We start from the raw sequence: 56,433 nt of genomic DNA on the forward strand, positions 1-56,433 counted from the left end.
TCAGCGGCGAGCGCGGCTGCCGACACCTTCGGACAGCATCGACACCACCAGGGTGTTCATGCTGACGCCTTCCTGCTCGGCGCGAGCGGCCAGGCGGGTGTGCAGGCTCCTGGGGACCCGGGCAACGAACTTGCCCGACTCGCCACCGGTGCTGGGTGCCGGGATCGGGTCACCCGCTTCGGCCGCCACGTCCAGCCAGGCTTGTGCGGCGGCGTAGCCATCTGCGATGGCCTGCTCGGGGGTCTCGCCGTCGCCCATGCAGCCAGGCAGATCCGGGAAGGTGGCCAGCCAGCCGCCGCCGTCTTCATCGGCGAGCGGTCTCACTTCAATCGGGTACTTCTTCGGGTCGGTCATTCCTCATCTCCTTGCCCATCATGGATCAGCCGCAACAGCGCCTTGATGTACACGGGCTTGACGGGCCGGTGTGCGGGCACGCTGATCTTCCGGCCCGCCGGATTGCGAAGGATGTGATGGCTGCCGCCAGGACAGCGCACCGACAGGCCGGCATGGCGCGCCACGGTCAGTACCTGCTCGATGCTCCAGTCGCGGGGGTTGTTCGCCATCGCGTCCAGCAGCTTCTGTGCGGTGCTCATGCCTGCAATGATACTGAATGCGATATCAGTTTTCGGGGCTCAACCGGGGAATCCATGTCGGCCGTCCTTCGAACCGGTCCCCGTCGACCGCGAGTGGACGAAGGACGCGGTGACCGACAATTCCGCCATGCACATCGAACAGGACGTCAGCCTCCTCGCCCACAACACCTTCGGCCTGCCGGCCATCGCGCACACGCTGGTGCGCATCACGGGCGACGCGGACGTGCGCCGCGTCGTCGACCATCCGACGCTGGGCCGCGCGCCCAAGTTCGTGCTGGGCGGCGGCAGCAACGTCGTGCTGACGCGCGACATCGAGGCCGTCGTGCTGAAGATCGAGGTGCCCGGCATGCGCGTCGTCGAACGGCGCGAGGACGCGGTGATCGTCGAGGCCGGAGCCGGCGTCGGCTGGCATGAACTGGTCGCCTGGACGCTGGACCAGGGCGAGCCGGGGCTCGAGAACATGGCGCTGATCCCCGGCACGGTCGGGGCCGCGCCGGTGCAGAACATCGGTGCCTACGGACTGGAACTGGCCGACCGCTTCGAGTCGCTCGACGCGGTCGACCTGGTGACCGGGCGCAGCGTCCTGCTCGACCGCGCCGCCTGCCGATTCGGCTACCGGGACTCGGTCTTCAAGCATGCGCTGGCCGGCAAGAGCGTCATCACACGGGTGCGGCTGCGCCTGCCGCGGCCGTGGCGGCCGATGGTGGACTACCTGGACCTGCAGCGCCGCATGGCCGAGACGGGCTACGCGGCCGACCCGGAACAGGGCCCCGTGCCCGATGCACGCACCATCTTCGACTGGGTCGTCGCGATCCGCCGTGCCAAGCTGCCGGACCCGGCGGTGATCGGCAACGCCGGCAGCTTCTTCAAGAACCCGGTGGTCACGCCCGAGCAGTGCCGCGACATCATCAGCCGCGACCCGCACCTCGTCCACTACCCGATGCCGGACGGCAACTTCAAGCTCGCCGCCGGCTGGCTGATCGACGCCTGCGGCTGGAAGGGCAAGACGGTCGGCGCGGCCGGCGTCTACGAGAAGCAGGCGCTGGTGCTGGTCAACCGCGGCGGCGCGCGCGGCGCGGAGGTCGTCACGCTGGCGCGGGCGATCCAGGAAAGCGTCTACGGCCGTTTCGGCATCCGGCTGGAGCCCGAACCCGTCGTGGTCTGAACGCGCCCGTCTGGCACGGGATCTGCTGATACCAGTCGGTATACCAGTTGGCGCACCGGAAACGGGCGTCGCCAATGGAACGCCGTTGCTGCACACAGCAGGGAGCCCGGCCATGCGCGACACCGACCCGACGACGCCCACCTTGCCGCCCAGGACGCTGGCGGGCTGGCGTGCGATCCAGGACCGACCCGACCACCTGCATGCGGCGCTGGCCGCGACGCTGGACCGTGTGCATGCCAGCGCCGCCGCCGGCATCTGGATCAGCCTGTGCCCGCGCGCGGCCTGGGTCGCACAGCTCGACACCCTGGCCGAACGCCTGGCCGCCGTCGCCGACCCGGCCGAGCGCCACCGCCGTTGGCCGTTGCTGGGCGTGCCCTTCGGCATCAAGGACAACATCGATGTGGCCGGCGTCCCGACCACGGCCGCCTGCCCGGCCTTCCGGCGCCTGCCGACCGAACACGCCAGCGCGGTGCAGAAGCTGCTCGATGCCGGCGCGATCTGGGTCGGCAAGACCAACCTCGACCAGTTCGCGACCGGCCTGGTCGGCACCCGCTCGCCCTATGGCCGACCGGCCAGCGTGGTCGACCCGACGCGCATCAGCGGCGGCTCCAGCTCCGGCTCGGCCGCCGCCGTGGCACGGGGACAGGTGCCGTTCGCGCTGGCCACCGACACGGCCGGATCGGGCCGCGTGCCGGCCGGCTTCAACGGCCTGGTCGGCCTCAAGCCCACGCCCGGCCGGGTCGGCAACGGTGGCGTGCTGCCGGCCTGCCGCACGCTGGACTGCGTCGCGGTGCTGGCCCACACGGTCGGTGACGCGGCCGAGGTGCTCGCCTGCATCGAGGGCCCCGACCCGCGCGATGCCTACAGCGCCTTCCGGCCCGGCCCGGCGCAGCTGCCCGTCACGCTGCGCGTCGGCGTCCCGCACCTGCCCGACCTGGACGACGCCCTCGGCTACACCGGCGCCTGGGCCGCCGCGCAGGCACACCTGGCCGCCCTGGGCCATCGCCGCGTCGAGGTCGACATGGCGCCGCTGGCGGCGGTGGCCGCGCTGCTCTACGACGGCCCCTGGGTGGCCGAGCGCCATGCCGTCGTGCGCGAGCTGCTGGCGACGCAGCCGGGCGCCTTCGACCCGACCGTGCGGCGTGTCATCGAACGGGCGCTGCCGCTGAGGGCCACCGATGCCTTCGACGGCCTCTACCGCCTGCAGGAACGCCAGGCCGCCGCCGCCGACCTGTGGCAGCAGGTCGACCTGCTGATGCTGCCCACCGCGCCGACCCACCCGACCTTTGCCGAGGTCGATGCCGATCCGGTCGGCGTCAACAGCCGCCTGGGCGCCTACACCAACTTCGTCAACCTGCTGGGCTGGTGCGCGCTGGCGCTGCCGGCCGGCTCGACCGGTGCGGGGCTGCCCTTCGGCGTCACCTTCGTCGCGCCCGGCCGGCACGATGCCGCGCTGGCCCGGTTCGGACTGGCCTGGTGCGGCGAGGCCGAGCCATCGGCCGGTGCCTGGCCAGCGGCCCTGTCGCCGCCCCATCCCGCCGACGCGATCGCCGCGCGCATCGGCCTGCCGCTGGCCGAGGCCCACCGGCCGGGCGTGCGACGCTACTTCGACCTGGCCGCCGGCATGGCCGATCGCGTGATGGGTCTGCCGCTGGGCCTGGACGACGAACCGGCCGGGTCCTTCGTGCCGATCGGGCCCGATGAGCAGGTCGCTGGAGAACACCGATGAACACGAGCCTGCCGGCGATCGATCCCGAGGCCTTGCTCGACGGTCCGGCCCACGCGATGGCCGACGCGGTGCGTCAGGGTCGTGTGCGCGCACGCACGCTGACCGACGCGGCGCTGGCACGCATCGCCGCGCGCGATCCGCTGGAACGCGGTGGCGTGAATGCCTGCACCGCCGTGCTGGCCGAACGCGCCCGGTCCGAGGCCGATGCGCTCGACGCGAAGCTCGCGGCCGGCGATGCCGCCACCGCCGCGCTGCCGCTGCTGGGCGTGCCCTATGCCGTCAAGAACCTCTTCGACGTCGCCGGCCTGCCGACGCTGGCGGGCTCGAAGATCGAGCGCGATGCCGCGCCCGCCGTGCAGGACGGCCTGTTGCTGCGCCGCCTGCAAGGCGCGGGCGCGGTGCTGCTGGCCGCGCTCAACATGGACGAGTACGCCTACGGCTTCACGACCGAGAACAGCCACGTCGGTGCCTGTCGCAACCCGCATGACCTGCGCCGCGTGGCCGGCGGCTCGTCGGGCGGCTCGGGTGCGGCGATCGCGGCCGGCGAGGTGCCGCTGACGCTGGGCTCGGACACGAACGGCTCCATCCGCGTGCCCGCGTCGCTGTGTGGCGTGTTCGGCCTCAAGCCGACCTTCGGCCGCCTGCCGCGCACCGGCAGCTACCCCTTCGTCGCCAGCCTGGACCACCTCGGCCCCTTCGGCCGCAGCGTGCGTGACCTGGCGCTGTCCTACGACGCGATGCAGGGCCATGACGGCCATGACCCGGGCTGCGTCGACCGTCCGGTGCAGCCGGTCACGCCGCTGCTGGAGACGCCCGAGCACGGCCTGCGCGTCGGCCTGCTCGGTGGCTGGTTCCACGACATGGCCGATGACGACGCGCGTGGCGCGGTGGCCCGCGTCGCGGCGGCGCTGCGCACGGCGCCGGGCGTGGCCTCGGTGCGCGAGGTGAGCTGGCCGGAGGTCGACCGCGCCCGCGCCGCCGCCTTCCTGATCACCAACGCCGAAGGCGCCAACCTGCACCTCGACGACCTGCGGCGCCGGCCCGGGGACTTCGAGCCGCTGTCGCGTGACCGCTTCCTGGCCGGCGCGCTGCTGCCCGCGACCTGGGTCGTGCAGGCGCAGCGGGTGCGGCGCTGGTTCGCGCGGCAGGTGGCCGCGTCGTTCGCCGACGTCGATCTCTTCATCGCGCCGGCCACGCCCTGTGTCGCGCCGCTCATGGGCACCGAATGGATCGACATCCAGGGCCAGCGCCTGCCGGCCCGGCCCAGCATCGGCGTGCTGACGCAACCGGTGTCGTGCATCGGCCTGCCGGTCTGCGCGGTGCCGGTCTGGAACGTGCATGCGAGCCTGCCCATCGGCGTGCAACTCATTGCCGCGCCCTGGCGCGAGGACCGCGTCCTGCGCGCGGCCCGGTGGCTGGAACAGGCCGGCGTGGTGCGCGCGCCGGTGGCGGCCTGGCCGACATGAACCCGTCGGCAGGCCAGGACAGGAGAGGCGAGATGGACATCAACATCCCCGAGGTGCATGCCGAACTCGTGGCCGTGTTCACGCGCTACGAGGACGCGCTGGTCCACAACCGCATCGACGTGCTCGACGAGCTGTTCTGGCCCAGCCCGCACACCGTGCGCTATGGCGTGGCCGAGAACCTCGTCGGCATCGAGGCCATCCGGGCCTTCCGGGCCGCCCGGCCGGCGGTCGGCCTGGCCCGCACGCTGGCGAACACGGTCATCACGACCTATGGCCGCGACTGCGGCACCGCGATGACCGAGTTCCACCGCAAGGGCAGCATCCGCACCGGCCGCCAGAGCCAGACCTGGGTGCGCCTGCCCGAAGGCTGGCGGGTGGTCGCCGCGCATGTCAGCCTGATGGCCGACTGAGCCTCGACCGGGGTGCGAGCTAGCATCGATCGCATGTCCAGCGCACCCGCCCAAGTCCCCGCCGCGACCCCTGCCGGCAACCTCGCCACCCAGGTCTACACCGAGCTGAAGTCGCAGATGCACGAGTTCCAGCTCGTGCCGGGCGACCGCTTCTCCGAGGCCGAGATCGCGGCCCGCCTGGGCGTCAGCCGCACGCCGGTGCGCGAGGCGCTGTTCCGGCTGCGCAACGAGGGCCTGCTCGATGTCGAGGCCAAGAGCGGCTGGTTCGTCCGGCCGATCGACTTCGACCGTCTGGAGCAGCTCTACGACCTGCGCGTGCTGCTGGAGAGTGCCTGCGTCGCCCGGCTGTGCGCCCGCAGCGAGCCGGCGCCGGAGCTGGATGCGCTGAAGGCGGTCTGGCTGGTGCCGGCGGCCGAGCGTGTCCTCGACGGGCGCGAAGTCGGTGCGCTCGACGAGGCCTTCCACGCCACGCTGGTGCGTGCGGCCGGCAACGACGAGATCGCGCGGGTCCACTGGGACGTCACCGAGCGCATCCGCATCATCCGGCGGCTGGACTTCACCCGGGCCGATCGCATCGAGGCGACCTGGGGCGAACACGCCAAGATCCTGCGCGCCGTCGTCCAGCGCAAGGCCGACCAGGCGCAGCTGCTGCTGCGCAGCCACATCGAGCAGAGCAAGGCCGAGGTGCGCAGCATCTCGCTGGCCGCGCTGCACGAGGCTCGCCAGCGCAGCCGGCGCTGAGGCGCTCGCGGCACCGGCACGGGTCTTGCTGAATACCAACTGGTATACCGACACGTGCACCGAGGCAGCGCCAGGACGCTGCGGCCGGCTCCCGGCCCGGATCGTGCGTGCGGTTTCGACCGAGCCCACGTCCTTCCCCTGACCCTGGAGCCGCCATGCACCACGACCTCTCGCGCCGTCGCGCCCTTGCCCAGCTGTCCGCCGCCTCGCTCGCCACGATGGCACCCTGGGCCCTGGCCCAGAAGCCGCTGACGGTGGGCTACATCTACGTCGGACCGAAGGACGACTTCGGCTACAACCAGGCCCATGCCGAGGCGGCCGCGGAGATCCGCAAGCTCGCCGGCATCAAGGTGGTCGAGGAAGAGAACGTGCCCGAGACCAACGTGGTCCAGAAGACCATGCAGGGCATGATTTCCCAGGACGGTGCGGCGCTGCTGTTCCCGACCTCCTTCGGCTACTTCGACCCGCACATGCTGGCCATGGCCGCGAAGAACCCGAACGTCCGCTTCGCCCATTGCGGCGGCATGTGGACCGCCGGCAAGCACCCGGCCAGCACCGGCAGCTTCTTCGGCTACATCGACGAGGCCCAGTACCTCAACGGCGTCATCGCCGGTCACATGAGCAAGAGCAAGAAGCTCGGCTTCGTGGCCGCCAAGCCCATCCCGCAGGTGCTGCGCAACATCAACGCCTTCACGATGGGCGCGCGCTCGGTCGACCCGAAGATCACGACCTCGGTGATCTTCACCGGCGACTGGTCCATGGCCGTCAAGGAAGCCGAGGCCACCAACAGCCTGGCCGACCAGGGCATCGACGTCTTCACCATGCACGTCGACGGCCCCAAGGTCATCGTCGAGACCGCCGCCAAGCGCGGCCGCATGGTCTGCGGCTACCACGCCAGCCAGGCCAAGCTCGCGCCCAACGCCTACCTGACCGGCGCGGAATGGAACTGGATCACCGCCTACAAGCAGATCATCGAGGCGGCCCGCAGCGGTGCGCCGCACCCGAACTTCGTGCGCGGCGGCCTCAAGGACGGCTTCGTCAAGACCTCGCCCTACGGCGCGATGGTCAGCGAGGCCGCGCGCAAGAACGCCGATGCCGTCAAGGCGAAGATGGTCGCGGGCAGCTTCGACATCTTCGGCGGCGAGCTCAAGGACAACACCGGCAAGGTCGTCATCCCCAAGGGCAAGGTCTACAAGCAGACCGACCTTGAACTCGAAGGCATGAACTACCTGGTCGAAGGCGTGATCGGCAAGGTCTGATTCCCCGGTCCTGACCAGGAGGGCTGCGATGGCTGCCGTCGAATCTTCCGGTCGCTGGCGCGATCCGGCCGAAGCCGTGCTGCTGCCGGTGCTGGCGCTGCTGGGCGCCTTGCTGGCCTTTGGCGTGTTCGTCTGGCTGTCCGGCCAGAGTGCGCTGGAGGCCTGGAAGCTGCTGTTCCTCGGCGCCTTCGGCGACAGCTTCTCGTGGCAGAACACCCTGCAGCGCGCGGCTCCGCTGATGCTCACCGCGCTGGCCGTGGCCCTGCCCGCGCAGGCCGGCCTGACGGTGATCGGCGGCGAAGGCGCGCTGGTGCTCGGCGCGCTGGCCGCAGCCGCCTTGCCCTATGCGTTGCCCGGCCTGGCCGGCACCGGTGGAACCGCGCTGATGCTGCTGGCGGGCGCGCTGGCCGGCGCGGCCTGGGTCGCGCTGGCGGGCTGGTTGCGGCAGGGTCGGGGCGTCAACGAGACCATCTCCAGCCTGCTGCTGTCCTACCTGGCGATCGCGCTGTTCAAGCATGTCGTGGAAGGCCCGCTGCGGGACCCGGCCAGCCTGAACAAGCCGTCGACGCAGCCGGTCGCGGAGTCGCTGCGCATCGCCGGCATGCCCTGGGACGGCTCGGTCACGGACGTTCACTGGGGCCTGGCCTGGGGCGTTGGCCTGTGCGTGGCGGCCGGCATCTGGCTGAGCTTCACCGCCTCCGGCTTCGCGATGCGGGTGGTCGGCGGCAACCTGCGCGCCGCCCGTGGCGTCGGCCTGCCGGCGCTGGCGCTGATCCTGGTTGCCTGCGGCCTGGGTGGCGCGGCAGCCGGCCTGGCCGGCGCGATCGAGGTCCTGGCGGTGCACACCTCGGCCAACGCCTCGCTGATCGCCGGGCTGGGCTACACCGGCATCCTGGTGGCCTTCGTGGCGCGACACAACCCGTGGGCCATCCCGCCGGTGGCCATCCTGTTCGGCGGCTTCGGCGCGGCCGGCAGCCTGCTGCAACGGCGGCTGGGCCTGCCGGACGCGTCGGTGCTGGTGCTGCAGGGCTTCGCCTTCGTGCTGATCCTGGCGGCCGAGGCCGGCAGGGGCCGGCTGCTGGCCGCACGCGCGGCCCGCACCCGGTCGACCGAGCCACCGCCCGCAGGCTCATCGAGCGAGCCTGCGCCCGTGGCGATGCCCGCCATCCCGACCTGAACGCCCGACGACCGGAGCCCCCATGGACGCACAAGCCTGGTTCGATGTCACCCTCGCGGTGCTGGGCGGCGCGATCCGCGTCGGCACGCCCTTCCTGTTCGTCAGCCTGGGCGAATGCCTGACCGAGAAGTCCGGCCGCATCAACCTGGGCCTCGAAGGCGTGCTGGTGCTGTCGGCCATGGCCGGCTTCGGCGGCAGCTACCTGAGCGGATCGGCCTGGGTCGGCGTGCTGCTGGCCGGTTTCGTCGGTGCGCTGCTGGCGCTGCTGCACGGGCTGCTGTGCTCGCTCGACCGGGTCAGCGACGTCGCCACCGGCATCGCGCTGATGCTGTTCGGCGCGGGCCTCGCCTTCTACCTCGGCAAGCCGCTGATCCAGCCGCAGGCGCCGCAGATCCCGGCCTTCGCGCTGGGCGGCTGGAGCGACTCGTCGGCCGTGCAGTCGGCCTTGACCATCAACGCCCTGTTCCCGCTCGGCGTGCTGCTGGCGGTGCTGCTGCACGTCGGCCTGGCGCGCACCCGCTGGGGCCTGCTGGTGCGCATGGTGGGCGATTCCAGTGACGCGGCGCGGGCGCTCGGCGCGTCCGTCGCGGGTGTGCGGATCGCGGCGACCACGGCCGGCGGCTTCATCGCCGGGCTGGGCGGGGCCTCGCTGTCGCTCTACTACCCCGGCAGCTGGAACGAGGGGCTGTCCAGCGGGCAGGGCCTGATCGCGGTGGCGCTGGTGATCTTCGCGCGCTGGCGGCCGCTGGCCTGCCTGGGTGCGGCGCTGCTGTTCGGTGGCGCCGGCGCGCTCGGGCCGGCGCTGCAATCGGTCGGCGTGTCGGGCTACTACCACCTGTTCAATGCCGTGCCCTATGCGCTGACGCTGCTGATCCTGCTGTTCACCTGCTCGCCGCACCGGGCCATCCGCGGCGCGCCGGCCGAACTCGGCGCGACGCGCTGAGCCCCGCCCCGTCACCCTCCGCTTCGATCCGGGAGTCTCATCCGATGAGCCAGTCCACCATCGCCTCGCAGCCCTATCCCTGGCCCTTCGATGGCTCGCTGGACCCGGCCGGCACCGCGCTGCTGGTCATCGACATGCAGACCGACTTCTGCGGCGTCGGCGGCTATGTCGACGCGATGGGCTATGACCTGTCGATGACCCGCGCCCCGATCGCGCCGCTGCAGCGCCTGCTGGCCGAGGCCCGCCGCACCGGCCTGCACGTCATCCACACCCGCGAGGGCCACCGGCCCGACCTGGCCGACCTGCCGGCCAACAAGCGCTGGCGCTCGCAGCGCATCGGCGCGGGCATCGGCGAGGCCGGGCCCTGCGGCCGCATCCTGGTGCGGGGCGAGCCGGGCTGGGAGATCATTCCCGAACTCGCGCCGTGGCCCGGCGAGGTCGTCATCGACAAGCCCGGCAAGGGCAGCTTCTGCGCGACTGACCTGGAGCTGATCCTGCGCTTGCGCGGCATCCGCAACCTGGTGCTGACCGGCATCACGACCGACGTGTGCGTGCACACCACGATGCGCGAGGCCAACGACCGCGGCTTCGAGTGCGTGATGCTGACCGACTGCACCGGCGCGACCGATGCCGGCAACCACGCGGCGGCGATCCGGATGATCCACATGCAGGGCGGCGTGTTCGGCGCCACCGCCAGCTCGGGCGCGCTGCTGGAGGTGATGGCTCACTGGCCGAGCCAGGGCGCATCCGTCGGGAGCGCCGCATGACCGCGCCGCTCGACCCGCCCGATCCGGCCCGCGCGCCCAGCGGTGCGCTGCAGCTCGACACCTACCGGCTGACGCGCCGCTTTGGCGCCTTCACCGCGCTGGACGATGTCACGCTGACCGTGCGGCCCGGCACCGTGCATGCGCTGCTGGGCGAGAACGGCGCGGGCAAGAGCACGCTGGTCAAGTGCGTCGTGGGCTACCAGCCGCCCAGCGCCGGCAGCGTGCTGATCGACGGCCGTGAGCAGGCCATCGGCTCGCCGACGGTGGCCCGCGCGCTCGGCATCGGCATGGTCTACCAGCACTTCACCGTCGTGCCGGGCATGACGGTGGCCGAGAACCTGTTGCTGGCACGGGGCAAGCTGCCGGCCTGGATCGACTGGAAGGCGGTGCGCCGCGAGCTGTCGGCCTTCCTGGAGACGACGCCGTTCCGGCTCGACCTGGACGCCACGCCGGCCGACCTGTCGGCGGGCGAGAAGCAGAAGCTGGAGATCCTCAAGCAGCTCTACCTCAAGCCCCGGCTGCTGATCCTCGACGAGCCGACCTCCGTGCTGACGCCGCAGGAGGCCGACGAGGTGCTGGGCGCGCTGCGCGAGCGGGCCCATGCGGGCGATTGCAGCATCGTCATGATCACGCACAAGTTCCGCGAGGTCAGCGCCTATGCCGACGATGTCAGCGTGCTGCGGCGCGGCCGGCTGATCCACACCGGTGCGGTGGCCGACACGACGCCACAGAAGCTGGCCGAGGCGATGGTGGGTGGCGGGGGTGCCGCCCCTGCGGCGACGGCGGAGGTCGTGGCTGAACTGGCCGCAGAGCAGGCTCATGACCTGAGCCACCCCAAGGAATCGGCGGCACCCGCCGCGCCGTCCGGCCCGGCCCGCCTCCAGATCCGCGGCCTGCACGTGATGGGCGACCGCGGCGAGCCGGCGGTGCAGGGCTTCGACCTGGATGCCCGCGCCGGCGAGATCGTCGGCGTGGCCGGCGTGTCCGGCAACGGCCAGCGCGAGCTGATGGAGGCGCTGGTCGGCCAGCGCCCGCGCACGGCCGGCACGGTCACGGTCTCGGGCGAGGCCTATGCCGCGCGGCGCGCGCAGAACCGTCGCCTGAAGGTCCGCAGCCTGCCCGAGGAGCCGTTGCGCAACGCCTGCGTCGGCCACCTCAGCGTGGCGCGGAACATGTCGCTGCGCAGCTTCGACGACCCGGCCTACAGCCGCGCCGGCTGGGTCCGCTGGGGACGGCTGAAGGCGCGGGCGCGGGCCTGGATCACGGCCTACGGCGTCAAGACCCGCGGCGAGGACGCGCCGATCCGCACGCTCTCCGGCGGCAACGTGCAGCGCGCCGTGCTGGCGCGCGAGCTGGGCGAGCCGGCCGACCTGCTGCTGGTGGCCAACCCGGTGTTCGGGCTGGATTTCGCCGCCGTGGCCGAGATCCATGCCCGGCTGCGTGCCGCGCGCGACGGCGGCACGGCGGTGCTGCTGGTCAGCGAGGACCTCGACGAGCTGCTCGCGCTGTCCGACCGCATCGTCGTGATGAGCGAGGGCCGCATCGTCTACGGCTGCGCGGCCTCCGGGGCGGACCGGCACACGCTGGGCGCGCACATGGGTGGCCACGGCGCCGCACACGAGGAGACGACATGAGCGGCACCACCTTCCATCTCGCGGCCCGTCCCTTCCCGATGACGCTGGCCGGCGGCGGCGGCACCGCGCTGGTCGTCATCGACATGCAGCGCGACTTCGTCGAACCGGGTGGCTTCGGTGCCTCGCTGGGCAACGACGTGAGCCTGCTGCATGCGGCCATCGGGCCGATCGCCGACCTGCTCGCGGCCTGGCGGGCACGCGGCTGGCCGGTCGTGCACACCCGCGAATGCCACCGCCCGGACCTGTCCGACTGCCCGCCGGCCAAGCTCGGCCGTGGCGACCCGAGCCTGCGCATCGGCGAGCCCGGTCCGATGGGCCGCTTGCTGGTGGCCGGCGAGCCCGGCGCGGACATCATCCCGGCGCTCGCCCCGCATGCCGGCGAATGGGTCATCGACAAGCCCGGCAAGGGCATGTTCTGGGCCACCGGCCTGCACGAGCGTCTGCAGGCCGCCGGCATCACCCACCTCGTGTTCACCGGCGTGACGACCGAGGTCTGCGTGCAGACCTCGATGCGCGAGGCCAACGACCGCGGCTACGACTGCGTCATCGTCGAGGACGCGACCGAGAGCTACTTCCCGGCCTACAAGCGTGCCGCGATCGAGATGATCACCGCCCAGGGCGCGATCGTCGGCTGGTGCACCGGCAGCCAGACGCTGATCAACGCGCTGCCGGGCTAGCCGAACAGCGTCTCGCAGCGCTCACGCAGGCCGGCCGGCACCTTGCCGGTGACGGCCAGCGCGACCGGCCGCGTCAGCAGCGTCTCGAAGCAGGCGCGCACGGCCCCGGCACCGACCGCCTCGATGGCGGTGCGCTGCTCGGCGGCACTGCGCACGCGGCCGAGCACGAACAGGTCGATGGCGGCGTCCTCCAGCCGGCGCAGCGGGCGTTCCAGCGCATGCAGCTGGCGCACGATGAGCTGGTTGCGGGCCCGTTCCAGGTCGACCGGGTCGATGCGCGTGGCCTGCTGGCGCAGCAGCGCCATCGTCTCGACCAGGAACTCGTCGAGCTGGTCCGAGCCGGTGGCCGCCTCGATCACGAACTGGCTGCCCAGCTCCAGCGGGTCGGCGTTGGCGCTGACGTGGTATGCCAGCCCGCGCCGTTCGCGCAGCTGGTCCAGCAGCGGCGAGCTCATGCCTTCGCCGAACACGGCGGCGGCGACCTGCGCCGTGGCGTCCTGCGTGGCCAGCGGTGCGGCCGGCCAGCCCAGCACCAGCTGGCTCTGGCTGCTGCCGCTGTGGCGCTTGATGCGGATGCCGCCGCGCCAGGCGGGCGGCTCGACGGTGTTGGGCATGCCCGCCGGCAGGTGGCCGAAGGCGCTGGCGACGGCCTCGCGGACCTCGTCCGGCGGCATCGGCCCGGCCACCGCGACGATCAGGTTGCAGCCGGTGTAGCGGGCCCGGACATGGGCGATCAGCGCGTCGCGGTCGAAGCGCTCGATGTTGCGGCGCGTGCCGATCACCGGCCGCGCGAACGGGTGCAGGCCATAGCAGGCGCTGTCGAACAGGCGGTAGGCGACCGCGTAGGCGTCGTCCTCCAGATCGGTCAGCTCATGCAGGATGACCTGGCGCTCGCGTTCCAGCTCGGCGGCCGGGAAGGTCGGGTTCAGCACCAGGTCGGCCAGCATGTCGATGAAGGCGCGCGTGTCGGCCGCCAGCCCGCGCATCTGGTAGGCGGTGTGGTCACGGTCGGTGTGGGCGTTGACCTCGGCACCCAGCCGTTCGGCGTCCAGGTTGATCTGCTGGCAGCTGCGCGCGGTCGTGCCCTTGAAGGCCATGTGCTCGATCACGTGGCTGATGCCGTTGAGCGTGGCCCGCTCATGCTGGCTGCCGCTGCGCACGAAGACGCTGACGCTGGCGCCCGCCGCACCGGGCTGGTGGATGGTCACCACGCGCACGCCGTTGGGCAGCGGGTGGACGGTGGTGTCGTCGATCTGGAGCGGGGCGTCGGAGGGCAGGGGCATCGGGCGGGATCGGAAAGGAAAGGAGCGGTCAGACGTTCGGGGGCCGGCGCGCGTCAGCGTCGCTCGACCAGCATCGGCACCAGCTGCAGCTGGCCGCGCAGGCGCTCGGCGGCGGCCTGGGCCTCGGCCCTGCTCGGGAAGGGGCCGGCCTGCAGCTTGTTGAGCGACTGCTCGCGGAACAGCGTCAGCAGCGGCGCCAGCCAGTCGGCCTCGCCGCTCAACTTGCGCTGGAACTGGACCGCGCCCTCGGCGGCCTTGAAGGCACCCAGCTGCAGCCACCAGCCACGCGCGGCCTGGGTGCCGGCACGTTCCTGCGGCATCACCTCGGGCGCGGGCGCGTTGGCCACCGCCGGGCTGGGCTGGGTGTCCCAGGCGGCCGCAGCGACGGCGACGGGAAGGGCCGCGGGGATGGGTGCGGAGATCGGTGCGGAGATGGGTGCGGGGATGGGCGCAAGCGTGCGGCTGTCGCTGGCGCGCGGCGCCTGCACCAGGCCCAGCGTGGCCGGTGCGGGCGGGGCGACCCGTTGCGGGTCGGCGGCGACCGGGCTCGCGCTGGCGTTCGCGTTGGTGTTCGCGCTGATGTTCGCGCCGGGTGAGCCGCCCTCGGCGACCGTGGCCGGCGCCTGGCGCTGCCAGCTGCCGGTGCGGATCGCCTCGTGCGTCAGCCGCTCGACCTCGACCGGTGCGACGCCGCCCAGCAGCCCCAGCTTGAGCGCGGCGGTGTAGGACAGGTCGATCACCCGTCCGCCCTTGAACGGCCCGCGGTCGTTGATGCGCACGACCACCTCGCGGCCATTGGCCGGGTTGCGCACCCGGGCGTAGCTCGGGATGGCGAAGGTGGGGTGCGCCGCCGTCATCGCGTACATGTTGTAGACCTCGCCGCTGGCGGTGCGCCGGCCGTGGAACTTGCGGCCGTACCAGGACGCGAGGCCGCGCTCGATGGCGGGCTCGTCGGCCGTCATCGGCGTGTAGGTCACGCCGTCGATCTCGTAGGGCTTGTTCGGTCCGCCCTGGCGTAGCGGCTCGATCCGGGGTTCGGCGTCCGGTACCAGGTGCAGGTTGGGCGGCGGGTTGGCCTCGGCGCCGTCGCGGCTGCCGTCCCAGGGGGCGATCGGCGGGACGCTGGCCGGAGGCCGGCTGCTGCCCGACGGCGCGCGGGACGGCGGCGTGGTGCTGCAGGCGGCCAGCCACAGCGCGCAGGCCAGGCCGGCCACCAGCGCGGCGGCGCGCCGGCCCGGTCGGGCGTCGGCAGGGGCGGCGGTCGCTCGGAGGGCGGGATCGTGCATGGGGCGATGTTCGCCCAAAACGCGGCCCGCGCCGGCTCAGCGCCCGGAGACGGCCACCCAGTCCGGTGGGGTGCGGCCCAGCTCGGTCCAGGTCGCGGCGGGCACGGCTGTCGCCGTCCATCCGTCCAGGCTGGCCAGCAGCGTGTGCAGGCCCAGGCGGTCGATGGTCCCGGTGCCGCTGGACGGCGGCTCGTCCAGGCGCCAGCTGCCGGTGCGGATCGCCTGTTGCGTGATGGCCTCGACGATCACCCTGGCGGTGCCCTTGCCCTTGGCGAAGCCGAGCTTGAGCGCGGCCGTGTACGACAGGTCGATGATGCGGCCGTAGTGGAAGGGCCCGCGGTCGTTGATGCGCACGATCACCGACTTGCCGGTGGACGGGTTGCGGACCCGGGCATAGCTCGGGATCGGCAGCGTCGGGTGCGCCGCCGTCATCGCGTACATGTCGTAGACCTCGCCATTGGCGGTGCGCTGACCGTGGAACTTCCGGCCGTACCAGGACGCCAGGCCGACCTGCCGGACCGGCACGTCCGCCCGCACCGGCACATGGCTCTCGCCACGGGTGACATAGGGCTTGTTGGGCGCGCCGTTGCGGATGAACTCGATGCGCGGGACCGCGTCCGGGATGCGGTTCAGGAAGGGCGGCGGGTTCGGGTCCGGTCCGTCCGCGCCGTCAAAGGGCGACCGCCGTGCGGTGGGCGGGGCCGGTGAGGTCGGGGATGTCGGCGAGCTCGGTCCCACCGGGATCGGCCGGACCGCTGCCCCATCGGTCGCCAGTCGACGTTCGGGCGGCGAGGCGTCGGGGCCTGTGGCCAGGCGCGGTGGCGGCAGGCTGCCGCAGGCCGTCAGCAGCACCAGCAAGGCCGGTGCGGCAAGACCGGTTGCCCGGCGCGTCCAGAGGTTCCAGCGGGTCCACATGGCGTGGAGATCGGCCGGCCCGGCCGAAGCTGGAGCGCACCGGCCACCGTCGCCGGCCCGGGCGTGACGGAAGTCGCTCGATCAGCGCCGCGTGGCGTCCGACAGCTTGACCCAGACCGGCGCATGGTCGCTCGGCCGCTCGTTCTTGCGCGGCGCCTTGTCGATCTGGCAGGCCGTCACCGCACCGCGCAGCGCCTCGCTGACCAGCACATGGTCGATGCGCAGGCCCTGGTTCTTGCGGAAGGCGAGGTTGCGGTAGTCCCACCAGCTCCAGGACTTGGGCGGCTGCTCGAACAGCCGGAAGGCATCGACCAGGCCCAGCCCGAGCAGGCCCTGGAAGTGGGCCCGTTCCTCGACCGTGCAGTGGATCTGGCCGGTCCAGCCGACCGGGTCGTAGACGTCGGCATCGGTGGGCGCGATGTTGAAGTCGCCCATCAGCACCAGCTGCGGATGCCGGCCCAGCTCATCGGCCAGCCAGCCGCGCAGCGCGTCTAGCCAGCCCATCTTGTAGGCGAACTTCTCGCTGCCGGGTGCCTGGCCATTGGGGAAGTAGCCGCCGATCACCCGCACGCCAGCGACGGTGGCGGCGATCACGCGGGCCTGCTCGTCGGCAAGGCCGGGGATGTTGCGCACGACCTCGGCCGGCTCCGCGTCGCCACGCGCGAGCAGCGCCACGCCGTTGTAGGTCTTCTGCCCGAACCAGACGACCCGGTAGCCCGCCGCCTCGATCTCGGCCGCCGGGAACTTGTCGTCGGTGAGCTTGGTTTCCTGCAGCACCAGCACGTCCGGCGCGGCGCTGGCCAGCCAGTCCAGCAACTGCGGCAGGCGCACGGCGAGGGAGTTGACGTTCCAGGTGGCGAGTTTCAATTCGGTCCTCAGCAACGGTTGATCAAGCGAGCAGATTCTTCGACGTCCTCACGGTCCCGAGGGCAGGACCCCGCTGCCGGCGTCTGCGCGCCGCAGGGTTGTGGGCGCGCATCAGCGTGTGGATCAGCGTGTGGATCAGCGCGTGCAACGGCGTGTCCGTGATCCTACAAGCCCGCTCCGCGCGACCCGCTCCCCGCCGAGACCGCCCCTGGGCGGGCGTCGGCAGAGAAGGGCATGACATCTGCGCCACTTCCGGGGATGGCGGACCGGGCGAGTCGCTCAAGATCCATCGGCTTGCTGCCGATGTGCCGATGCTCGAACCCTTCATCGAGCGGCCGGCGTGCGGCCCCTTCTGTCCAGTTCATTCAGCGGAGCATCCGACGTGCCACTTCACCACTCGAACCTGACCGTCGCCCGGCGCCTGACCCTGGCCTTCGGTGCCATCGTCTTCATCCTTCTGGCCGTGGCCAGCGCGACCGGGTTCACGTCTTCGCGCCTCGCCGAGGCCGATCGCTGGAACACGCACACCTACAGGGTGCTGGGCACGGCGTCGGGGATGCTGGAGAACATGATCAACATGGAGACCGGCGCACGCGGCTTCATCGTGTCGGGCAAGGACAACTTCCTGGAGCCCTGGAACCTCGGGCGCACGGCGTTCGACAAGTCCTGGGACGAGGCCAAGAGGCTGACCGCCGACAACCCGACGCAGCAGAAGCGGCTGGACGACATGAAGGCGCGTCGCACCGAGTTCGAGGCGATCGTCGTGGACCTGTTCGAGATGCGCCGTGACGTCGAGGCCGGCAAGGTGCCGATGGCTGCGATGGTCGAGGTGTTCTCGAAGGGCAAGGACAAGTCCGCGATGGACGGCTTCCGCAGCCTGCATCAGCAGTTCGACAAGATGGAGCGCGACCTGCTGGTCGAGCGCAGCGCCGAGGCCGAGTCGATGCGGGCCGCCAACCGCGCCACCCTGATGGTCGGCGCCCTGCTGGGGATGCTGGCCGCCATCGGCCTGGGTGCCTGGATCACGCGCGGCCTGATGCGCGAGCTGGGCGGCGAGCCGTCGCAGGCGGCCGATGCCGCCCGCATGATTGCCGAGGGCGACCTCGCCACCCCCGTGCCGGTGCGGGCGGGTGACACGACGAGCCTGATGGCCGCCATGCACGCGATGCAGGTCGCCCTGACGCAGACCGTGGCCAGCGTGCGCAACAACGCCGACAGCGTCGCCACCGCCAGCGAGCAGATCGCCCAGGGCAACAGCGACCTGTCGTCGCGCACCGAACAGCAGGCCGCGTCACTGGAAGAGACGGCGGCCACGATGACCGAGCTGGGCACGACCGTCACCAACAACGCCGACAACGCCCGACAGGCCAACCAGTTGGCCCGGTCGGCCAGCGATGTGGCCCAGCAGGGTGGCACCGTCGTCGGCGAGGTGGTCGAGACGATGAAGGGCATCAACGACAGCAGCCGCAAGATCGCCGAGATCATCAGCGTCATCGACGGCATCGCCTTCCAGACCAACATCCTGGCGCTCAACGCGGCGGTGGAAGCGGCCCGCGCCGGCGAGCAGGGCCGCGGCTTCGCGGTCGTGGCCAGCGAGGTGCGCAGCCTCGCGCAGCGCTCTGCCGATGCGGCCAAGGAAATCAAGAGCCTCATCACCGCCAGCGTCGAACGGGTGGAACAGGGCTCTGCCCTGGTCGACAAGGCCGGTGCCACGATGGACGAGGTGGTGGCCAGCATCCGGCGCGTGACCGACATCGTCGGCGAGATCACCAGCGCTTCGGCCGAGCAGGCCAATGGCGTGTCGCAGGTCGGCGAAGCGGTCACGCAGATGGACCAGATGACGCAGCAGAACTCGGCCCTCGTCGAGGAAAGCGCCGCCGCCGCCCAGAGCCTCAGGAGCCAGGCCCAGGCGCTGGTGCAGGCCGTCGCGGTGTTCAGGCTCTCGGGCGATGCGCATGACGCGATGGGCATGAACGCCACGACGTCGCCAGCGCCGAACCGCGCCAGCCACGTCACCCGGCAAGCCTTCAAGGCCCCGACGGTCAAGGCGGCGGGTCATGCGCCCCAGGCTCAGCCGGCAGCGGCCCTGACGTCCAGCGCGGGCACGGACGACTGGACCAGCTTCTGAGCGTCGCCGCGAACCGTCCATCGCGGTCAGCAACCAGCGGTTGAACTCGCGCATCGGATCTCGCACGGCCTCGATGTCGGCCGGTGATCCTGCGCGCACCGGGTGACCCTGATCGGCTGGACACGGAGCCGGTGCAAGACACCGACGTGTGCCGTCGATGCCCCTGTGCGCCCTTGCAGACGGCGAGCGGTCCGATCGGTGGAAGACCGTGATCGACCGCTGTCGACCCGGATCGGTCGCCGGAGCGTTTTCTGGACCGGTCGTTGCGGGCGGTGGCTTGATCGGCACCTTGGCGACAGTTGCCGGCGACGTGCGTCACGCGCGGGAGGCCACGTGAACCGGAAGTTCATCCCGATGTCCGAATCACGCGTCGTCCGCCGATGCGGGGCGCATCCACGTCCACGGGGCCGACGCACCGCACTCACTGAACCAGGAGTTCAGTCAGACTCTCCCGACACAGCACTTCCCATGTGGACCTCGCAGGGGAAGACTCGGCGTCATCCACAACACGGAGCACCGAGATGAACCTGCTGTCGAGAAGCCTGTTGGGCGGCGCCCTGGCGCTGTGGATGCTGTCGTCGGGCGCTCAGCCGGTCTATCCCGGCAAGCCGATCCGGCTGATCGTGCCGACACCCGCCGGTGGCCCCAGCGATGCGGCGGCCCGTGCCCTGGCGAAGGGCCTGACCGCAGGCCTCGGTCAGGAAGTCATGGTCGAGAACCGTCCCGGCGGCAACACGGGGATCGGCGCCGGCGCGGTGCTGAACGCCGCGCCCGACGGCTACACGCTGCTGTTTGCGCTGGCCTCCAACGCGGGACTGCCTCATCTCAGCAAGGCGTCGCCCTACAGGTCCATCACCGAGTTCACCCCGGTCGCCGCGATCGGCGGCAACACGCCGTGCGTCGTGGTGCCGGCCAGCCTGCAGGTGAAGTCGCTGGCCGAGTTGGTCACCTATGCGAAAGCCAGCCCGAAGCCGCTGATGCGCGGCGCGAACAACGCCTCGGAAGACATGGTGGCAGGGCAGGTGAGCAGCGCACTCGGCATGACCTTCGAGCGGGTGCCGTACAAGGGCGCGCCTCAGTTGCTGCCGGACCTGCTCGAAGGTCGGATCCAGCTTGCGGTGCTGCCGGTCGGTGCCAGCGTCCCGCACGTGAAGGCTGGCCGCCTGACCATGCTGGGCTGCAGCATCGGAGAACGCATCGCCGCGCTGCCGACGGTGCCCACGCTGGCCGAGGCCGGCGTCGCTGCAGCCCCGCTGATCACCGCGCACTTCGTGGTGGGACCTCCGAAACTGCCTGCCGACATCGTCGAGCGCCTGGCCGCTGCCGCTCAACGGGCTGTGCAATTGCCCGAGTTCAAGCAGGAGATGGATCGCCTGCTCATCGTCGGCAGGTTCCGATCGCCCGCCGAGACACGCGAGTTGATGCTCCAGGCGGAAACACAGTACCTGCAGTTCGTTCGGGAGACCGGCGCCAGCATCGATTGAAGCCGGGCGACTCAGCGTTGGCTCAACCAGCTGGACGCGCGTCGGCTGTTGCCTTGGTGCCAGGCCGGGCGGCCGTCGACACTGGCATGGCCCAAGGCATCCGTCACCTGCGCCAGCTCGGTGCAACGCGTGGCAGCGAAGTCGGCGAAGACGCGCAGGCGCAAGGTTCGGCGCAGTTCAGGCCGGAAGTACATCGCCAGTGGCGGGGGGTCCATCAGCTCCCAATCGACCAGCGCGGGCACCAGGCGGCCACTGGCCAGTTCAGCCTGTGCCGTGGCAAACGCGATGCGCACCACGCCGCCGTGGTCCAGGGCCAGTGCGAGCAGGTTGTCGCGGTGATTCGAGTGCAGCCAGCCGCGCACGACGACCTCTTCGACGACCTCGCCCTGCGCGCCCTGTGCGTCCTGTGCGCCCACTTGCCGGTAGCGCCAAAGGTCCAGCAGCTTGCCGTAGGGGTTGCGATAGCACAGGCAGTTGTGTCCGGCGAGATCGCGCGGGTGGCGAGGAAAGCCCTGGCGCTTCCAGTAGTCCGGCGAGGCTGCGGTCACCTGCGCCATCACCGGCAATTCGCGGCGCACCCAGGCGCCGGCCTCGAACCAGCCGTGCAGCAGCAGCAGGTCGCAGTCCTTCGCGGCCGCTTCCTCCAGGTGCAGCACGGCGCGAAGGTCCAGCGTCAGGTCCGGATGGCTGGCATGGAACGCGGACAACGCGGGCACGATGCCGTGCTGCAGGAGAAACGGGGTGCCGCCCACGACCAGCGTGCCTTGCGGGCGCTGCCGAGACTGCCGCAGCCCGTCATCGGCTGCCTGCAGCTGCGCCAGCAAGGGCGCACAGGCTTCGGCGTATTGCGTGCCGTCGGCGGTCAGCTGCAACCCGCGGCTGCCACGCTGGAACAGCGTGGCACCGAGCTCGGCCTCAAGCGCACGAACCAGCTTCGCGACGGCCTGCAAGGTCACGCCTTGCTGCCGCGCTGCGGCCGACAGGCTGCCGCTCTGGGCTGCCGCCAGGAAGTACTGAATGGCCTTGAGCTTGTCCATGGCCGAGGAAGTGTCGCGTGAAGAAGCCGGACAACGCAATCGACCACCGCATCGGCTCGCGCCGCCGCCGTGATGGCCCTCATGCTCTTCTTCGTGCCAGTTCGAGGTGAGTCGCACCTCGACAGCTTCGACGACGACGGGTGTACGGCCTGCGGAAGCCCGCGCCTGAGGGATCTGTTCGCGTCCCTGGCGCCGACGGCGCTGCAACGCGTGGCCGAGCCCGTGCAGCGGCGGCTTGGACACGCGAGCGATCGGCCCCTCGGCCGTCGGCATGACACCTTGTGCGGTGCGTTGCAACAGCGGCCATCCGATCGCGTCCTCGAGACTGCGGATGTGCTGGCTCACGGCGCCATGCATCACGGAAAGCTCGTCGGCGGCGGCGCTGAAGCTGTGCAGCCGGGCGGTGGCCTCGAACACGCGCCATGTGTTCAGCGAGAGGCGATGGGTGATGGGTGATGGGTGATGCCCATGCATGTCGTTCCCGACCTGGGTTGAACCCATATTGGGGCCGGACCACGCCGGCCAGTTCCCAGGCCCGGCCTTCGGCATTCCCGGCACTCGGCGTCTGGCCGGCGTCCATGACCGCCCGGTGATCGGCACCATCATCAAGCCGAGCATCGGCCTCACGCCGGCACAGACGGCGGACCTGGTCGACAGCCTCTGTGCGGCCGGCATCGACTTCATCAAGGACGACGAGCTGATCGCCGATCCTCCCGATGCGCCGTTCGACGAGCGCCTGCGGGCCGTCATGCCGGTCCTGCAGCGCCATGCCGACCGCCTCGGTCGCATGCCGATGTACGCCATCAACATCTCCGGCTCGGTGGACGAGATGCTGCGCCGGCACGATGCCGTGCTCGCAGCAGGTGGCCCGGTCACTGCCCGCCACCATCGGGCGCGTCAACCGGACCTGGCGCACCGAGGTGCCCGGTGCCGGACAGGCGAGCTTGCGGATCTGGGACGTTCTGGAGCCGTAGGAAACGACCACCTGGTCGCCGACAGGAATCTCACCTCCCTGGGGAAAGACGCTTCTTCGACGGGTGTTGCCCCCAAAGTTGCCCCCAGGCTTCCAGCGCTGGCCCTTGCCGTGGTCCTGCGCCGGGCAGGAGCCTGCTGCGTTTTCTCCTCCGATTGTTGGATGACGGTCCCGCAGGTTCAGCGGGACCATGGCTGCCCGGCTTCAAGGAGATCAAGCCATGGACGACTGCAAGGCCCGCCCGGTCGACATCGACCGTCTCGAGGACATCTTCCGCGCGCGTGAGGCGGCCAAGGAACGGCCGATCGCGATCGAGCGCCACTTCCAGGTTCTGGCCGATCGGGAGCCCCAGGTCAGGACCCGGCTGGTGCGGGTCGACCGCGGAGACGGCCAGTCGCATTGGGACGTGGTCGTCGAGGTCGACGGCGTGCGGGCCGGTGGCCGTGCCCTGCCACCGCCGCTGCGCGGCGAGGCCAGTCGCATCCCGCGCCACCGGCTCGACGAGGCCGCGCAGCTGGAGCGGCTGCAGGCCCACATCCCTGACCACCTGGCATTCAGCGCCACGCCCGCCGACTGGGTGCGCAGCGTGCGCCGCATCCGCGATCCGCGCGTCGAGCCTCGCATCGCGACCACGCTGTTCGGCAGCGACGACCGCCGCGCCTTCCGCGACACCGCCTACCCGTGGTCGACCGTCGGCCTGGTCGAGACCAACCGCGGTTCCGGCTCAGGCGTGATGATCGGCCCGCGTCACCTGCTGACAGTCAGCCATGTCATCGACTGGTCGGCCCCTGCGGGCTTTGCCGCCGACTGGGTGCGCTTCACGCCGTCCTACTTCGACGGCACGGCGCCCTTCGGCGAGGCCTACGGCAGCCACATCTACTGGTACGTGCAGGAGGACGGCGACGGGTTCATCAGCGGCAACGAGGGCGACTACGACTACGCCGTCGTCGTGCTCGACCGCCGCCTGGGCGAGACCACCGGCTGGATGGGCGCGCGCGGCTACGACGACGACTGGGACTCGCTGGACGCCTGGTCGCACATGGGCTATCCCGCCGACCTCAACAGCGGCCAGCGCCCGACCTGGCAGGGCGGCTTCCGGGTCGACGGCAGCGACGCGGCGGCACAGGCCGTCCTCCACAAGGCCGACGTCTTCCCCGGCCAGTCCGGCGGCCCGGTCTTCGGCTTCTGGGCCGGCGACGTCGGACCGCGCGCGGTGGCGGTCCAGTCGTGGCAGAACAGCAGCAGCAACGGCGCGAGTGGGAGCGCGGCGATGCGGGACCTGGTGGCGAGGGCGCGGACTGAGTTCTCGTGATGCGACCAGCCCACGGATGGAGCGGCGGATCGGCTGGACATGGAGCGAGCGCAAATCGCCGACGTGCAGTCGATTCACCATGGGGCAATTGCCGACTGCGCGCGGGCGTTCACGACTTGGCCAGTGACTGTTGGCTATCGACCCTAGGCCCCTCTCGATCGCCTGCAACTGAGAGTTGCCAATGCATGTGCAGGCGAACATCACGCTACCTACCCGCCGGACACCGAAGCATCGTCGATCGCGACTGGCAAGTGCGTAAACTTCTACGCAGACAGACGAGATCAGCACAACGGTGCTGCGACCCATGCGACGAAGAAGACTGCTCTCTGCAGGACTGTTAACGGCCACGTCGATCGGTTCTCGGACGTCGCGGGCGCAGTCTGTCATTTCAGTCACTTCCGCTCGCGTCGGGTGGATCGCCGGCAGCGCCGGCCCGCTGCCTACGCCAGCCTATCTCGAGGCCTTGAGGGCTGGGCTGCGCGAACGCGGGTGGGTCGAAGGCCGCAACCTGACGATCGACGAGCGCTGGGGTGACCGTGACCGTGCCGCCGCCCTGGCGGCAGAGTTGCTGCAACTTCGGCCCCAGGTGCTGGTCGCCCAAGGCGCGATGGTGCTGGGCGTGCGCAATGTCGACAGCACCGTGCCTGTCGTCTTCGGCTTCAGCGGAGATCCTGTGGAAGCCGGGCTGGCCGCCAGTTTCGCCCGGCCGGGCGGGCGTCTCACTGGCATTGCGATGCAGAGCCTCGAACTGGTCGGCAAGCGCCTGGAGATCCTGAAGGAGCTGATGCCGCGCCTGTCGCGCGTGGCCATCTTGGCCAACCCGACGCATCCCGGCGAGCAGCTCGAGTTGCGTGCCTCGCGGGCGGCGGCCGACCGGCTCGGCCTCGTCGTGCAGTACCTGCCCGTCACGTCGGCGCGCGACTTCGAGATCGCTTTCCCGGCTTTGCTGCGAGAACGCGCCGAGGCCATCGTGGCCTTTCCCGACGCGATGGTCATGAGCCAGGCCCAGGTCATCGCCGAGTTCTCCCGGCGGCACCGCGTGCCGGCGGTGTCGGGCTGGTCAGAGTTTGCTGATGCCGGCAATCTGCTGACCTACGGCCCCAACCTGCGCACGTCGTGGAAGCAGGCGGCCGGCGTGGTCGATCGCATCCTGCGCGGCGCGCGCCCCGCTGACCTGCCGGTGGAGCAGCCCTCCAGCTTCGAGCTGGTCATCAACCAACGCGCCGCCGAGGCGTTGGGGGTCAGCATCCCGGCAGCCGTGGCCTTGCGCGCCGAGCGCATCTTGCGCTGAAGGTGGTGCGGACTGCAGCGGTCGCTGAAAACCTAGCCCGAACGACGCCCGCTTACATCGGCTCCATGCCGGACTTCCGGATTGAAGCGCCCGACGCCGGTGCAGAAAGCGCTCGGGTGAAGGCGCGCGCCGCATCAGCCTGCGGTGCGCTGCTGTGGATACCTGAAGCCCAGACGGTGTAGTTCTGCAGCTCAGCCGGCAAGGGCCCGAGGTACTGGAAGCCCTGGGCGTGCATCAGTTCGGTCACCTGCTGGAAGCCAAGGTCGGCCTCGCCGCGCGCCAGCATGTCGCCGATCTGCGCCCCCGAAGGCGGTTGCCTGATCTTGGACTTGATCTGCTCGGCCACGCCCAGCTTCTGGAACAGTTGTTCGAGGTAGCGGCCGCTGGCGCCGGATGAAATGGCGATGGACTGCGCGTCGAGCAAGGTGGCCCGGAGCGCGTTGACGCTGGACACGTCCGGGCGCGGAAGGCCGGACCGCGCAGCGGCTGCCACTGCCGAGCGTGAGAAGTCGGTGCGGCTGCCGCTGACCAGCTTGCCATCGGCCGCCATGCGGTCCACGCCCGACGAGGTGTTGACGACGACGTCGAAGACTTCGCCGTCGGCGACGCGTTTGGCGATCGCCTCCGACCCGCCCCAGGTGAAGCTGACGCGCAGCCCGGTGTCCTTCTCGAAACGGGAGGCGATTTCCACCACCGCTTCCTTCACGGCGTTGGGCGCAATCACCTTCAAGTCGTTGGCCTGTGCGCTGCATGCCAATGCAAGCAGCGCTGCACACAGCCACGAACGAGACCGAGAGAACCGCTTGAACATCATCACCTCGAGGATTGATTGAAGGGTGACGCATCCTGGCTGGGCTCGCAAGGAACGGCAATCATCCCTCCGCACCAGGCGCCCGGTGCTTTGGGAGGGGGTCCATGGTCCTCCAAGCGCAGGGAAACGGCGCAGACGAGCCCGTATGCTCTGCGCCCATGGTGGACCGCGACCCGTCGGCTTCTGCGAGCGATTCCGTGAACGTACAGGCCCAACCCTGCGCCAGACCACGGCGTCTGTTGCTGCGCAAGTACATCGCGTCCTTCGTGGCCGTGGTCGGCATTCCGCTGGTGGGCTACACGGTGGTGGGCGTGTGGTTCGCGGCCGAGGAGCACCGTGCCGCGCTGATCGAGGTCCAGCGCGCCAACGCGCAGGCAGCGGCCTGGCGCATCACGCAGTTCGCCAACGAGATCGAGGGCCAGTTGCGCTGGGCCACGCACCTGTCTTGGAACGAGAGCGGCGCCGATCAGCACCGCATCGACGCCTTGCGCCTGCTGCGCCAGGTGCCGGCCATCACCGACCTGACCTTGCTCGACGGCCAGGGCCGCGAACGGCTCTTCGTCTCGCGCGTGAGCATGGACCGCCTGGACACGCGCATCGACCGTTCAAGCGAAGACGCAGTTCAGGCGGCGCTGAAGAACGGCATCCACTTCGGCCCGGTGTACTTCCGGCGCGACACCGAACCCTTCATCAGCGTGGCCCTGGCAGCCACACGGCGCGAAGCCGGCGTCGTGCTGGCCGAAGTGAACCTGAAGTTCACGCGAGACGTCGTCTCGCAGGTGCGGGTCGGGCGCGAGGGCCTGGCCTACGTGGTCGACAAGGCCGGCCGCCTGATTGCGCATCCCGATGCCAGCCTGGTGCTGCGCAACACCGACCTGTCTTCCACCATGCGCGTGATCGACGCGCAGCCGGACCAGTCCCTGCATCGGCTCATCAGCATGCAGGGCGAGCAGGTGCTGCTGGCACAAGCCCCGGCGCCCCCGATGGACTGGCGGGTGCTGGTCGAATTGCCGCAGAGCGAGGCCGATGAACCCTGGCGCCGCGCGCTGTCGCGTTCGCTGTGGATCACGGCCGTCAGCCTGCTCGTGGCGCTCGGCTTTGCGGTGGTGTTCTCCTGGCGCATGGTTCGGCCAATCCGGACCTTGACGGCAGGAGCCGCACGCATCGGTTCCGGCCAACTCGATCACCGTATTCCTATCGACAGCGCCGACGAGATCGGCCAGCTCGGACACGAGTTCAACGCCATGGCCGGCGAACTGGAGCGTTCCTATGCCACGCTGGAGCGCAAGGTTGAGCAGCGCACGCAGGCGCTGACCGACGCCAACCGGGCCAAGTCGCGCTTCGTGGCCGCCGCCAGCCACGACCTGCGCCAACCGCTGCACGCGCTGAACCTGCTGGTGGCGCAGTTGCGCGTCGAGACCTCTGCGGCAGAGCGCCAGCGCCTGACGCTGCGGGTGGAGAGCGCCGTGGCATCGATCAACGGCCTCTTTGACGGCCTGCTCGACATTTCCAAGCTCGACGCTGGCGTCGTCCACGCGAACGTCACAGCCTTTCCACTGCAGCAGGTGCTGGACAGGGTGGAGGCGACATTCGCCGAAGACGCGCACGCCCGCGGCCTACACCTTCATGTGCGTGGACACGGCGCCTGGGTGCAGAGCGACCCGGTGCTTCTGGAGCGCATCCTGGACAACCTGGTGGCCAACGCGCTGCGCTACACGCGCAAGGGCGGTGTGCTCGTGGGTTGCCGCCAGCGCGGCGACCACTTACGCGTCGAAGTCTGGGACACGGGCATTGGTATTCCGCCCGAAAAACACCAGGAGATCTTCGCCGAGTTCTACCAGGTGGCGCCGGCTGGCACGCTGCGTGGCGAGGGGTTGGGGCTGGGCCTGTCCATCGTCTCGCGCTTGGGGCAGTTGCTGGGCCACCGGGTGGCGCTCAGGTCGAGTCCGGGACGCGGTTCGTGTTTCAGCATCACGTTGCAGCAAGTGCCGCCGCAGCTGCGCGCTTTGGGGCTCGTAGAAGCAGATGACGTGCCGGACGATCCGCTCTGCGGTGCGCGCGTTCTCGTGATCGACAACGACGAGGACATCCTTGAAAGCACCGGCGGGCTGCTGCGCGGATGGGGCTGCAAGGCCCTGACGGCAAGCTGTGCGGATCAGGCACTGGAGCGCCTGGGTCAAACCGCACCCGATCTCGTGCTGGCGGACGTGCACCTGGATGGCGGGGAAGACGGCGTGGAAAACGTCATCCGCTTGCGCCGGCACTTCGGCCGCGATCTGCCTGCGATCGTGATTTCGGGCGATGTCTCGCAGGAGACACGCACCCGAGTGGCCGGTCTGGGCTTCCCGCTGCTGGAGAAGCCTGTGGCTCCGTTGCGCCTGCGCACGCTGGCCACCCGTCTGCTGCGGGCTGCTACTCGACTCGAGGGAGCGTCAGGCCCAGACGGGTCACAGCGAGCACGGCCTCGGTGCGGCTGCCCACGCCCAGTGCCCTGAGGATGGCCGAGACATGGTTCTTCACGGTCGGCTCCGCAAGGTCGAGCGCACGGCAGATGAGCTTGTTGTTCTTGCCTTGCATCAACAGGGCCAGCACTTCAAGCTGTCGGTCGGTGAGCCCCAGGGAGTTGGCGCTCGATGGGTTCGCAGGCGCAGCCGCTGCTGGCACAGGCAGGCTCGATGACGGCGCGCCTCGCAAGGCCGCGCGCGGCACATAGACGCCGCCGGCAAGCACCAGCGCCAACGCACTGGTCAGCACCTCGCGGGTCTCGCCCTTGGGGATATAGCCTTGCGCACCCAGGTCCAACGCACGGCGCATGGTGGCCTGGTCCATGTCACCGGAGAGCATGACCACGGCCACGGCCGGATGGCGCTCGACCACCGTGGCCAACAGTTGCAGGTCGTCCTGGTCAGGCAGATGCAGGTCGAGCAGCACCAGGTCGGTGTCAGGATGATCGGCCAGGCACCGCAAGGCGGCCTCTGCGTTGGCGGCCTCGAGCACGGTGGCCCCACTGCGCAAGCCGCGCAGCACACTGTGCATGGCATCCCGGATCAGGGCGTGGTCGTCGACGATCAGGAACTTCATCGATTTCAGGGTGCAAGGGCTGGCAGCGGCAGCGTCAGGGCCAAGAGGGGCCAAGGTTACACGGGCGGAAGCGGGCCGCGATGAGGCGACGGCCTGGATTCAGTCCCTTGATCCAGACCAGCGGCGACGCAAACCAGCACTCGCTGTGGACTTCGGGCAACGGGCTCGGAGCCAAGTTCACCATGGCGGCATGGCCGTACGAGCAGAACAGCCAGCAACTGAGCCAGGCCGTGATCGTCAACCCAGACAACGCCGCGATGTGTGCCGACACGGTACTGCTGATCGCGGCGCGCCGCAGCCAGCCCAGCTGACCGGTTGACCGGTTGACCCGCTTTCAGTCGACGAAGTCGTCGGCGCGCACCAGCAGCGACTGCGGCAGCGCAATCCCCAGCCCCTTGGCTGTGCCGCGGTTGACGATCAGCTCGAACCGGGTCGGCTGTTGGACAGGCATCGTGGCCGGATTCGCGCCTTTCAGGATCCGGTCAACATAGGCTGCGGCCTGCTTGAAGTTCTCGGCCAGATTCGGGCCGTAGCTCATCATGCCTCCCGCCCGGATGTAGTCCCGGTTTGAAAAGATTGTCGGCATGCGGTGTCGCAGGGCTGCGGCGCACAGTTCGTTGCGGTGCGCGATGGTGGAGCTGTCGGACAGGATCATGACCGCCCCGATGCCGCTCTTGGACGAACTGGCGAAGGCCGGTTCGATGCCGGCGGGAAAGCTCACGTCCAGCGGCACAGCCTGCAGGCCGAGCATTTGCGCTGCCGCTTGCACCTCGCTGAACTGCGGGGGCATCGCCGGATTGCTGCCATTGAACAGCGCCCCGATTCGCCTGAGGCCCGGCACCGCTTCGCGGATGACTTGAAGGCGCTTTCCGGTGAGCTCGCGGTTCAACACCGACAGGCCGGTGATGTTGCCGCCGGGCCGCGACAAGGTGGCCACCAGGCCCTCCTGCACGGCGTCGCCGCTGGTGGCCATCACGATCGGAATAGGCACGGCCACGGTCGCGTCCTTGGCTGCCTTGTTGCTCGGATAGCCCGAGCTCACGATGACGTCGACGCGCAGCCGGACCAGTTCGACCGCCAGAGCCGGCAGGTCAGCGACGTTGGGGCCCCAGCGGTACTCCATCCTGAAGTGCCGCCCTTCGGCATAGCCCAGCTCGCGCAACCCGTCGAGAAACGCCGCATCCAGGTGCCACGGGCCTGCGCGTTGCGCGATGTAGCCGATCACCGCCAGTCGAGGCGCCGGTTGCGCCCGCACGGGCCGAGAAGGCCACAAGGCGGTGGTTGCGAAGGCCGCGCCCGCCAGCAGGAATCGAGATCGCAACACGTGGGCCCTTTCACGAAAGTCCTCATCGTAGCGCCCAGACCAGTACGTTCGAACCGGACCACCCGATACCTCTGCGCGATTCCGCTACAGCCCGCGTTTGCTCACCATGGGTATGCCCCGGAGCCCCGGAACGATCCACCCCACGGAGACCGAGAAAATGAAGCCCTTGTTGATCCCTTCGATCGCCGCGGCACTCTGCGCAGCCGCCCTCGCCGGCCCGGCCCGCGCCGAAGACTTTCCCAGTCGCCCCATCCGCATCCTGGTCGGCTTCGCGCCCGGCGGCAACGTCGACACGCCAACGCGCATCGTGGCCCGCAGGCTGGCCGAAGTGCTGGGAGTGGCTGTGGTGGTCGAGAACAAGCCCGGCGCCGGGGGCAACATCGCCGCAGAGTCGGTCGCGCGCTCGCCGGCCGACGGCCACACCCTGCTGGCCTGCGGCGCGACGTCGCACGGCGCCAACTCGGCACTCTTCTCGAAGTTGACCTACGACCCCGTCAAGGACTTCGCACCGGTGACGATGTTCGGAACCGTTCCCAATGTGTTGGTGGTGAACCCTGCCGTACCGGCGACGACGTTCGCGGAGTTTGCGGCTTGGGTCAAGGTCGAACCCTCGAGGGCCAACATCGCCTCTGCTGGCATCGGCACGTCGCAGCACCTGTCCATCGAACTTCTGAAGTCCATGACGGGCCTCGCCACCACGCATGTTCCGTACAAGGGCGGCGCACCGGCGATGTCCGATGTCCTGGCGGGTCAGGTCCCTTCAATGGTGGCGGGCATGCCGACCGCACTGCCGGCGATCAAGGCGGGCAAAGTGCGTGCGATTGCGGTGACCTCGACGAAGCGCTCGCCCAATCTGCCGCAGGTGCCGACGCTGGCCGAGGCCGGCGTGGCCGGCTACGACGTGACCAACTGGGTCGGTCTGTGCGCCCCTGCTGGCGTGTCGCCCCAAACGCTGACCAAGTTGTACACCGCAGTGCAGACCGCGCTCGCATCGACAGAGATCAGCAAGAGCCTCGTGGACATCGGCTACGAGCCGGCTGCCGTCACGCCGCTGGAGCTCTCGGCCTTCATTCAGCGCGAAGTGCCGAAGTGGCTGAAGGTGGTTCGTGAAGCTGGCATCACACCCGAGTAATCGATCCGCCAGGCACACACCATGAAGAACACTCACCTTTTCGCCTGGGTCGTAGCCTCAGTGGAGCCGCGCGCTTGTAGCGCAAGCGGCAGGCGGCGGCTGCACCCCTCCTCTCGCGCGGCGCACCTGACACACAGCGGCCGTGCGGCGGCCACGTTCGTCTCGCTGGTCGGTGCGCTCGCGCTCTTGGCTGGTACCCTTTCCGCCGCTGCAGCGCAACCGACCTATGCCGAGCGCATGCATGCCAGGGCACTAGACTCGTTTCGCCAGGGTCGTTTTCCCGAAGCCTACGGGCGCTTCGTTGATCTAGCGAACACAGGCCACCCGGCGTCCGCGCGGTATGCCTTGTGGATGTGCGAGCAAGGCCCGGCGCTCTTTGGCAAGGAGTGGGACTGCGCGCCCCACGAAGCCGAAGATTGGGCCCGCGCGGCAGGCGTTGTATCGCCTCAAGTTGCAGGTGGCCAACCCGTCACGCAGACCAAGTCCCAGCGTCATCGCAGTCGCTGAAAGCGTCTACCGTTTGGGCAAGCGGTACTAGCCGGCAGGGCGGCGACGGCTTTGAAAGCCTGAGCCGACACGCAGGTCGCTGCCGACGGGCGTCTGCTTCCTGCCAGTGGGCGGGAACGACAGCGAAGCAACTTTGTCATCAGTATTGCTGATGCCCCGGAGCAGTGTTCTTCGGAGGGGCCGAACGACTGCTTCGTGGCGGCAGGCTGGACAAAAGTTCTCGGTCACTTCCGGACACTCAAGCGGCCAGCAGATTCCCCGCCAATAACCGGTTTCAAGTGAATGGCCGCCACAGGTCGCCTGCGTCTCGGACGCGCTCATTCCGAAAAGCGGTCGCTCACCATTTGGCGGCACTCGGCGGCAGCCGATGCGGGCCGTACACCCGCGGTCCGATCGGTTGAACCGGCGCAGCCGACCCGTTGCTCACAGTGGCACGTCGCCGTGGCCGGGTCGATCGAGCGCGACGACGACTTGGTCGGTCGCGTAGGCCCCGGCCACCGCGGCCGGGAACCCGTGATTGACACCGAGGCTGGTCCGCAGCGCCACGGTCGCCCCGCGAGGGCGACGCCTGACCGCGCCCGAGGGCCGCTCGCCCGGGATTGCACTCGCGGTCAGCCCGGCCTGGAGGGTCAGCAGGGTCGGGGCGACGCGCCGCTCGTCGAACTCACCGCGCCGGCTCCGGCCGCAGCCGGTAGCCGCTGAAGCGCCAGCCCGTGCCGTCACCGGCTGCGTCGCGGCGCAGCACCGGACCGCTGTCGGCTAGCGGGCCGAGTGCCACGGCACGCTGCTCGTCCAGCGCGCGCAGCGGCCATTCCGGCGCGCCGTCGCCGGCAATCGTCACGTAGGGTCGCGCCACAGGCCAGCCGGCGCGCTGCCCCAGCTCGATGCGCTCAAGCATCACGAACTCGCCCTCCGCAGTCACTGGCCGCCAGCGGCTGGTGACGGTCGCGGCCAAGCGCTGCGTCAGCGCATCCGGCGAGAACGGCAGTCGTTCAGCCACGAGCATCTCCTGGCCGCCCATACTCGCCACCAGCACATGGCGGCCGGCCACGCGGCGTGCCTGCAGGCTCACGGCCCGCAGAGTGTCGTCCGACACCGGCAGCCAGCCGCCCAGCAGCAGCAACTCGGCGCGCAGCCAGCCTTGTGTGCCCCGGCGCAAGCGGAACCGTTCCGGGCCGAGAAGTGCCTCGAGACGTTCACCGTCGCGGCGGATCTCGGCCAGGCCCCAGACCGTCGCCCAGGAGCCGACCAGGGCCTCCAGCTCCGCTGCGGTGTAGGGCTCGGGGTCGGCCTGCCAGGGCGAGGGCGGAGCCTTGCCGCGCTGGCCGGTGCGCGCCTCCAGCGCCAGCGCCAGCGCCGTGCGGGCCAGATCACTGACCAGTGGACCGGCCTGGCCCGAGTTGCTTGCCACCACCACGCCCAGGCGCTGTTCAGGCAGCAGGTAGAGCGCGGTGCGGTGGTAGGCCGTGGCGCCGTTGTGGTGGGCCACCGGACCGCCACCCACGATGGGGTCGGGTTGCGGTGCGGCCAGCATCCAGCCCAGGCCGACACCGAAGCCCAGGTCCAGCGGCACCGCGGCGTTCTGCACCCGCAACGACTCGGCCACCAGGGCCGGCGCGAGCAGAGTGTGCCCGTCGGCCATGCGGCCCTGCGCGAAGATCAGGCTGACGAAACGAGCCATGTCGTTGACGCTGGCGTTCAGGCCGCCAGCCGGCGTGTCGCGTAGCGCCGGTTCGTGGCGCCGACGTTCGCGGTCGTACGCGGCCGCGCTCAGCGGCGTCACCGGCAGCGCCTGCGAGAAGCTGGCCGTGCGCATGCCCAGCGGATCCAGCAGGCGGCGCTGCAGCAGCGCCTCGAAGGACTCACCCGCGGCGCGCTCGACCGCATGGCCCAGTACCGTCATGCCCACGTTGGAGTAGGACAGCAGCTGCCCTGGCGGATACTCCAACTCTGCTTCGGCCAGCGCCGCCGTCACGCTGCGGAAGTCGGCCACTCGCTGGCCCCACATGCCTGCCAGCTGATCCCGGGGCAGCCCGGCATGGTGGGTCATCAGCAGCCGCGCCGTGATCGGCGATGGCGCGAAGCGCGTACGCACCGCAAAGTCCGGCAGTACCCGTTCGATCGGCGCATCCAGATCGAGCCTTCCGTCTTGCACCTGCTGCAGTGCCGCCATCACGGTGAACAGCTTGGAAATCGAGCCCATGCGGTAGACCGTGTCGGCCGTGGCCGGCCGCTGCTGCTCCCGATCGGCCCAGCCTGCGCAGTGGCTCCACACCACCTGCTGGTCATCGATCAGGGCCAGACTCACCCCGACCGCCGTGCCCTGCTGCACTGCATGCGCCATGCGCTCGCGCAGGTGCTGCTCCACCGCCCACAGATCGCCCGCCGCAATGCGCTCGGGACGTTGCGGCGTTGAAGAACAGGCACCCAGCGCCAGCGCGGCCAGGACGAGGAAGGGGGTGATCGCAATGTGCGAGCGGGAGCACTTCGGGAGCAACATGCGAGATCCTCCGGTGAAGGGAGCAGTGACGGTCATCTCCGGTGGCGGTGACCATTGCCGATACATGCCGACAGGCTATCGGACGCCAGACGATCAAGGCGCCATCGACTGTTGCCTGAGCACCTCGGCCAGTGCCTGGTCGATGCGTCCCAGCACCCAGCTGCTGCCGTCCTCGGCGACGGAGCCCGTGTTGCTCAGGCCGAACACGGCGAACTCGCCGGTCCGGTCGACCACCACCTCGGCCATGAAGCCGGGCTCGTGACCGGTGTGGGTCAGCAGCATCCGCCTGGGCGTGGCCACGGCTTGCCAGCCCCACACGTAGCGGCCGTCAGCAGCGGCGCGCAGGTCGTTCACGTAAGCCTGCGGCAGCGGCGTGTGCTCACCCCGCAACGCCCGCACATGCCATCGCAGCCACTCCGCGTAGGCCGCACCGGTGCAGGCCCAGTTGCCGGCGGGCGCGATGATGTCCAGCCAGTCCTTGGTGGCGAGGGCCTCTTCGGTGGCCTCGACCACGGTCAAGGCACCGGCCGCACCCTCGTGTCCCCACAGCAGGTCGGAGGGATCGGGCACAGGCGAGCGCCAGGCGCCTCGCAGTGCCAGCGGATGCACCAGCTCGTCGTCGAACACGGTCTCGAAGGCCTTGCCGGTGCGCGCCTCCACGATGGCGGCGGCCAGCACATAGCCCGCGTTCGAATAGTGGAAGTCGCGCCCCGGCACGATGCCGTCCACGGGCGGCTGGGCCAGCAGCCAGCGGGCGAAGTAGATGCGGCGACCGGTCATGGTGTCCGGCAGGGGGCGGGCGTCGGCATCAACAGCCGCGATGAAGGCGTCCTCTTCCGGGCCACCGCCGTTGAAGGCCGGAACGCCGCCGCGGTGGTGCAGCAGGTCGGCCAGCGTCACCTGTGCATAGGCGGGATGGATCTCGCCGGCCCATTCGGTGAAGACTTCCATCACGGTCAGCAACAAGGCGGGGCCGCCGCGCTCGGCGAGCGCCACGATCGCAGCGCAGGTCATGGCCTTGGTGTTCGAGCCGATGGCAAAGCGGTCCTGCGTGTCCACCTGGGTGCCGTGGCCCAGTCGGCGCTTGCCAGCCACAGCCACGCTGCTCGACCGACTGCTCACCTGGCCTAGCACCAGACCCACCAGTCCCGAAGCGACCGCGGCGTCGGCCTGGGTCTTGAGCACAGCCATGGTCCTGCCCTGCGCCGATTCGTCGGATCCACCGCCGCACGCCGTCAGGCCCAGGCCCAGCCCGCTGGACAGCAGCAGTTGCAGCACCGAACGGCGGTGCAAGGGGGGAGAGGTGGTGCGACTCGACATGCGGAAACCTCGACGTTGCGATGTCAGGCAGTGTGCGAGGCGGCACCCAAAGAGAAGCCAAAGTCCGCGTGCCCGAAGTCCTCCGCAGATCAGCGCCGTGCCGGCGTGGTTGCCTCGTTCAACAGGCGCTCGATCGCCTGAACCACGCGCTCGGGCGCATCGCGATGGAGGTAGTGCCCGGACGTCGGCACCGTCTCGGCAGAAGCACCCAGGCGTTGCTGCCAGTCCAGGCGCAGCCGCATCAGCACGTGCTGGAACTCGTCGGTGTCCAGCGGGCCGAAACGGCCCGAGAACAGCAGCCTTGCGGGCAACCCCGACGGCCACGGCGGCAGCCCGTCCAGGCATTGCGCCTGGGCGTCGAACTCGGCGCGCATGGTGGGCGTGAACACCGTGCTGCGCAGGCCGCTCAGCAGCGCGGCCGTCTTCGGCGTCTCGCGTTGCAGCGTGGCCCCATGCTCGGGGTGGGTGGGGTCCAGCAGCAGCAAGCCGGCCGTCTCATCCGGGTACAGGCGCGCAAACACGTCCTGGTACAGGCCGCCCAGCGAGTGGCCCACCAGCAGATACGGCGGTGGCACCTTGGCGTCGCGCAGCGCGGCGTGCAGGTCACGGGCGACTTGGCAAGGGTCTCGGGGCGAGGTGGTCGAAGGGCTGTCGCCATAGCCCGGACGATCCAGCGCGAAGACGCGGTGGCTCGCCGTCAGCTGGGGCCAGACCGTGCTCCAGGTCATGCGGCCGTCGCCCAGACCGCTCTGCAGCACGACGACGGGTGTCGTCTCCGGGCCACTCAGCGCGTAGGCCATGGTGCCGACAGAAGCCGCCGTGTAGCCCTGCCGAGGAACCTGCGCGCAGGCGGCCAGCAGGAACGAGCCGACGAGCGCGGCCCAACCATGGCGACGATGAAGCACTTGAACAGGACGTTGATGCATGAGGATCGGTGTTGGAGGTTTCGGACGCGAGACGGCGAACCGGGCGCCAACCATGCCAGGGCGGCAAGCTCGCAAGCTGCGCCGAACCGACGCGCGCGTGAACGACCTCGCTGTGCGGGTGTGGGGTGGCCACAAGCGGTCGAGCCGTGCATGCAGGCCGCCCAGCGAGTGGCCCACCAGCCCATGGCACCCGGATGTCGCCTTCGCATGGCTCACAGTGTCGAGCCGGGCAGCTTTGGCTTTCCCAAAGGTCGGGCCGCTACAGTGAATGTCATGCACATCCTGCTGGTCGAAGACGACCTTGATCTGGGTACCGCGTTGATGGCCTCCTTGAAGGCCGAAGGCGTGAGCGCGCAATGGGTGCGGCGCGCCGCCGATGCCCAGGCCGCGCTCGGGCCCGAGGTGGATCTGGTGCTGCTGGACCGCGCCCTGGCCGGCCAGGAAGGGCTGGACCTGTTGCGCCACTGGCGCACCCGGCGCATCACGACGCCGGTGATCGTCATCACCGCGCGGTCCGCGCTGAGGGATAGGCTCGAAGGCCTCGACGAAGGGGCCGACGACTACCTGGTCAAGCCCTTCGAGATTCCGGAGCTGCTGTCACGCGTACGGGCCGTGCACCGCCGCCATCGGCAACAGGCCAGCGAGTTGTGGGAACTGGGCGATCTGACGGTGTCGCCGCACTCGCACCAGGTCTGGCTGAAGGGCGAGTTGCTGGCCTTGTCCGCACGCGAGTTCCAGCTGCTGGTGGCCTTGGCCAAGGACACCGGCACGGTGGTCCCCAAGCAGGTGCTGGGGCAGTTGCTGGAGCCGCTGGGCGACCCGGTGGATGCCGCCACCATCGAAGTGCACCTGTCCAACCTGCGCCGCAAGATCGGCGCGGAGCGCATCCGCACCGTGCGAGGCGTGGGATACCAGCTCAGGCCATGAGGAGGCAGGCATCGCTGCAAGGGCGACTGTTGCGTGTGCTGCTCCTGGCGGTGGTGATGATCGCTGCGGTGCTCCTGGGCCTGGACTACCTGTCGTTCAGGACGGGCATGGCCGATCGTCTGGCGCAACGTCCTGCGGCCGAGGCCCTGGGCGAGGCGCTGGGCGAGGCTGACGAACCGGTCGCCGCAGCCATCGTGCGGGCCACCGAGCTGCAGTTCAACCGGACGCGGCGTGCCTCCGGCTTGCCCGGCATCGAAGACCTGGCCTTCGAGCTGCAGACGCGCGACGGGCGGCGGGTCTATGCCTCGGCAGCCTTGCAGGGCCAGGTGTCGTTGACGCCGTTGCAGGCGCGGCAAGAAGTCATCCAGCTGCGCGGGCGCGGCTACTGGCCCTGGCTGCACGAAACCGCACGCTGGCGGGTCATCCTCCTCGAACCGGTGGTGCAGGACAGCCTCGTGCTGCGTTGGCTGGGCGGTGGGCTGCTGCCGTCCCTGCTGGTGGCTATTCCGCTGCTGATGCTGCCGCTGTGGTGGGCTGTTCGTACCGGGCTTGCGCCACTGCGCCGCCTGGTCTCGGCTCTGGCCCAGCGGGATGCCGCCGCGCTGACGCCTTTGAAACTCGACCTGCGCCATGCCGAGCTTCAGCCCATCGTGGGTGCTATCGACGGCCTGCTGGCGCGTGCACGCCAGCATCTGGAGCACGAGCGCGCTTTGACGCACAACACCGCGCACGAACTGCGCACCCCGCTGGCAGTGGTCGCGGCCCAGGCCCATGCGCTGGCCACCGCGCCCGATGCCGCGGCGGCCGAGGCTGCACGGCAGGGCATCGAGCGCGGCGTGCAGCGCACATCGCATCTTGTGGAGCAGATGCTGACCTTGGCAGGGCTGGAGTCCCCGGGCGCACCACGGGCCACCGAGGCCATTGACCTGGTGGCGCTGTGCCGCCAGCACCTGATCGACCTCACGCCCCTGGCCGATGCCCGCGGCATCGAGATGGCCCTGGTGTCGCCGGAAGACTGTCGGGCAACGGTGGTTGTTTCGGCCCTGCACTCCATCCTCGACAACCTGCTGCGCAACGCCCTGAACCACTGCCCGCCCGGCTCGCAGATGGAGTTGCATCTCACGCGGGAGGACGGTCAGTTCCGGCTCGAGGTGCAGGACAACGGGCCGGGCATGCCGGCCGAGGAGCGCGCGCGTGCCTTCGAGCGCTTCTTCCGAGGACAAGGAGCCGGCCCCGGCTCGGGCTTGGGGCTGGCGATCGTGAATGAGGCTGCCCGGCTGCTGGGAGCACGGGTATCCCTGGCAGACAGAGATGGAGGACCGGGACTTCGAGTGACCGTCGAGTGGCGCAACGGCTGACCGTTGATCCAGCGAATGACTGCTCCGGCTCCTTGGGGCGACCGCAATGGGTCGGCCAGCGCCGGTCGGGCACGCGATCTCACCGCCGGAAAGCTGACACCAAAGTTGAGCGACCGGATAGCCGACGTCCGCGGTCGGCAGTGGCCGACCCTTCAGCGACACCCACGTCGCCGAATTCGAAGCCCGGAAGCGGTCACACCACGTGCGAGTCGATCGTGCGACGACCGCAGGCTGGCTAACTGTGAAGAGTCAACAGGTTCTTGCGCGAAGCAAGAAGCCTGGAGATAGGCGGCAAGCACCCGATGCCGTGGTGCTGCCGGTGCCAGTTGTAGAAGTGGTTCCAGACGGGCAGCGCCAGGCGGCGCTGCTCGGAGTTCTCGTAAGTGCGGCCGTAGGCCCATTCACGCAGGGCAGACTGGATGAAGCGCTCGGCCTTGCCGTTGGTCTGTGATCGATAGGCGCGGGTGAACTTCTGCGCGATGCCCAGGTTCTTGCAGGCGCCCGCGAAGGCGGCGGAGCGGAAGGCCGAGCCGTTGTCGGTGAGCACCCGTTCGATGGGCACCTGTAGATCGGCAAAGTAGCGCGTGGCCTGTTGAACGAAGTCCACGGCGCTGGCCTGCTTCTCGTCCGGGTAGGTCCGCGTGAAGGCGATGCGGCTATGGTCGTCGACGGCCACGAAGACGAACTCCCAGCCGACATGACGGGCACGTTGGGTGCGGTCCCCCGTGATCCGGTGGCCGACCTTGTCGAAGCGGCCGAGCTTCTTGATGTCGATGTGAAGCAGCTCGCCAGGCTTCTCACGCTCGTAGCGCTGAACCGGCTCCTGCGGACGCAGGTCGCTCAACCGCGACAGCCCGGCGCGGCGCAGCACGCGGCTGACAGTGGCCTTGGACACGCCCGTGTACGTGGCGATGCTGGCCTGCAGAAGCAGCTTGCGACGCAACTCGATGATGGTGGCGGCCACGCGCGGGTCGATGCCTCGTGGCGACAAGTTCGGGCGCGAGGACTTGTCGAGCAACTGCTCGGCACCGCCAACGGCGTAGCGAGCCAGCCACTTGCGCGCCGTCACGGCGCTGACCCCGTGACGAGCCGCAGCTTCTGACGTCGACAGGCCACGTTCGGTCATGTCTTGGACCATCTCCAGGCGGCGCAGGTAGGTCAATCGGGCATTCTTATGGGTGTTCATCCGGACGAGGGCTTGAGTGGGACGGGCGGTTTGGCGATTGCCAGTCTCTCAAGACCTCTTCGGGTGAACACCCGCAACAACCTATTCAACCTTCACACCTAGGTCGGGCCGAACGACTGCTTCGTGGCGGCAGCCTGGACATCTGCTCTCGGCCAATTGCAGCCGCCCACCCCCGGCGGCTTTCGAGCAGTTCAATCTGGTCGCCGCCAGATCTTGGTCGGCGGTGCTTCGCCAGATGCGCTGCGTCAAGGCTCTTCGGCAAAGCGGTGTTCACCGCACCTTCACGCGCCCTTTGTCTTTGAGCTTGCGGTCCGGACAAGCAATGACCTGGGCGCCAACGTTCAGGCCGGTCTTCACCCAGGCGCTCACACCATTGCGTGCTTCCACGCTGACTTCCTTCACGTTGGCATGGCCGCCTTCCAGAATGAAGATGTCGGGGCGTGACCGGATGGGAAACAAGGCGCTCAGCGTCATGGCAGGAACTCATGGCTCAGCGTCTTGACGTGCCCGACGAAGTAGACCTGGCGACCCGCGGGCCGCACCCAGGCGGCTTCACCGGTCATCGGGACCAGCATGCCGCCCTGCCGCTGGTACTCCGAGAAGGCGCAGTCCCATGGCAGCATCAACATGACCTCGTCCTTCCCCGCACCTGCACCCCGAGCCTTGGCGTGCACCGAGGCGATCAAGCCGGCATCGTCGAACCGGAAGAGCAAGGTCAAGGTGATCGGGTCATCGATGAGGGTGGCACGGGCGGACGCGTTGTCCACCGCCTCCCAGCGCACGCCCTGGCTGTGCAGCAAGGCGGTGGGATACCACGGGCTTTCCGCAAAGTAGCGCATGAACTCGCCGCGTGCGATCTCGCCCTCGCCTTGCGAGTCGGCCACGGTGAACAAACCCGCCACCTTGGCGATCAGCCTGCCGTTGCCGGCGATGTAGCTGTCCTCGACGTGCGCGGGCAGGCCGGGGAACATGAACACCTGGGCATCCCACAGGAAACCCGGCCTGCGGGTGACCACCCGCTGCCGCGATGTGAACGGCTTCCATTGCTCGCCGGCTGCCGACATGTTCATCGTGCCGGTCATCTCGATCCTGGCTGCCGCGATGATCGGTTGCCCGTCGGTCAGCACCTGGCGGAAGTAGCGCCCCACTGGCGGCGGCAGGCCCTCGAGCTCATGCGCGTCGAAGCGCGCGGGTGATGGCAGCCGGCCCTGGGCGCCAACGCTGCCCGATTCGAGCTGGGTGGTGTGCGTGCGAACCAGTTCGGTCCACCGGGTGGCGCCAAGGGCGCGCAATCCGATCGCAAGAACGACCAGTGCGGCAAGCGCAATTCCGACCCACAGCAGCACCGTCATCGTTGTTCCTTGGGCTCTCGCCGTGTCGATCACACCAGGACGGCCTCGACCGGCCGCCGCAGCGAGCGCGGCAGAACCGGACCACGGCCGAAGCGCACGACGAGGTCCGGCCGCTGACCACTCAGGCCCAGTGCGGCGGCGAAGGGCGGCCGCAATGCCGCCACTTCAACCGGCTGGTTCAGGAAGGCATTGCGGATGCCCAGGGCGGTGGCCTGCAGCGCGAAGCGCTCGTAGCAGCGCCCGACTTCAACCCAGTGCGCCTTGTCGGCGGCCTGGCCGACGAAGACCGCGATCCCTGCAGAGCTGCGCACCTGCCGCACGTACTTGTCGTTCTCGCCCTTTGCGGTCAGGAGCCAGCGAAACGCCACATCACCAATCCATGACGGGATGTTCGGGTTGCCGGACGACGCGCTGTAGAGCCCGTCACGCATGCGAATGGCGTCAGCGCCATTGAAGCGGATCCAGTCCTTCAACTCATTGACGAAGGCAACGTCGGCCAGCTGCGCCGAGTTGCCTTGAATCACGTACTCCAGCGTCTGCTCCATCGCCGCGCGCTCCGTCAGCAGCAGCAGGCGCACGGTGTCGGAACTGCCGGCGCGCTGCAGCAGCGCCAGTTCTTCGCTGGACAAGGCCTTGCCGTCGTAGTGACCACGTGTGCATTGGCGCAATGAGAGGGCCGTGAACAAGGGCGTCGTCTGCGCTCGGGTGGGTTCGAGCAACACGCGCACGGCATTGCCGGCCGCGTCGAACTTCGCATCGCCCTGGAGGCCGTGGGCGAGCGCCGCCTGGATCAGGTTTTCGATGGCGCAGCCCAGCGAGACGAAGACATGATGGTTGTCCGGGTCGACCGCAGGGCATCTGCGCGCGGGGTCGGGCAGGACGCTGATCCAACGAAGGTTGGCATCGAGAGCGAACTTCCAGCATTGGGAGTTGTGGCTGGACGGCGCCAAGGTGGCACAGCGGACCAGTTCCCGCCCGAGCGCCGCTCCGCTGAGATCCGTCACCGCACCCTGCTGCCAGGTGCGCTCGGCGACCGCTTCGTAGCCGTCGGACGCAGGCTCCGAGGTGCAACCGGACGACGCCAAGGCACTGGCCGCCAGCAAGGGCGTCGAAACGGCGAACTGTCTGCGTGTGATCATGGTTTCAATGTCCGAGACCGTTGACCGGCGGTCGCTAGAAGGCCCATGACCACCACGCCGGCGGCGATCAGGCCAAGGTCAGACTGCACGCCCAGTGGAAATGAAGCTTGGGCGCCGACAAGGCACCACAGCAACAGGGCGAACAACGGGCTTCTCGGCGTGGGCGGCACTGCGAAGCAGAGGAGGCCGGGAGTGAAGATCGTCGTCGGGCACGGCCGGCCGAAAGTCGGCGTTGCCGGACAGGAATGTCCGACGTAGGCCGACCGTACCGGGTACACCACCAGGGCGAACGCAATGGCCAGGGCAACGAGGAGCCATTGCGCTGGCTACACGGCCATGTTGTGGTCAAGGAAGACCCCGTAGAACTCATCAACCGCGAACGGGAGCGCCATGGCCGACTAGCCTTGACGACCGGCGGGATCTGGGTGTCGTGGAGCCTTGGCTGAGCCAGTGGGAACTCAGAGACGAGCAAGGCCACCCGTGTGGGGCCAACAAGACCGCCGACTTGCTTGGAGTTCGCCATGGCTGGTCCCTGGGTTGGCGTCATCGGGATGGCCGTGGCGTACCGAGTGGCTCTGCCGAAGAGCCTTCCTGCGTACGGTCTGGCGTTGCGCCTGCGATGCGGTCCTCCCAGTCCAGCCAGGCCACCGGCTCCGCTTCAAGGTAACGGCTCACCGCCTCGCCCAGGGTCGAGAAGAAGCGATGCTCGCCGAGGCTGGAGAAGAGGCCGAAGCGCTTGAGCTTGTCCTTGACCGGATCCTTCATCTCGGCAAAACACAGCTCGATGCCCGCTTCGCGCAGGGTCTTGTCGAGTTCGTCCAGTGCATCGGCGGACGTGACGTCCACGCTGGTGATCGGTTCGGCGCCGACGACCATCCACCGCACGGGCGTGGGTGAATCAGCGACGGCGTCGAGAACCCGGCACTTGAACAGCTCGGCATTGGCGAAGAACAAGGGCGCGTCCCAGCGGAACAGCACGAGGCCCGGCACGACGCGCGCCGCGGGATGGCGCGCAATGTCGTGATAGCCCTTGACGCCGTCGACACGGCCCAGCACGGCCGAGTGCGGTCGCCAGCCGTCCCACAGAAACTCGATGACAGCCACGACGATCGCCAAGCCAATGCCGGGCATCGCGCCCAGCAGCGCCACGCCGAGCAGGCAGCCCTTCGACAGCCAGAACTCCCAGCGCTGGATGCGCCAGATGCGGCGCAGGTCGGCGACTTCGATCAGGCCGATGGCCGAGGCGATCACCACGGCCGCAAGGGCGGCCACGGGCAGATCGCTCAAGAGACCAGGGGCCGTCAACAGCATGGCGCCGACAGCCAGTGCGCCGATCACACCGGTGAGTTGTGTCCTGGCGCCCGCAGCCTCTGCCACCGGCGTGCGTGAGGCACTGGCGCTGATCGGAAAGCCCTGGAACAAGCCGGCGGCCAAGTTGGCCGCGCCCAGGCCCACCATCTCCTGGTTGGGGTCGACGAAAGCGGCCGTCCGCCCGGCATAGGTCCGCGACAGCACACTGGTGTCGGCGAACGAGATCAATGCCACCGCCAGCCCACCGAGCAGCACGGGTGTGATGTCGCTGGCGCCCATCGTGGGCAGGGAGAAGCCGGGCAGGCCCTGCGGCAGCGCGCCGAGGACGGGCACGCTCGCCGTGGTGTCTGTACCCGAGGCCAGCTTTTGCAAGGTGACAACCAGGTTCGCGCCAGCGACGGCGATCAATACCCCCGGCACCCTCGGACGGCGCCTGAAAAGGAGAACCGTCAGCAGCGTGCCGGCGCCGATGCCCAGCGCCAACAGGTTCGTCTTGCCCGCCAGCAGGGCAGACACGAACAGGCGCGATTCGTCCAGCAGTCCATGGGCATCGACACTGAAGCCGAACAGGGCCGGCAACTGGCTGGCGATCACCGTCAGTGCGATGCCATTCATGTAGCCGTAACGGATGGGCTTGGACAGCAACTCGGTGATGAAGCCCAGCCGAGCGATGCCTGCGGCGACGCAAAGCGCACCGGACACCAGCGCCATCATGCCTGCCAGCGCGATGGTGCGTTGCGGGTCGCCGGCCGAGAGCGGCAGCACGACCGCGAGGATGAGCGCAGCCAGCGAAGAGTCCGGCCCCAACACCATGATCCGGCTGGGCCCGAACAGCGCGTAGGCCAGCAGGCTGGCCATGGTCGCGTACAAGCCGCAGATGCCGGGCAGGCCCGAGGCGACGGCGTAGCCGATGCCCACCGGCACCAGCACGGCCGTCAAGGCCAGACCGGCCACCACGTCGTGCGGCAGCCAGGCCATGTCGTAGTGGCGAAGGACTTGCCAACCTGGTAGCCAGCGACTCCAGCCGGCCTGATGGCTCGCCAACTGATGTTGCAGCGGCCGCGCAACGCGGCCTTTCTCCGGCAAGGTCGATGGGGGGGTGGGAGGGTTCATGGAGGACATCGCACTGACAGGCGTTCAGTCTCTTTCCCGGCCGCCCTTGCCGCGTTCTCTCTGGCCCTTGCCTTCATCCTCGCCGCTGGTACTGCGGTGGCAGCGCACGCAGTTGTCCAGGCTCTCGGAAACGCCTTCTTCAAGGTGCTTGGCCTGCATGTTGGCCGGCGTGTGCTCGTGGCAACCGTAACAGGTGTATTGCTTGTCGTTGTTGCCGGTGTGGCAGGCCATGCAGTTATGGTCGTTCAGCTGCTGGTGGAACGACACCTTCAACCAATTGACATGGACGATCGCGACGCCCCTGTTCATCCGAAGACCGAAATCCGGTAGCTTGTGTCATGCGATGCACCGGTCTGCCGTGGCGCCGCGCAGGGGCTGATGGCAGGCAAAGCTATTGGTGGTCCATTCGGCATGTCCACCGTCATGGGCCCGGTCACCACAGGCTCGGAGTAGGCCGAACACTGCGCAATCGCTCATGCGCAAACGATCAAAGCCGAGGCGGCGACGCGACGGATCACAGACGTGAACATGGTCAAGCGCTACTTCTTCATCGTGAGTTCGTCGTGAATGGTGTGCGTGCCGTCCGAGGCACGTGCGATCTTGATCGCCTCGTCAATCTGTGCCTGGCTGTCGAGCACCCCGATCAGCCGGACATCGCCTTTCAAGGTCACGACATTGATGTCGAAGCCCTTGAGCAGGTCGCTTTGCCGCAAGGCGGTCCTCACGTGCTCGGTCACGTCGATGTCCGAGACATTCGCGACGGTTGCCTTGGACGCAGACGTCGGCACCGGTGCCTCCGGCTGCTTGGAGCAGCCGCTCGCCAACATCATCGTGGCGAGCAAGGCGCCGCAGACCCACACGCCGGTGTACTTGTTCATGTGAGGACGCTCCAGTTGTCAGGTCAGCTTGTTCTGACCTGACCGCCACCGTGACATGCTTCATGCCGCCTGTCCGTGCGGTGGAGAACACGGTCACGTGATCCTCGATCCGCAATCCCGCTGCCATCGCGATGGTGCCGCCCACGTGGACAGCGCGCGGCGCACATGGACCGACGGTCGACGATCGCAGACCTGCCCTCACGGAACGGGACAAGTCGGCGCCTGCGCTTCAGGTTCGGCACGAATGTTCCGCCACCCGCGCAGCCCCAGCTTGCGAGCCTCTTCAAGCAGAAGGACCGACGAGGCAACCCCTGCGGCAACACACGCGTCCGCCCACGCCATGCCTGTGGTGCCGAAAAGGCGCGTGGCAGGCCCCCAATGCGTCGCCAGCATCTGCAGCAGGAGCGCTGCGCCCAGTGACACCCACAGCATGCGGTTGCTGAAGAACTGCGCGTTGAAGGCCGATCCGTTCTCGTTGCGCGCATTGAAGACATTGAAAAGCTGGAAGAACACGAAGGTCGTGAAGGCCATCGTCAACGCGCGATCCTGCGGCCCGGTCTGCAGCCCGTGGTGCAGCACGCCCAAGGTACCGATCATCATCGTGGTGCCGTAGGCAACGACACGCGCGACACGCTTCAGCGGCAGCACCGGCTCGCCCCGTGGACGGGGAGGCTCGTTCATGATGCCGGGGCGCGCGGCGTCAAGCGCGAGCGAGACGGCCGGCGGCCCGTCCATGATGATCGCGACCCACAGGATCTGCAGCGCGGTGAAGGGCTCGGGCAGGCCCAGCAATGGCGCAGTGAAGACCGTGAGGATCGCGCCGATCGTCGTCGACAGCTGGAAACGCAAGAACTTGAGGATGTTGTCGTATAGCGTGCGACCGTGACGCACGGCGGTGACGATGGTCGAAAAGTTGTCGTCGGTCAGCACCATGGTGGCGGCCTCCTTGGCCACCGCCGTGCCGGCCACGCCCATGGCCACACCGATGTCGGCCTGCTTCAAGGCGGGCGCATCGTTGACCCCATCGCCCGTCATCGCCACGACGTGGCCCTTGGCCTGAAGCGCGCGCACGATCGCCACCTTGTTGCCTGGCGACACCCGGGCAAAGACGGCCACATCGTCAACGGCTTCTGCAAGCTGCCGCGCGTCCATGCGGTCGAGTTCCGCGCCCGACACGGTGCGGCCCGCGAGTCCCAGCACCCCGGCGATGGCGGTTGCGGTGGTCTGGTGGTCGCCCGTGATCATCTTGACGGCGATGCCAGCGTGCTGGCACTCGGCGATGGCTTGCCTGGCTTCGGCACGCGGCGGGTCCATCAGGCCGACCAGTCCGACGACACACAACTCGTCGACGAAGATTGACAGGTCGCCGGTCGCATCGAAGCCACTGGCCGGCAGCGTGCGCGTGGCAATCAGCAGGCCGCGCAGCCCGCGTCCGCCGAGCGCCTGGTAGTCGGCGTCGAACTGCAATCGGCGCGGCGCGTCGATCGGCTGCGGCAACTCGGCCGTGTTCGAGCTGGTTCGCCAGGTCGAACAACGGGCCAGCAGCACGTCAGGCGCGCCCTTGACGAATACCTGAACCTGCTCGCCGTCGGCATGAAAGGTCACCATGAACTTGTGGGCCGAGTCGAAGGGCAATTCGGCGACGCGCGGCAAGGTGTGCTCGACCACTTCGCGCACCACGCCGCCCTTGGCGGCCAGCACCAGCAGCGCAGCCTCCATCGGGTCGCCGATGAATTTGCCATCCTCGATGCGGCTGTCGTTGCAAGCCACCAGCGCTTGCAGCAGCGCGGTCAGCTCGGCCGCAACCATGGGTTGTGCTGATGCAGCGCCTGATTCGGTGATCGAACCCTTCGGGTCGTAGCCCTCGCCCGATACCTCGTACGTCCGGCCTTGGCATCCGAAGGTCGTTGCCGTCATCTGGTTCAGGGTCAGCGTGCCGGTCTTGTCCGAGCAGATGACGGTGGTGCAACCGAGGGTCTCGACACTGGCCAGTCGCTTGACGATCGCGTGCTGGCGGGCCATCTTGTGCATGCCCAGCGCCAGCGTGACCGTGACGACCACGGGCAAGCCCTCCGGCATGGCGGCCACGGCCAAGGCGATGGCATCCAGCAGGATGTGCGGAAGGTCCTTGCCGCGCAGAAGCTGCATCAGCGACAACAAGGCCACCAGCGTCAACGCCATGGCGCCGAGGCACTTCGCGAGCTGGTCGAGCTGAACCTGCAAGGGAGTCGGCACCTCGACGGTGGCCGCCAGGTCACGCGACAACTTGCCCATCTCGGTGTGCGAGCCGGTGGCCGTCACCAACACTTCGGCGCGCCCCCGAGTCAGCAACGTGTTCATGTAGACCATGTTGCTGCGGTCGCCGAGCGGCGCGTCTTCGCTTGCGAGTGGTTCGCACTGTTTGGCTGCAGGCTGGGATTCGCCCGTCAACGCTGACTCATCGACCTCAAGGCCCGCAGCCACGATCAGCCGGCCGTCGGCGGACACGCTGTCCCCCGCTTCGAGCAGCAGGATGTCACCGGGCACCACCGCTTCGGCGTCGATCTTCTGGCTGCTGCCATCGCGCCGCACGGTGGCGCTGGCCGGCAGCATGGATTTCAGCGCGTCCAGGCTGCGTTCAGCGCGGTACTCCTGGTAGAAGCCGACCAGCGCGTTGACGACGACGACGGCCAGGATGACCGAGGCATCCTTGACGCTGCCGACCCATGCCGCCAGCAGCGCTGCGCCCAGCAGGATGACGATCATGACGCTCTTGAACTGCGCCAGCAGCACCCGCCAGGGTGAGCGCGGAGGCGTGACGGGCAATGCGTTCGGTCCCCACTTCGCCAGGCGCTCGATGCGCTGCTGACGGCCGAGACCGACCTCCGCTCGCACGTCCAGTGCCGACGCGACGGCGTCCGCAGTGTCCGTGTGCGCCGCCGTCGGCAGTTGGGCGCATGTCAAGGCGTGCGCCTCTGATTCGGCGTCGTGCGATCGTGTCCGCGCAATGCAGGGGCAGTCCGCCGTAGCGGTTCGTACTTGGTCATGTTGCCTTTCGAGCGGGGCTCCTATCCGGCTTGCGCGCTACCGCCCGCAGATGGTTGCTCGCAGCTCTTGCCCATGCCCGGACTGGCCGTGTCGCTCGCTGCTCGCAGCATGAACCTGCCCTTCGCCAGGGTCTGTGTGACAGCCCACCAAGCATCCCTGACGAGCTCGGTGCTGCGGCCAGGTCTGCACCTCATTCCAGCCGTCGTCGCCTGGCGCACTTGAGCGATCCGTGTCCCTCCGCACAGGCCCCGACCGGGATCGGTCGCACCGTGCCTGATGGTCAAGGTCTCCTGTCGCGAGATGGCGGATCACCCTCGAACAGTGCCAAAGCATCACGCGATGCAAGCCCTGATCTACAACGGACCCGGCAACAAGAATCTCGAAGACCGGCCCAAGCCCGTCTTCCAGGCGCCGACCGACGCGGTGGGCGCTGGCGTGACCGCCTTCAAGTCCGGTGACCGGGTGCTGATCTCCTGCATCAGTGCCTGCGGCCGCTGCGACCTCTGCCGCAAGGGCATGTATTCGTGCTGCACGACCGGCGGCTGGATCCTGGGTAACAAGATCGATGGCACCCAGGCCGAATTCGTTCGGATTCCATATGCCGACACGAGCCTCTATCCGATCCCCGCTGGCGCCGACGAAGAAGCGCTGGTGATGCTGAGCGATATCCTGCCCACCGGCTTCGCGTGCAGGGTGCTCAACGGCAAGGTACAGGTGGGCGGCAGCGTGGCCATCGTTGGCTCCGGGCCGATCGGTCTTGCTGCGCTGCTGACCGCGCAGTTCTATTCGCCTTCGCAGATCATCATGATCGACCTCGACGCCAACCGCCTGGCGGTGAGCCAGCGCTTCGGGGCGACAGACATCGAAGCAGTGGGCATTCCGGCCACCTTCGAACTCTGCCAGGACATCGTCTCGCCGGGCGGCAACATCGCCAACGTGGGCGAGCACGGCGTGAAGGTCGACCTGCACCTCGAGCGGCTGTGGTCGCACAACGTCACGATCACCACGCGGCTGGTGGACACGGTGACGATCCCGATGCTGCTGAAGACCCTGCAGTCCAAGCGCATCGATGCCGGCAAGCTGATCACCCACCGCTTCAAGTTCGACCAGATCCTCTCGGCCTACGAGACCTTCGGCAAGGCATCAAGCACCAAGGCGCTCAAGGTCATCATTGAAGCCTGAAGGCGGGTAGCCATGGCCGCCGCTGCCGTCTTGCAACCCGTGACCGTCATTCCGGTCCGCCCGTTCGGGGGCAAGGCCAGCCCCTTGTGCCGCGCCTTGAATGGCGACGCTTTGCATCACTTCACGCCACCTTCGGACCACGGTACGGAAACGACCGGCTGCTTCGGGGCGCGGAATTCAGGGTCGCGGATGTCGATTCAGGGGCGATTTGAGCCCGCCGGGGCAAAGAGGACCGGTCGATCGCGGTCCGAGGTCTCGCGTGGCTGTCACGCACGTCCCCTGTTCCAACGCATTGATGACGCTCATGGTGGCTCCGGCTGCCGGGCTGGATGTCGGCTTGATGGTGCCTACCGAGCGTAGGCCCTAAGACGGCGACCGGCAGCGCGCGCTGCATTGCTGACTTCCACCTTTGACTCCATGCGTCCCCTCGCTCCGCTCGGTCGGGCCGTTGCGCTTCGCGTCGAGTCTTGGGACTGCGTCCCGCGTCTCGCCCCCGTTGGGCTGCCGTCCCTGACGCAACCCGGCCAGGCCGGCCCTGCCGGCGGGATGTCGACGCGCGGCCCGTTCCCGTGCCCGGTGATCGCGGGCCTGACCGCCCAGATCGCCTGAGCGGCTGCGCCGCCCAGGCCGGCCCGCTGGCCGAACAGCCGGTCGTCCCGCTTCGCGTGCTTCGCGGCTGATCGACCTCACCGGTCACCCGCCACGCCCGTTGCCGGGCCGCGCGAAGCCCATCCCAACCGCCGATCCGGCTCACCCCGTCTCGCCCGCCGCGCCAGTCGTCCGCTGACGCTCCCTTGGTGTCACGCCGGCCGCAGAGCCGCCGGGGTTCGGGTCATCGCGGTCGACTTCGATGCTCTTCGCCGCCCGCAGGCGGTTGGCAGCCCTGCGCCAGACCGGCCCACCGCGCTCCCCCCACCAGCCCCCGTCCTGTGGGCGAGGGGGACTTGTGGGGGGATCTTTCAGCGTTGGGCCAGGAGACTGGCGCACCGCACCGGCTGCTGGGATTCAACACCACCCTTCCCCAACCCCTTCCCGTGAGGGAAGGGGCCTTGCCCACCCCCCGCCCGCCCGTGGGCGGGTGCGAGGAAGGTCCAAGCGAGAGGATCGGTTTCCAGGGACACCCGGATCGGGGCCCGGCCGATGCGCTCACGCAAGGAGTCCGTCATGGCCCACGTCCACGTCACCCAGCGCCACGCCCACCTGGCCGGCGCCGTCAAGCTCGACACCGTCAACGGCCGCGAAGGGCCGATCGCCCGTGCGGTGCTCACCGCCATCAGCAACACCCGCCGCGGATCCGGCGACCAGCGCCACGAGGACGCCACCGCGATCCAGTGGACCCTGTGGGGCGCCCAGGCCGAGAACGCCGCGCGCTACCTGGGCAAGGGCTCGCACGTGAACATCGTCGGCCGGGTCCGGAATCACCGCTACGAGAAGGACGGCGAGACGGTCCACACGCTGACCTTCACGGCCGACGAGATCGACTACCTCGACAGCCGCGCCGAGTCCGAGGCCCGCCGGGAACGCGAGGGCCAACCCGAGCAGCGCGACGTTCACGGCGACGATAACGAGGCCCGCACGCCGGCCACCGCCGCCAGCGCGCACCAAGGCCGCACCCGCCCGAGCCACAAGCCGCGCAGCGACCGCCAGGCCCGCCCCAGCGCGGCCTGAACCGGCACGACCCGTCCCGACACGACCGGGTCGGCCTGGCTGGCCCGGTTCCTTCCCGCACCCGCAGGAGATGACCATGCACCCGTTCACCCCGTCCGCTTCGACGCCGTCGACCCGCCCGCAGCTCGCCACCCGCTTCGCCCGCAACACCCGCGTCCACCGCAGCGACACGCCGCTCGACGACGAGCAGTTGCGCCTGGCCGCGCCGTCCATCTTTGCCGAGGGCAAGCACGCCAGCCGCTCGGAGCGCTACACCTACATCCCGACCATCGAGGTCCTGCGCGGCTTGAAGCGCGAAGGCTTCGAGCCCTTCATGGTCGCGCAGAGCCAGAGCCGCATCGAGGGCAAGACCGCCTACACCAAGCACCTGATCCGCATGCGCCACGCCGGGCAGGTCCAGGCCCGGGGCCGCGACAGCGAGGCCAACGAGATCATCCTGATCAACAGCCACGACGGCGCCAGCGCCTACCAGATGCCGGCCGGGGTCTTCCGCTTCGTGTGCTGCAACGGCCTCGTGGTCGGGCAGGTCGCGCGCGACATCCGCATCCCGCACAAGGGCCACATCGAGCACGAGGTCATCGAGGGCGCCTACCGCGTGCTGGAGGACTTCGCCGCCGTCAACGAGTCGACCGCGCAGATGAAGGCGATCCGCATGGACGAACCGGAAGAACGCGCCTTCGCGACCGCCGCCCTGGCCTTGCGATTCGGCGAGACCGTCGACGGCCAGCACCCCGCGCCGGTCAGCGTCGACCAGCTCATGATGCCGCGCCGCTTCGAGGACATCGGCCCCAGCCTGTGGCACACCTTCCAGCGGGTCCAGGAAAACGCCCTGCGGGGCGGCCTGCCCGGTCGCAGCGCTCAGGGCCGCCGCATCGAGACCCGGCCGGTCGGCAGCATCGACCGCAGCGTGAGCCTCAACTGCGCCTTGTGGATCCTGGCCGAGGAGATGCGCGGGCTCAAGGCCTGATCCCGGACCGATCGGGGCGGCCGATCCGCCCCGGTGATGGATCGGGACCCGGATTCATCGCCCCCAAGCCCGCGCGCTGGCGCCATCGTGGAGCCAGCGCGTGTTCGTCGTGTCGGACGCAGGACAGGGGGGGGGCTCAAAAAACGGCTCGCCGTCCGCTTGGCGGCCGGCTCGCGAGGCCCGGCACCGGCCCGTCGGGGACCGGGTGCCGGGCAGCCTTCGATGCGCGCGCGTCAGTGCCTCGGCAGCAACATGATCACGACGTAGGTCAGCGACGCCGAACTCACCGCCGTCAGCGCGTGCGAGATCCAGTCCCACCAGGGGTGATCGAGTCGCTGGTGCAACTGGTCCAGCGGGCCGACAAGCCGCGCCAGGCTGGGCCGCAGCAGGTCCGCGAACATCTGGTTGGCCGCCTTGTTCATCGCCTCGGCCTGGGCCGCCGCGATCTCTTCGGCCTTCTGCGTGGCGAGGGCCTCGTTGCGCTGGCGGGCGTCCCGCTCGGCGGCCAGCTTCAGGTCGTGGAGCTGCTTCTGAAAGACGTTCGTCTGGTGCCCCAGCGAGAGCGCCGCACGCACGAAACTCTTGTCGGCACCTTCCAAGATGAGCTGGCAGCGCTCGAGCCGGTCCAGCAGCTTGCCGAGGTCCCCGATCGCTTCGGCCAGCAAGGCTTCGCGGGTGGTGTTCGGGTGGCTCATGGCGTGGTCCTCTCGGGGCTGTCCGTGGCCGGTGCCTTCGGTCCCGTGGTCCCCAGGCCCAGGGCCGCGAAACAGGCGTCGAGTTCCGGGACGACACCGAGCGCGAGGCGTCGTGTCGCCAGACGCTGGGCCAGCGCGAGTCGCTCGGTGCTGTCGGCGGCCCGTTGGATCAGGGCCTTGTAGTCGGTCGTGTCGGCGGCCAGGGCCACCAGGTCGGCGCCGCTGCCCTTGATGCGCCCGTAGATCTCGTTGCTGCCGAGCCGGCAGGCCAGGGACAGTTCGGCCGAGCGCGTCATCTGCGCGAACGACAGCACCGGCTCGAACACCCGTTCGAGCTCGCTGCCGTCCTCGACCATGTTGAAGACCACGCGCACCTTGGTGGCAGGGATGCCGATGCGCGCCAGTTCGGCCAGCGTGGCAATGGTGTCCTGCTGTTGCTTGGCGGCCGGCACCGTCGGGATGACGTAGTGGTCGAAGTCCTCGTGGCTACCTTGGTAGCGACGCATCAGCCCGAGCAGTTCCTCGACGTTGCTTGCACCGATGTCGACCACCACGTCGTCGACCACCTGCAGGAACTCCTGCAGTTCGGCGAACTGACGGCCCCGGATGACATGGTCCTGGTCCTCGCCGGCGTTGATGCTCTCGATCGAGATGAGCGCGGCGCCGGGCAGGCGAGGGGCCAGCAGGTGGCGGGCGATCGTGGTCTTGCCCACGTTGCCCGAGAAGCTGATGACGGCGACTTTCATGGCGGGTTCCTCTCCTGCAGCAGGGGGTTGGTGATGCGGCTCTTCATGAAGGCCTCGGCGATGGCCTGGCCGCTGCGGGTGTCCGAGCTCAGGCCCGACGGCAAGGCTCGAACGGGTCCGACCGCCGTCGACGTCACGGGCGACATGGGCCGTGCCAGCAAGGCGGCGACCGGTGGACTGCTGGCGCCGCGAACGCGGACCACCTCGCGGTACACGGTGCTGCGGCCGACCACCACGCCGACCGAGCCCAGCGCGAGGCGGATGGCCTCCAGGCTGTGACCGGCGCCATGCAGCCGCTGGATCTCGGCGGCATACGCCAGGGCCTTGCGGGTGGCTCGGCCTGGCGGGCGCGTGGGGTGCAACTCCATGTCGTCGGTGGGTGAGGGCGACGAGCCGAGTCTGGTGCGGAGTCCCCGGCTTGTGGGCGATGACTTCGGGGACCGATTCGTCGTGCGGACAGCCTGGGACGAATCGGGACGACGCCGATGGCGGCGATGACGGAGACGGTGGCCTCAGGTGTTCCGGTCGTGTTCCGGTCCCGTTCCGCTCTTGTTCCGGATTCGTGCCGGTCCTGTTCCGCTCGTGTGCCGGTTGTGTTCCGGTCGCGTGCCGGCTGGAGGCCTGAGCCGGGGTGCTTCGTGGTCGCTGAGAGGGCCTAAAACGATGGATCGGCGCGCGAAGTCACCGATTCAATGCCTTCGATCGAGGTCAATACAGAAGGCGTGGGTGAGTGCAGAGATAGGCGCAGTGGCGCCAGTTGTCGGACACGGTCGAACCTGCCCTACGAGGTCAGGAACCCGACATGTCCGCGAAATCGGGTGACCGGATCAGCGTCGACCTGCAGGGCCTGAAGGTAGAGCTTGTGGCGCGTGCCGACGATCGCGTTGCGCCGTCCAGCGGGTGTCGCTGCGCATGCGGCAGGTCCACGCGCTGGCCTTGAACGAAGCGGCCCGCCGCGCGGGTTTTGACCTGGGCGACTACGTGGCCGGACTGCTCGATGGTTTGGCCGTGCTTGGTAGCGGGGATGGCGACCGGCTCGCGTGCCTCGCGGAGGCCTCTTCGTTGAAGGCAGACGATCGCGGCCTGACCAGCGCGTTGAAAATGGTCGAGGTCCTCGAACTCTGCCGGCGGCAGATATCCCAGGGGCTCCATCAGCCGGTGGTGGTTGAACCAGGACAACCATTCCGGCGTGGCCATCTCGACGTCCTGCTTGGTATTCCAGGGGCCGCGCCGGTGGATGACCTCGGCCTTGTTCAAGCCTTTGATGGTCTCGGGCCACGCATTGTCATGGCTGTCGCCCGTAGATGACACCGAGGACTCGATGCCAGCCTCGGTCAGGCGCTCGGTGTAGCTAATCGACAGGTATTGCGATCCCCTGGGGAATGGCAAATGAGGCTGTCCTGCTTGGCCGGGCGGCGTGCGTACAGCGCCTGTTCCAGTGCGTCGAGCACGATCTCGGTGTGCATCGAACTGATCTGGCGCCAGCCGACGATGCGCCTGCTGAAGACGTCCACGACGAAGGCGACGTAGACCCAGCCTTGCAAGGTCGAGACATAGGTGAAGTCCGAGACCCATAGCTGGTTGGGACGCTCGGCGCGGAACTGTCGATTGACCCGATCCAGCGGGCACGGCGCCTTCGGATCGGCCAACGTGGTGCGCACCGCCTTGCCCCGCCGCACACCGTGCCAGCCGTGCTGGCGCATCAACCGCTCGACTGTGCAGCGCGCCACGGCCTTGACTTCGCTTCGGCGTTGACGCTAGACCGAAAATCGGCGCCATAGACCTGCAGGTTGGCGTTCCAGACCGCTTCGATCTTGGGCGCCAGGGCCATGTCGTGCAGCGCCCGAGGGTTGCAAAGCAACGGCCGCCTGCGCCTCGCCGCATTGCGCCGATATGCCGACGGAGCGATCTGCAGCACCGCGCGGATCGGCTCGACCCCGTGGGCATCACGGCGTTTGTTCACCAACGCGTACTTCACTTCAGCCGGCAGTCGAGCTCGGCCCGGGCGAAGAACGCGCTGGCCAGCTTCAGGATCTCGTCGGCATAGCGCAGCTCGCGGTTCTCGCGCTCGAATTCGCGGATGCACTGCGCCTCCGCCGTGGTCATCCCATCACGCACGCCGGTATCGCGTTCGTGCTGCTTGACC

General features: G+C 69.2%; 50 protein-coding genes, 1 pseudogene and 1 other annotated feature (1 of these 52 running past the window's edge). Of the genes and pseudogenes, 25 read left to right on the forward strand and 26 right to left on the reverse strand.

The window, feature by feature from the left end; all coding sequences use genetic code 11:
* Positions 1–354, reverse strand: a complete 354-nt coding sequence (locus tag Q8X39_RS18525; RefSeq protein ID WP_305751178.1) for a type II toxin-antitoxin system HicB family antitoxin — start codon at positions 352–354, stop codon at positions 1–3.
* A complete protein-coding gene (locus Q8X39_RS18530) occupies positions 351–593 on the reverse strand; it encodes a type II toxin-antitoxin system HicA family toxin (RefSeq protein ID WP_305751179.1) in 243 nt (80 codons plus the stop codon). Before Q8X39_RS18530 ends, Q8X39_RS18525 begins: the two co-directional genes overlap by 4 nt.
* Positions 594–720: 127 nt before the next feature.
* Between Q8X39_RS18530 and murB the strand changes: the two genes are divergently transcribed.
* The 11 genes from murB (at position 721) to Q8X39_RS18585 (ending at position 12,561) form a co-directional block, all read left to right on the forward strand.
* Positions 721–1,758, forward strand: a complete 1,038-nt coding sequence (murB, locus tag Q8X39_RS18535) for a UDP-N-acetylmuramate dehydrogenase (protein ID WP_305751180.1) — start codon at positions 721–723, stop codon at positions 1,756–1,758.
* A gap of 112 nt (positions 1,759–1,870) precedes the next feature.
* Positions 1,871–3,487, forward strand: coding sequence for an allophanate hydrolase (atzF, locus tag Q8X39_RS18540; RefSeq protein WP_305751181.1), 1,617 nt, complete (start codon positions 1,871–1,873; stop codon positions 3,485–3,487).
* Positions 3,484–4,953, forward strand: coding sequence for an AtzE family amidohydrolase (locus Q8X39_RS18545; RefSeq protein WP_305751182.1), 1,470 nt, complete (start codon positions 3,484–3,486; stop codon positions 4,951–4,953). The genes atzF and Q8X39_RS18545 overlap by 4 nt, the downstream gene beginning before the upstream one ends.
* A gap of 32 nt (positions 4,954–4,985) precedes the next feature.
* Positions 4,986–5,363, forward strand: coding sequence for an oxalurate catabolism protein HpxZ (hpxZ, locus tag Q8X39_RS18550; protein ID WP_305751183.1), 378 nt, complete (start codon positions 4,986–4,988; stop codon positions 5,361–5,363).
* A gap of 33 nt (positions 5,364–5,396) precedes the next feature.
* On the forward strand, positions 5,397–6,104 hold the full coding sequence (locus Q8X39_RS18555; RefSeq protein WP_305751184.1) for a GntR family transcriptional regulator: 708 nt from the start codon (positions 5,397–5,399) through the stop codon (positions 6,102–6,104).
* 155 nt (positions 6,105–6,259) lie between these two features.
* Positions 6,260–7,363: a BMP family ABC transporter substrate-binding protein gene (locus Q8X39_RS18560; protein WP_305751185.1), complete on the forward strand. Its 1,104-nt coding sequence runs from the start codon at positions 6,260–6,262 to the stop codon at positions 7,361–7,363.
* A 28-nt stretch (positions 7,364–7,391) separates the two neighbouring features.
* Positions 7,392–8,540 carry an ABC transporter permease gene (locus Q8X39_RS18565; protein ID WP_305751186.1) on the forward strand — a complete coding sequence of 383 codons (1,149 nt, stop codon included), beginning with the start codon at positions 7,392–7,394 and terminating at the stop codon, positions 8,538–8,540.
* A 22-nt stretch (positions 8,541–8,562) separates the two neighbouring features.
* Positions 8,563–9,483 carry an ABC transporter permease gene (locus Q8X39_RS18570; RefSeq protein ID WP_305751187.1) on the forward strand — a complete coding sequence of 307 codons (921 nt, stop codon included), beginning with the start codon at positions 8,563–8,565 and terminating at the stop codon, positions 9,481–9,483.
* A gap of 44 nt (positions 9,484–9,527) precedes the next feature.
* Positions 9,528–10,250 (forward strand): biuret amidohydrolase, encoded by a 723-nt coding sequence (biuH, locus tag Q8X39_RS18575; RefSeq protein WP_305751188.1) that lies wholly within the window; start codon positions 9,528–9,530, stop codon positions 10,248–10,250.
* Positions 10,247–11,884, forward strand: a complete 1,638-nt coding sequence (locus tag Q8X39_RS18580) for an ABC transporter ATP-binding protein (protein WP_305751189.1) — start codon at positions 10,247–10,249, stop codon at positions 11,882–11,884. Before biuH ends, Q8X39_RS18580 begins: the two co-directional genes overlap by 4 nt.
* Positions 11,881–12,561 (forward strand): cysteine hydrolase family protein, encoded by a 681-nt coding sequence (locus Q8X39_RS18585; RefSeq protein WP_407068034.1) that lies wholly within the window; start codon positions 11,881–11,883, stop codon positions 12,559–12,561. Before Q8X39_RS18580 ends, Q8X39_RS18585 begins: the two co-directional genes overlap by 4 nt.
* On the opposite strand, the gene Q8X39_RS18590 is transcribed toward Q8X39_RS18585, so the two are convergent.
* The 4 genes from Q8X39_RS18590 to xth form a co-directional block, all read right to left on the reverse strand.
* Positions 12,558–13,844, reverse strand: a complete 1,287-nt coding sequence (locus tag Q8X39_RS18590) for a M16 family metallopeptidase (RefSeq protein ID WP_305751190.1) — start codon at positions 13,842–13,844, stop codon at positions 12,558–12,560. The genes Q8X39_RS18585 and Q8X39_RS18590 overlap by 4 nt on opposite strands.
* 53 nt (positions 13,845–13,897) lie before the next feature.
* Positions 13,898–15,130 (reverse strand): septal ring lytic transglycosylase RlpA family protein, encoded by a 1,233-nt coding sequence (locus Q8X39_RS18595; protein WP_305751191.1) that lies wholly within the window; start codon positions 15,128–15,130, stop codon positions 13,898–13,900.
* 36 nt (positions 15,131–15,166) lie between these two features.
* Entirely contained in the window at positions 15,167–16,045 is an 879-nt protein-coding gene (locus Q8X39_RS20555) for a septal ring lytic transglycosylase RlpA family protein (protein ID WP_369538125.1), read from the reverse strand.
* 81 nt (positions 16,046–16,126) lie between these two features.
* Positions 16,127–16,912, reverse strand: coding sequence for an exodeoxyribonuclease III (xth, locus tag Q8X39_RS18605; protein ID WP_305751192.1), 786 nt, complete (start codon positions 16,910–16,912; stop codon positions 16,127–16,129).
* A 382-nt stretch (positions 16,913–17,294) separates the two neighbouring features.
* On the opposite strand from xth, the gene Q8X39_RS18610 reads away from it, so the two are divergent.
* Positions 17,295–19,040 (forward strand): methyl-accepting chemotaxis protein, encoded by a 1,746-nt coding sequence (locus Q8X39_RS18610; protein ID WP_305751193.1) that lies wholly within the window; start codon positions 17,295–17,297, stop codon positions 19,038–19,040.
* Positions 19,041–19,561: 521 nt separating this feature from the next.
* The gene (locus tag Q8X39_RS18615) at positions 19,562–20,524 is read left to right on the forward strand and encodes a tripartite tricarboxylate transporter substrate binding protein (RefSeq protein WP_305751194.1); all 963 of its coding nucleotides are present in this window, start codon (positions 19,562–19,564) and stop codon (positions 20,522–20,524) included.
* Between the two features lie 11 nt (positions 20,525–20,535).
* On the opposite strand, the gene Q8X39_RS18620 is transcribed toward Q8X39_RS18615, so the two are convergent.
* Positions 20,536–22,035, reverse strand: coding sequence for a LysR family transcriptional regulator (locus tag Q8X39_RS18620; protein ID WP_305751195.1), 1,500 nt, complete (start codon positions 22,033–22,035; stop codon positions 20,536–20,538).
* Here Q8X39_RS18620 and Q8X39_RS20575 point away from each other — a divergent pair.
* The 3 genes from Q8X39_RS20575 (at position 22,034) to Q8X39_RS18635 (ending at position 25,137) form a co-directional block, all read left to right on the forward strand.
* Positions 22,034–22,819 (forward strand): RuBisCO large subunit C-terminal-like domain-containing protein, encoded by a 786-nt coding sequence (locus Q8X39_RS20575; protein WP_407068035.1) that lies wholly within the window; start codon positions 22,034–22,036, stop codon positions 22,817–22,819. The two genes, Q8X39_RS18620 and Q8X39_RS20575, sit on opposite strands and share 2 nt — an antisense overlap.
* Complete coding sequence (locus Q8X39_RS18630; RefSeq protein WP_305751196.1) at positions 22,755–23,846, forward strand: trypsin-like serine peptidase; 1,092 nt, start codon at positions 22,755–22,757, stop codon at positions 23,844–23,846. Before Q8X39_RS20575 ends, Q8X39_RS18630 begins: the two co-directional genes overlap by 65 nt.
* Positions 23,847–24,309: 463 nt before the next feature.
* Entirely contained in the window at positions 24,310–25,137 is an 828-nt protein-coding gene (locus Q8X39_RS18635; protein WP_305751197.1) for an ABC transporter substrate-binding protein, read from the forward strand.
* Positions 25,138–25,189: 52 nt separating this feature from the next.
* On the opposite strand, the gene Q8X39_RS18640 is transcribed toward Q8X39_RS18635, so the two are convergent.
* The gene (locus tag Q8X39_RS18640) at positions 25,190–25,951 is read right to left on the reverse strand and encodes a substrate-binding domain-containing protein (RefSeq protein WP_305751227.1); all 762 of its coding nucleotides are present in this window, start codon (positions 25,949–25,951) and stop codon (positions 25,190–25,192) included.
* A gap of 236 nt (positions 25,952–26,187) precedes the next feature.
* Between Q8X39_RS18640 and Q8X39_RS18645 the strand changes: the two genes are divergently transcribed.
* A complete protein-coding gene (locus Q8X39_RS18645; protein WP_305751198.1) occupies positions 26,188–28,443 on the forward strand; it encodes a hybrid sensor histidine kinase/response regulator in 2,256 nt (751 codons plus the stop codon).
* Here Q8X39_RS18645 and Q8X39_RS18650 read toward each other — a convergent pair.
* Positions 28,361–29,029, reverse strand: a complete 669-nt coding sequence (locus tag Q8X39_RS18650) for a response regulator (RefSeq protein ID WP_305751199.1) — start codon at positions 29,027–29,029, stop codon at positions 28,361–28,363. The two genes, Q8X39_RS18645 and Q8X39_RS18650, sit on opposite strands and share 83 nt — an antisense overlap.
* Before the next feature lie 107 nt (positions 29,030–29,136).
* Between Q8X39_RS18650 and Q8X39_RS18655 the strand changes: the two genes are divergently transcribed.
* Positions 29,137–29,340 carry a hypothetical protein gene (locus Q8X39_RS18655; protein WP_305751200.1) on the forward strand — a complete coding sequence of 68 codons (204 nt, stop codon included), beginning with the start codon at positions 29,137–29,139 and terminating at the stop codon, positions 29,338–29,340.
* Positions 29,341–29,363: 23 nt separating this feature from the next.
* Here the strand turns inward: Q8X39_RS18655 and Q8X39_RS18660 are convergent, their stop codons facing one another.
* On the reverse strand, positions 29,364–30,254 hold the full coding sequence (locus tag Q8X39_RS18660; RefSeq protein WP_305751201.1) for an ABC transporter substrate-binding protein: 891 nt from the start codon (positions 30,252–30,254) through the stop codon (positions 29,364–29,366).
* 256 nt (positions 30,255–30,510) lie between these two features.
* Between Q8X39_RS18660 and Q8X39_RS18665 the strand changes: the two genes are divergently transcribed.
* Together Q8X39_RS18665 and Q8X39_RS18670 are read left to right on the forward strand one after the other, a co-directional pair.
* Positions 30,511–31,485 carry a Bug family tripartite tricarboxylate transporter substrate binding protein gene (locus tag Q8X39_RS18665; protein ID WP_305751202.1) on the forward strand — a complete coding sequence of 325 codons (975 nt, stop codon included), beginning with the start codon at positions 30,511–30,513 and terminating at the stop codon, positions 31,483–31,485.
* A 21-nt stretch (positions 31,486–31,506) separates the two neighbouring features.
* A complete protein-coding gene (locus Q8X39_RS18670) occupies positions 31,507–31,992 on the forward strand; it encodes a hypothetical protein (protein ID WP_305751203.1) in 486 nt (161 codons plus the stop codon).
* A gap of 664 nt (positions 31,993–32,656) precedes the next feature.
* Here the strand turns inward: Q8X39_RS18670 and Q8X39_RS18675 are convergent.
* The 3 genes from Q8X39_RS18675 to Q8X39_RS18685 form a co-directional block, all read right to left on the reverse strand.
* On the reverse strand, positions 32,657–34,492 hold the full coding sequence (locus Q8X39_RS18675; RefSeq protein WP_305751204.1) for a serine hydrolase domain-containing protein: 1,836 nt from the start codon (positions 34,490–34,492) through the stop codon (positions 32,657–32,659).
* Between the two features lie 93 nt (positions 34,493–34,585).
* Positions 34,586–35,812: a serine hydrolase domain-containing protein gene (locus Q8X39_RS18680; protein WP_305751205.1), complete on the reverse strand. Its 1,227-nt coding sequence runs from the start codon at positions 35,810–35,812 to the stop codon at positions 34,586–34,588.
* Between the two features lie 89 nt (positions 35,813–35,901).
* Positions 35,902–36,738, reverse strand: a complete 837-nt coding sequence (locus tag Q8X39_RS18685) for an alpha/beta fold hydrolase (RefSeq protein WP_305751206.1) — start codon at positions 36,736–36,738, stop codon at positions 35,902–35,904.
* A 273-nt stretch (positions 36,739–37,011) separates the two neighbouring features.
* On the opposite strand from Q8X39_RS18685, the gene Q8X39_RS18690 reads away from it, so the two are divergent.
* Complete coding sequence (locus Q8X39_RS18690; protein WP_305751228.1) at positions 37,012–37,665, forward strand: response regulator; 654 nt, start codon at positions 37,012–37,014, stop codon at positions 37,663–37,665.
* Positions 37,666–37,700: 35 nt separating this feature from the next.
* A complete protein-coding gene (locus Q8X39_RS18695; protein ID WP_305751229.1) occupies positions 37,701–39,023 on the forward strand; it encodes an ATP-binding protein in 1,323 nt (440 codons plus the stop codon).
* 235 nt (positions 39,024–39,258) lie between these two features.
* Here the strand turns inward: Q8X39_RS18695 and Q8X39_RS18700 are convergent, their stop codons facing one another.
* The 9 genes from Q8X39_RS18700 to Q8X39_RS18735 all read right to left on the reverse strand — a co-directional run bounded on the left by Q8X39_RS18700 (position 39,259) and on the right by Q8X39_RS18735 (position 48,945).
* Positions 39,259–40,209: an IS481 family transposase gene (locus tag Q8X39_RS18700; protein ID WP_305751207.1), complete on the reverse strand. Its 951-nt coding sequence runs from the start codon at positions 40,207–40,209 to the stop codon at positions 39,259–39,261.
* A gap of 270 nt (positions 40,210–40,479) precedes the next feature.
* The gene (locus tag Q8X39_RS18705) at positions 40,480–40,683 is read right to left on the reverse strand and encodes a hypothetical protein (protein ID WP_305751208.1); all 204 of its coding nucleotides are present in this window, start codon (positions 40,681–40,683) and stop codon (positions 40,480–40,482) included.
* The gene (locus Q8X39_RS18710) at positions 40,680–41,561 is read right to left on the reverse strand and encodes a DUF6920 family protein (RefSeq protein WP_305751209.1); all 882 of its coding nucleotides are present in this window, start codon (positions 41,559–41,561) and stop codon (positions 40,680–40,682) included. Before Q8X39_RS18710 ends, Q8X39_RS18705 begins: the two co-directional genes overlap by 4 nt.
* A 29-nt stretch (positions 41,562–41,590) precedes the next feature.
* Positions 41,591–42,700: an Acg family FMN-binding oxidoreductase gene (locus tag Q8X39_RS18715; protein ID WP_305751210.1), complete on the reverse strand. Its 1,110-nt coding sequence runs from the start codon at positions 42,698–42,700 to the stop codon at positions 41,591–41,593.
* Positions 42,697–43,002, reverse strand: a complete 306-nt coding sequence (locus tag Q8X39_RS20560) for a DUF6064 family protein (RefSeq protein WP_369538126.1) — start codon at positions 43,000–43,002, stop codon at positions 42,697–42,699. Before Q8X39_RS20560 ends, Q8X39_RS18715 begins: the two co-directional genes overlap by 4 nt.
* Positions 43,003–43,243: 241 nt before the next feature.
* Positions 43,244–45,124, reverse strand: coding sequence for a SulP family inorganic anion transporter (locus Q8X39_RS18720; protein WP_407068036.1), 1,881 nt, complete (start codon positions 45,122–45,124; stop codon positions 43,244–43,246).
* A gap of 24 nt (positions 45,125–45,148) precedes the next feature.
* Positions 45,149–45,433, reverse strand: coding sequence for a cytochrome c3 family protein (locus Q8X39_RS18725; RefSeq protein ID WP_305751211.1), 285 nt, complete (start codon positions 45,431–45,433; stop codon positions 45,149–45,151).
* A gap of 230 nt (positions 45,434–45,663) precedes the next feature.
* Positions 45,664–46,002, reverse strand: coding sequence for a BON domain-containing protein (locus Q8X39_RS18730; RefSeq protein WP_305751212.1), 339 nt, complete (start codon positions 46,000–46,002; stop codon positions 45,664–45,666).
* A gap of 198 nt (positions 46,003–46,200) precedes the next feature.
* Positions 46,201–48,945, reverse strand: coding sequence for a cation-translocating P-type ATPase (locus tag Q8X39_RS18735; RefSeq protein WP_305751213.1), 2,745 nt, complete (start codon positions 48,943–48,945; stop codon positions 46,201–46,203).
* A gap of 423 nt (positions 48,946–49,368) precedes the next feature.
* Between Q8X39_RS18735 and Q8X39_RS18740 the strand changes: the two genes are divergently transcribed.
* The 3 genes from Q8X39_RS18740 to Q8X39_RS18750 all read left to right on the forward strand — a co-directional run bounded on the left by Q8X39_RS18740 (position 49,369) and on the right by Q8X39_RS18750 (position 52,846).
* Positions 49,369–50,211, forward strand: coding sequence for an alcohol dehydrogenase catalytic domain-containing protein (locus Q8X39_RS18740; RefSeq protein ID WP_305751214.1), 843 nt, complete (start codon positions 49,369–49,371; stop codon positions 50,209–50,211).
* 1,164 nt (positions 50,212–51,375) lie between these two features.
* Positions 51,376–51,879, forward strand: coding sequence for a single-stranded DNA-binding protein (locus Q8X39_RS18745; RefSeq protein ID WP_305751215.1), 504 nt, complete (start codon positions 51,376–51,378; stop codon positions 51,877–51,879).
* Positions 51,880–51,955: 76 nt separating this feature from the next.
* Entirely contained in the window at positions 51,956–52,846 is an 891-nt protein-coding gene (locus Q8X39_RS18750) for a DUF932 domain-containing protein (RefSeq protein WP_305751216.1), read from the forward strand.
* A gap of 233 nt (positions 52,847–53,079) precedes the next feature.
* Here Q8X39_RS18750 and Q8X39_RS18755 read toward each other — a convergent pair whose 3' ends face one another.
* The 4 genes and pseudogenes from Q8X39_RS18755 to Q8X39_RS18770 all read right to left on the reverse strand — a co-directional run.
* Positions 53,080–53,541 carry a hypothetical protein gene (locus Q8X39_RS18755; RefSeq protein ID WP_305751217.1) on the reverse strand — a complete coding sequence of 154 codons (462 nt, stop codon included), beginning with the start codon at positions 53,539–53,541 and terminating at the stop codon, positions 53,080–53,082.
* On the reverse strand, positions 53,538–54,287 hold the full coding sequence (gene stbB, locus Q8X39_RS18760; protein WP_305751218.1) for a StbB family protein: 750 nt from the start codon (positions 54,285–54,287) through the stop codon (positions 53,538–53,540). The genes Q8X39_RS18755 and stbB overlap by 4 nt, the downstream gene beginning before the upstream one ends.
* Entirely contained in the window at positions 54,284–54,655 is a 372-nt protein-coding gene (locus Q8X39_RS18765; RefSeq protein WP_305751219.1) for a hypothetical protein, read from the reverse strand. The genes stbB and Q8X39_RS18765 overlap by 4 nt, the downstream gene beginning before the upstream one ends.
* 712 nt (positions 54,656–55,367) lie before the next feature.
* Positions 55,368–56,433, reverse strand: a pseudogene (locus Q8X39_RS18770) (IS3 family transposase); its annotated part runs 98 nt beyond the window's last position; the annotation flags it as partial.
* Positions 56,188–56,304: a sequence feature (AL1L pseudoknot), on the reverse strand. (Overlaps the previous pseudogene by 117 nt.)

Origin of the sequence: Leptothrix discophora, assembly GCF_030705305.1 — a bacterium.
Lineage (GTDB): Bacteria > Pseudomonadota > Gammaproteobacteria > Burkholderiales > Burkholderiaceae_C > Sphaerotilus > Sphaerotilus discophorus.

What these genes read in the sequence shown, in the direction of transcription:
- Q8X39_RS18720 (WP_407068036.1), bottom strand. Translation starts at nt 45,124, where the DNA reads ATGAACCCTCCCACCCCCCCATCGACCTTGCCGGAGAAAGGCCGCGTT.
- Q8X39_RS18525 (WP_305751178.1), bottom strand. Translation starts at nt 354, where the DNA reads ATGACCGACCCGAAGAAGTACCCGATTGAAGTGAGACCGCTCGCCGAT.
- Q8X39_RS18590 (WP_305751190.1), bottom strand. Translation starts at nt 13,844, where the DNA reads ATGCCCCTGCCCTCCGACGCCCCGCTCCAGATCGACGACACCACCGTC.
- Q8X39_RS18640 (WP_305751227.1), bottom strand. Translation starts at nt 25,951, where the DNA reads ATGATGTTCAAGCGGTTCTCTCGGTCTCGTTCGTGGCTGTGTGCAGCG.
- Q8X39_RS18570 (WP_305751187.1), top strand. Translation starts at nt 8,563, where the DNA reads ATGGACGCACAAGCCTGGTTCGATGTCACCCTCGCGGTGCTGGGCGGC.
- Q8X39_RS18670 (WP_305751203.1), top strand. Translation starts at nt 31,507, where the DNA reads ATGAAGAACACTCACCTTTTCGCCTGGGTCGTAGCCTCAGTGGAGCCG.
- Q8X39_RS18580 (WP_305751189.1), top strand. Translation starts at nt 10,247, where the DNA reads ATGACCGCGCCGCTCGACCCGCCCGATCCGGCCCGCGCGCCCAGCGGT.
- Q8X39_RS18745 (WP_305751215.1), top strand. Translation starts at nt 51,376, where the DNA reads ATGGCCCACGTCCACGTCACCCAGCGCCACGCCCACCTGGCCGGCGCC.
- Q8X39_RS18715 (WP_305751210.1), bottom strand. Translation starts at nt 42,700, where the DNA reads ATGATCACACGCAGACAGTTCGCCGTTTCGACGCCCTTGCTGGCGGCC.
- Q8X39_RS18730 (WP_305751212.1), bottom strand. Translation starts at nt 46,002, where the DNA reads ATGAACAAGTACACCGGCGTGTGGGTCTGCGGCGCCTTGCTCGCCACG.
- Q8X39_RS18560 (WP_305751185.1), top strand. Translation starts at nt 6,260, where the DNA reads ATGCACCACGACCTCTCGCGCCGTCGCGCCCTTGCCCAGCTGTCCGCC.
- Q8X39_RS18665 (WP_305751202.1), top strand. Translation starts at nt 30,511, where the DNA reads ATGAAGCCCTTGTTGATCCCTTCGATCGCCGCGGCACTCTGCGCAGCC.
- Q8X39_RS18615 (WP_305751194.1), top strand. Translation starts at nt 19,562, where the DNA reads ATGAACCTGCTGTCGAGAAGCCTGTTGGGCGGCGCCCTGGCGCTGTGG.
- hpxZ (WP_305751183.1), top strand. Translation starts at nt 4,986, where the DNA reads ATGGACATCAACATCCCCGAGGTGCATGCCGAACTCGTGGCCGTGTTC.
- stbB (WP_305751218.1), bottom strand. Translation starts at nt 54,287, where the DNA reads ATGAAAGTCGCCGTCATCAGCTTCTCGGGCAACGTGGGCAAGACCACG.
- Q8X39_RS18685 (WP_305751206.1), bottom strand. Translation starts at nt 36,738, where the DNA reads ATGCATCAACGTCCTGTTCAAGTGCTTCATCGTCGCCATGGTTGGGCC.
- Q8X39_RS20575 (WP_407068035.1), top strand. Translation starts at nt 22,034, where the DNA reads ATGTCGTTCCCGACCTGGGTTGAACCCATATTGGGGCCGGACCACGCC.
- Q8X39_RS18630 (WP_305751196.1), top strand. Translation starts at nt 22,755, where the DNA reads ATGGACGACTGCAAGGCCCGCCCGGTCGACATCGACCGTCTCGAGGAC.
- Q8X39_RS18545 (WP_305751182.1), top strand. Translation starts at nt 3,484, where the DNA reads ATGAACACGAGCCTGCCGGCGATCGATCCCGAGGCCTTGCTCGACGGT.
- Q8X39_RS18675 (WP_305751204.1), bottom strand. Translation starts at nt 34,492, where the DNA reads ATGTTGCTCCCGAAGTGCTCCCGCTCGCACATTGCGATCACCCCCTTC.
- Q8X39_RS18565 (WP_305751186.1), top strand. Translation starts at nt 7,392, where the DNA reads ATGGCTGCCGTCGAATCTTCCGGTCGCTGGCGCGATCCGGCCGAAGCC.
- Q8X39_RS18530 (WP_305751179.1), bottom strand. Translation starts at nt 593, where the DNA reads ATGAGCACCGCACAGAAGCTGCTGGACGCGATGGCGAACAACCCCCGC.
- Q8X39_RS18650 (WP_305751199.1), bottom strand. Translation starts at nt 29,029, where the DNA reads ATGAAGTTCCTGATCGTCGACGACCACGCCCTGATCCGGGATGCCATG.
- Q8X39_RS18725 (WP_305751211.1), bottom strand. Translation starts at nt 45,433, where the DNA reads ATGAACAGGGGCGTCGCGATCGTCCATGTCAATTGGTTGAAGGTGTCG.
- Q8X39_RS18700 (WP_305751207.1), bottom strand. Translation starts at nt 40,209, where the DNA reads ATGAACACCCATAAGAATGCCCGATTGACCTACCTGCGCCGCCTGGAG.
- atzF (WP_305751181.1), top strand. Translation starts at nt 1,871, where the DNA reads ATGCGCGACACCGACCCGACGACGCCCACCTTGCCGCCCAGGACGCTG.
- Q8X39_RS18620 (WP_305751195.1), bottom strand. Translation starts at nt 22,035, where the DNA reads ATGCATGGGCATCACCCATCACCCATCACCCATCGCCTCTCGCTGAAC.
- Q8X39_RS18710 (WP_305751209.1), bottom strand. Translation starts at nt 41,561, where the DNA reads ATGACGGTGCTGCTGTGGGTCGGAATTGCGCTTGCCGCACTGGTCGTT.
- Q8X39_RS18680 (WP_305751205.1), bottom strand. Translation starts at nt 35,812, where the DNA reads ATGTCGAGTCGCACCACCTCTCCCCCCTTGCACCGCCGTTCGGTGCTG.
- murB (WP_305751180.1), top strand. Translation starts at nt 721, where the DNA reads ATGCACATCGAACAGGACGTCAGCCTCCTCGCCCACAACACCTTCGGC.
- Q8X39_RS18555 (WP_305751184.1), top strand. Translation starts at nt 5,397, where the DNA reads ATGTCCAGCGCACCCGCCCAAGTCCCCGCCGCGACCCCTGCCGGCAAC.
- Q8X39_RS18585 (WP_407068034.1), top strand. Translation starts at nt 11,881, where the DNA reads ATGAGCGGCACCACCTTCCATCTCGCGGCCCGTCCCTTCCCGATGACG.
- biuH (WP_305751188.1), top strand. Translation starts at nt 9,528, where the DNA reads ATGAGCCAGTCCACCATCGCCTCGCAGCCCTATCCCTGGCCCTTCGAT.
- Q8X39_RS20555 (WP_369538125.1), bottom strand. Translation starts at nt 16,045, where the DNA reads ATGTGGACCCGCTGGAACCTCTGGACGCGCCGGGCAACCGGTCTTGCC.
- Q8X39_RS18690 (WP_305751228.1), top strand. Translation starts at nt 37,012, where the DNA reads ATGCACATCCTGCTGGTCGAAGACGACCTTGATCTGGGTACCGCGTTG.
- Q8X39_RS18595 (WP_305751191.1), bottom strand. Translation starts at nt 15,130, where the DNA reads ATGCACGATCCCGCCCTCCGAGCGACCGCCGCCCCTGCCGACGCCCGA.
- Q8X39_RS18750 (WP_305751216.1), top strand. Translation starts at nt 51,956, where the DNA reads ATGCACCCGTTCACCCCGTCCGCTTCGACGCCGTCGACCCGCCCGCAG.
- Q8X39_RS18765 (WP_305751219.1), bottom strand. Translation starts at nt 54,655, where the DNA reads ATGGAGTTGCACCCCACGCGCCCGCCAGGCCGAGCCACCCGCAAGGCC.
- Q8X39_RS18705 (WP_305751208.1), bottom strand. Translation starts at nt 40,683, where the DNA reads ATGACGCTGAGCGCCTTGTTTCCCATCCGGTCACGCCCCGACATCTTC.
- Q8X39_RS18755 (WP_305751217.1), bottom strand. Translation starts at nt 53,541, where the DNA reads ATGAGCCACCCGAACACCACCCGCGAAGCCTTGCTGGCCGAAGCGATC.
- Q8X39_RS18740 (WP_305751214.1), top strand. Translation starts at nt 49,369, where the DNA reads ATGCAAGCCCTGATCTACAACGGACCCGGCAACAAGAATCTCGAAGAC.